Origin of the sequence: Acidovorax sp. Leaf160, from assembly GCF_001424265.1 — a bacterium.
Classification (GTDB): Bacteria; Pseudomonadota; Gammaproteobacteria; order Burkholderiales; family Burkholderiaceae_C; genus Paracidovorax.
The window spans coordinates 55,609-111,583 of record NZ_LMOV01000029.1 but is presented as its reverse complement, the minus strand read 5'-3'; the positions used below and the strand labels follow the sequence as shown (position 1 = coordinate 111,583).

The following is a 55,975-nucleotide window of genomic DNA, read 5'->3' as shown; positions in this document are numbered from 1 at the left end:
CACACGACAGGACCACGAGGCGCTGCTGCGCCGCGCCAAGCTCCAGGCCACCGGGCTGCTGCTGCTCGTCGTGGCCGTGTTCGCCGCCACCTATGCCTTTCCGCGCGGACTGGCGGTGGACTGCGTGCGCGCCGTGGCCGAGGCGGCCATGGTGGGCGCGCTGGCCGACTGGTTTGCCGTCTCCGCGTTGTTCCGCCGCATTCCGCTGCCCTGGGTGAGCGGGCACACCGACATCATCGCGCGCAACAAGGACCGCATCGGCGCCAACCTGGCCGAGTTCGTGCGCGAGGAGTTCCTCGACGGCCCCTCGCTGGTCAGCATGATCCGCCGGCACGACCCGGCCGACATGCTGGCGCAGTGGCTCACCGCGCCGTCCAACGCCGGCCTGCTGGGCCGCCAGGTGGCGCGGCTGGCGGCGGCGGCGCTCGACACCGTGGAAGACAGCAAGATCCAGGAACTGCTGGGCCAGGCCGTGCGGGCGCTCATCGGGCGCATCGACCTCAGCAAGTCGATGGGCGCCGCGCTGGGTGCGCTCACGCAGGGCGGGCGCCACCAGGCGCTGCTGGACGATCTGCTGCAGCGGCTGGGCACCATGCTGCAGTCGACCGAAACCCGCACCTTCATTGCCGACACGCTGATGCAGTGGATCAAGCGCGAACACCCGCTCAAGCAGAAGGTGCTGCCCACCGACTGGCTCAGCACCAAGGGCGCCGGCGCCATTGCCCACGCCATCGAAAGCCTGCTGGAGGAAGTGGCGAAGGACCCGCATCACCAGTTGCGCGACACGCTGGACAGCGCCGTCGAGCGCCTGATCGGCCGCCTGCATAGCGACCCCGACTGGGCCCGGCGCGGCGAAGAGATGCGCGCCTACCTGCAGGGCGACCCCAAGCTCGGCGCCTACGTGGCCGAGCTGTGGGGCCAGGCGCGCCAGGCCCTGCACCGCGACCTGAACGACGAGCAGTCGCAGGTGTCGCGCCAGGTCACCGCCATGGGCCAGTGGCTGGGCATGTCACTGGCCGGCGACGCCGCGCTGCGCGTGCGGCTGAACGTGCGCCTGGAACTCTGGGCCGCCCAGTGGGCACCCGACGTGGCGCAGTCGGTGGCCGAGCACATCCGCAGCACCGTCCAGCGCTGGGACGGCCGCGAGATGGCGCACCTGGCCGAACTGCACATCGGCCGCGACCTGCAGTACATCCGCATCAACGGCACCGTGGTGGGCGGGATGATCGGGCTGGTGCTGTTCGCGCTGTCGCATGCGCGCGAGCTGTGGGCGGCGGCGCAGGTGGGGATGGGCGGCTAGGCGCCGACCAGGTGAATAACGCTTGCCGGCCAAGTGCTGCGCAAGGGCCGACCAGGCGCCGGCCATGGGCCGGCCGAGCCTTTCAGAACCTGGGCAGCTCCGGGTGCGCGATCTGCCCGCCACGCACCAGCATCTTTCCGTACTCCGCGCAGCGGTTCAACGTCGGGATGACCTTGCCCGGGTTCAGCAGGCCCGCCGGGTCGAACGCGGCCTTCAGCGCCAGCATCTGGGCGTTCTCCTCGGTGGTGAACTGCGTGCACATGCTGTTCAACTTCTCCACGCCCACGCCGTGCTCGCCCGACACGGTGCCGCCCATGGCCACGCTGGTCTCCAGGATGTCGGCGCCGAAGAGTTCGCAGCGGTGCAGTTCGTCCGGGTCGTTGGCGTCGAACAGCACCAGCGGATGCAGGTTGCCGTCGCCGGCATGGAAGACGTTGCAGCAGCGCAGGCCGTACTTTTTTTCCATCTCCTGGATGGCCAGCAGGATGTCGGCCAGGCGCTTGCGCGGAATGGTCGAGTCCAGGCACATGTAGTCGGGGCTGATGCGGCCCGAGGCCGGGAAGGCGTTCTTGCGGCCGCTCCAGAAGCGCAGGCGCTCGGCCTCGTTCCCGCTCACGGTGATGGCGGTGGCGCCGGCGGCGCGCAGCACCTCGCTCATGCGGCCGATCTCTTCCTCCACCTCCTCGGGCGTGCCGTCGCTCTCGCAGAGCAGGATGGCTTCCGCCGTCAGGTCGTAGCCGGCCTTCACGAAGTCTTCCACGGCGGCGGTCATGGGCCTGTCCATCATCTCCAGCCCGGCCGGGATGATGCCGGCCGCGATGACGGCGGCCACCGCGTCGCCGGCTTTGCGCACGTCGTCGAAGCTGGCCATGATGCAGCGCGCCAGCTGGGGCTTGGGTATCAGGCGCACCGTGGCCTCGGTGGTCACGGCCAGCATGCCTTCGCTGCCGATGACGGCGGCCAGCAGGTCGTAGCCCGGCGTGTCGAGCGCCTCGCTGCCGAATTCGACCGGCTCGCCCTCCACGGTGAAGCCGCGCACGCGCAGCACGTTGTGCACCGTGAGGCCGTACTTCAGGCAGTGCACGCCGCCCGAGTTCTCGGCGATGTTGCCGCCGATGGTGCAGGCGATCTGGCTGGACGGGTCGGGCGCGTAATACAGCTGCCAGGGCGCCGCCGCTTCGCTGATGGCCAGGTTGCGCACGCCGCACTGCACGCGGGCGGTGCGGCCCACCGGGTCGATCGACAAAATGCGGTTGAAGCGCGCGAGCGACAGCGACACCCCCATGGCATGCGGCATGGCCCCGCCCGACAGGCCCGTGCCCGCGCCGCGCGCCACCACCGGCACGCCCAGCGCGTGGCAGGTGCGCAGAACGGCCTGCACCTGCGCTTCCGTTTCCGGCAGGCAGACGACCAGCGGGCGCTGGCGGTAGGCGGTCAGGCCGTCGCATTCGTACGGCGTGGTGTCTTCGGCATGCCAGAGCAGCGCGTGCGCCGGCACATGGGCGGACAGGGCCTTGACCACCTGGGCCTGGCGGGCGGCGCGCTCGGACGCGGTCGGCACCGGGGCGGTGAGGGGCTCGGGGGCGGCCGGTGCGTTGTCGGATGCGGTCGCGGCGGGGGTGGCGGGGGTGGCGGTGAAGGGGGCTGCGCTCATGCCGACCACTGTAGAGGAAGGCCGCGCGCGGGTGTGTGAGTTTTCTTGCAGCGGCCCGTGAAATGGCCGGCGGCGCCACGCCAAGGCAGGGCGCCCTGGATCTGTCCTCGGCATGACGCTATGAAAATAATAGCTATCTGTGCAGGTGGGACGGGCGCTTGAGGCCGATTTTGCCTTGATCGATGCCGCCTACACCGGCCCCGGGCTCACCGGCCGCCGCGGGCCCTCCAGCAGCCAGAGCCGCCGGCGCGCCCGGGTCAGGGCCACGTAGAGCATGTTGCGTTCCCGGTAGGCCTCATGCCGTGCCGCGCTGCGTGGAAAGCGGCCGCGCTCCACGAAGGGCACCGCCACGTATTCGTACTCGTGGCCCTTGCAGCGCTCCACCGTCAGCAGTTGCAGGCTGGGCTCTTCGCGCTGGCGGTGCTGGTCGATGCCGGCCTGCACCATGGCCGCCAGCCGGCCGAGGAATTCGTCCACCGACAGGCCCGCGCCGATGCGTGCCAGCGCGCGCAGGCTGTCGCGGCACTGGGCCAGCTCCTGCGTGCCGATGGGCGCCTGGGCGAAGAAGCGGTCGACGAGCGGATGCGCGCAGAGCTGGCCGGCATCGGCGCAGGCGTCCGCCGGCAGGGCCAGCAGCGCCTCGCACACGGCGGACGCCACCGGCGCCTGCGGGTCGAAGCTGGCGCGCACCAGGAAGCGGCGCAGCAGCTCCTGCTTGCCGATCAGGCCGCTGGCCACGGCGCGCGTGTCGACTTCGACGGGCGAGTCCTGCGCCAGCGCTTCCAGGTCGAAGGCGCCGTTGGCCAGCACGTCGGGGTCGGGCCGGCTGCTGCGGCGCACATAGCGCAGCAGCCCTTCGATGGCGCTGCTCAGAATGCCCTGGGTGAGCCGCGTGGCCGCGTTGCAGCCCTGCATGGCGCCCATCAGCGCCAGCACCAGCGCGATCTCGCGGCGCTGGTAGAACCGCTTCATTCCCTTGCAGGCGTAGTGCACGCCCTCGTGGGCGAACAGCCATTCCAGCAGCACCGAGTCCTCGGGCGAGCGCAGCACGATGTGCAGCGCAGGCGCCGGGCCCGCGGCTGCGACGGGCAGCCGGCGCACCGCGTCGTGGATGGCCAGCAACTGGCGCGCGCAGTCGTCGTCGCTGGCGTAGCTGCGCGGCTCGAACACGGCGGCCTGCGTGGGGTAGTGCGACGCGAATTCCACGCCGAAGAGCGGGTTCAGCGCATGGCAGATGGCGTTGCCGAAGCGGTAGGTGGTGTTCAGTGTCAGCACCTGCGTGTCCGCCGGCAATTCCTGCCGGATGCGCGCCTGGTGGTTGCCGAAGACCGAGAACGCGCCGGGCAGGATGTGCTGGTTGAAGTCGCCCGCGCCGACGAAAACGCCGTTGCCGCCGGCCACCAGCTGGCGCAGCACCCGCACGGCCGCCTCGTCCAGGTCCTGCAGTTCGTCGAACAGCACCGCGTCGAAGCGGGACTGCAGCGGCGCGAAGGGCTCGCCGAAATCCAGCGCATCCAGCCGGCGGGCGACTTCGTAGGTGCAGTCGCCGGGCGCGTAGAACTGCGGTTCGTCGCCCGGGCCGCGCCGCAGCCGTTCGTAGTGCAGCAGCAGCTGGTAGAGGCCCCAGTCCAGGTCGTTGTCCTGGCAGTAGGCCAGCGCGCCCAGCCCGCTCTCGTCGATGTGGTGCTGCAGCAGCCGCTGCTTGGCCAGGGCCTCGAAATCGGCGAACGCCTGCACGTCGAGTTCGCGCGCCAGAAACTCGGCCAGCTCCGGCGCGGCGCCCTCGCCGTCGCCCGCTGCGTGGCTCGTCTGCAGCGCGCTCCAGGCCTGGCGGATCAGCAGGTGCTTGTGCAGCGGCTCGGTCAGCGGCACCACGGCCTCGCCCTGCGCCTGCAGCACGCTGGCGCAGAGCTGCTCCACCGTCATGATCTGCACCTGGCGCGGAATGCCGGGCACGAACTGCGCCAGCCGCTGGGCGATGGCGGCCAGGCCCGCGTCGGAATAGGCCAGCATCAGGACGCGGCTCGCGCCCTGGCGCTGCAGCAGGTCGGCCGCCTTGATGGCCAGCGTGGTCGTCTTGCCGGTGCCGGCCAGCGCGCTGACGAGGATGGAACGCGCGCTGGCGTTCAGCACCTCGTTCTGCTCCAGCGTGGGGTAGCGTTTCTTGAAAGTGGCGGATTGCTGCGATGCCATGGGGGGCGGCGCTCCAGGCGCCGATCTAACGGTTGCTATGTTTTGCTATCGAATATGTAGCTACGGGCGCTTGTGTATCAAGCGCTGGTGGCTGTTTTGGCTTGGAATCTGCCTGCCCTGCGGCCCTTGCCGCCCCTGCGGCGGCTGCGGTGGCGCGGTCCAGGCGCGGCCGGTCAGGCCATCGCCCGGCGCAGCCAGTCGGCGAATGCCGCGCATTCCCAGCGGTCCATGGTGCCGGTGCGCCAGCACAGGTAGTGCGCATGCGGGCTGGGCGCCTGGATGTCGAAGAGCCGCACCAGCGTGCCTTGCTCCAGCCAGGGCGCGCCCAGCTTCAGCCGCACCAGCGCCACGCCCATGCCGGCGGCGGCAGCGTCGCACATCAGGCCGATGTCGTTGAACTGCGAGCCCTCGCTGGGCGCCGGCCAGTCCAGGCCGCAGGCGGCGAACCACGGGCGCCAGGGCTCCAGCGGGCTGCGCAGCAGGGCAACGCGTTCCAGGTCCTCGGGCCGCTCGAAGGGCCCGTGCTCGCGCACGAAGGCGGGCGAGGCCAGCGGCGTGACCACGTCGCGCGCGATCTCCACGTGCTCCATGTCGGCATAGTGCCCCGGGCCGAAGCGCACCACCAGGTCGGCGTCTTCCGCCACCACGTCCAGCAGCGGAATCGACACCTGCAGCGCCAGGTCGATCTCCGGATACACCTCGGTGAACTGCCGCAGCCGCGGAATCAGGATGACCCGCGCGAAGGTCGGCGTGACGGCCAGCTTGAGCCGCCGCTTGCCCGGCGCCTGGTCGCTGCCCGGAAAGCGCTGCAGCGCGCTCAGGCCCTCGCGCACCTGGGCCAGGTAGGTGCTGCCCTCGGTGGTCAGCGAGAAGTCGGCGCGCCCGAAGAGCCGCACGCCCAGGATCTGCTCGAGCTGCTTGACCCGGTGGCTCACCGCGCTGGGCGTCACGCACAGCTCCTCGGCCGTCTGCGTCACGCTGCGCAGCCGCGCCAACGTCTCGAAGGTGATCAGGCACTGGATGGGCGGAATGCGCTGCGCGGCGTTGCGCGAGAAGGAGCCCGTGGAGGGCAGGTGGTGGGCGGCCAAGTCAGTGCCCCTGCGCGATGTGCGTGGCGTGCGCGGTGTGCCCGGCCGGCGGGTCGAAGCGCACGCGCTGCGTCCCCACCTTCCGGCGGGCGCCGAGCAGGCCATGCCGGCGGCCGCCGTGGACCCGGCTTGGCCGGGCCGCCGGTGGCGTCCCCCGGCAGGGCGAAGGCGCGAAGCGACGCAAGGGGCGGGCCATGGTCTAGCGGAAGACGACCGTCTTGTGGCCGTTCAGCAGCACCCGGCGCTCGGTGTGCCACTTGACGGCGCGGGCCAGCACCTGGCTTTCGGTGTCGCGGCCCCGGGCCGTCAGGTCTTCCACCGTGTCGGTGTGGTCGGCGCGGGCCACGTCCTGCTCGATGATCGGGCCTTCGTCCAGGTCGGCCGTCACGTAGTGCGCCGTGGCGCCGATCAGCTTCACGCCGCGGTCATGCGCCTGGTAGTAGGGCTTGGCGCCCTTGAAGCTGGGCAGGAAGCTGTGGTGGATGTTGATCGCCCGGCCCGACAGCTTGCGGCACAGATCGTCGCTCAGCACCTGCATGTAGCGCGCCAGCACCACCAGCTCGGCGCCCTCCTGCTGGATGATCTCGAACTGCCGTGCCTCGGCCTGGGCCTTGTTGTCCTTGTTCACCGGAATGTGGTGGAAGGGCACGTTGTAGCTGGCCGCCAGCTGGTAGAAGTCGCGGTGGTTGCTGATGATGGCGCTGATCTGCACCGGCAGCAGGCCGGACTTCCAGCGGAACAGCAGGTCGTTCAGGCAGTGACCTTCTCGGCTGACCATGATGACCGTCTTGACCGGCTCGCAGGCCGCATGCAGGTGCCAGTGCATCTGGAAGGGCTCGGCGAAGGCGGTCAGGCGCTCGCGCAGGGCGGCGGCATCGTGCCGGTCGCAGGCGAACTGCAGCCGCATGAAAAAGAGACCGGTGTCGTGGTCGTTGTACTGCGCGGCCTCTTCGATGTTGCCGCCTTGCTCCAGCAGAAAGCCGGAAACGGCATGCACCAGCCCCAGTCGGTCGGGGCAGGACAGGGTGAGAATATAGGCTTGGGTCATAGCCGGGCGATTGTCGCAGCACCGCAGGGCACGCCGCGCGCTCCGGCGCGCCGTGCCGGCTGCCCAACCGCCGGCGACGAATGCGAACGAAACAAGCGAGGACGTGATGGACAGCAAGGCCGCCCGTGCGGGGCGGGCGGTGGGGTGGGGCCTGCTCATCTACCTGGCCGTGGGCACAGCCTGGGTGCTGGCGGGGGGGGCGCTGCTGGACCGGTGGGCGCCAGGCTTCGCCGCGCAGCCCGGCGGCGCCCTGCGGGGCCCTGCCGCCCTGGCGGGTCTGCTCTGGGTGCTGGCCAGCGGCGCGCTGGGCGCGGGCTGGCTGCTGCGCCGGCAGCGGGCCGACGCACGCCAGCGCACCGACGCCGCCCGCGCCGCGCAGACCGCCCTGCAGCGCAGCGAGGCCCGGCTGCGCCTGGCGCTGGAAGGCGGCGTGGGCGTGTGGGACTGGCGCCCCGGCCAGCGCCGGCTCGACTTTTCGGCCGGGCTGCAGCGCCTGCTGCGCTACCCGGGCGAAGACTTCGACCAGGATTTCGCGCTGCTGCCCCGGGTGCACCGTGGCGACCGCCGCTGGCTGGTGGCCGCCGCCCGCGCCGCGCTGGCCTCCGGCGAGCCCTTCGCCGAAAGCGTGCGGCTGCGCTGCTTCGATGGCGAGGTGCGCTGGTTCCTGGTGCGCGGGCGCCGCCCGGTGGACGGTGCGGCTGGCGATGCCGTCCAGGGCAGGGCCTCTCCTTCGGCCGCGCCTGGCATCGCCCGACTGGCGGGCACGCTGGCCGACGAAACCTCCGCCCGCCGCGAGGCCGAGCGCAGTCGCCTGGCCGCCACCGTGGTGGACAACACCACCGAGGGCGTGCTGGTCACCGACGCCGCCAGCCGCATCCTCTCGGTCAACGCCGCCTTCACGCGGCTGGTGGGCTACACCGAGGCCGAGCTGCTGGGCCAGAACCCGCGCCTGCTCAAGTCCGGCCGCCACGGCCCCGGCTTCTACCGGTCGATGTGGGAAGCCCTGCAACGCACCGGCCACTGGCGCGGCGAGATCTGGAACCGCCGCAAGAACGGCGAGGTGTTCCCCGAGCGCATGTCCATGTCCTGCGTGCGCGACGCCTCCGGCGCCATCACGCACTACGTCTGCATGTTCGCCGACATCTCCGAAGAGAAGGCGCAGTTCGGCCGGCTGGAATTCATGGCGCACCACGACGCGCTGACCACGCTCGCCAACCGCAGCCACTTCGCGCAACAGCTGGAGTCCGCCGTGCAGGCGGCCGAGGCCAGCGGCGAACGCATGGCCGTGCTGCTGCTGAACCTGGACCGCTTCAAGGACGTGAACGACAGCTACGGCCACGCCATCGGCGACCAGGTGCTGCAGCACATCGCCCGCCGCGTGCAGGCCGCCATGGGCGACGACGTGCTGATCGGCCGCATGGCCGGCGACGAACTGGGCGTGCTGGCCCGCCGCCTGGGCGAAGGCGGCGGAAACCCACCCGCCGCAGCCGGCGCAGCCGCCTCTGCCGCCTCTGCCGCCTCTGCCGCCTCTGCCGCCTCTGCCGCCTCTGCCGCCGACGACATGGCCGGTGCCGGCGAAGCCGCGGCCGTGGCCCAGGCCATGATCGCGGCGGCCGGCGAGCCCTGGCGCTCGCCCGAGGGCTTCGAGGTGGTGGCCGGCGCCAGTGTCGGCATCTGCCTCTTTCCGGCCCATGCCGCCACCGCGCAGTCGCTGCTGCAGGGCGCCCACGCGGCGGTCTATGGCGCCAAGGCCCGGGGCCGGGGTGCCTGGTGCTTCTTCGACGAAGGCCTCACCGCCGCCGCGCGCGAGCGCATCGCGCTCGAAGCCCGCCTGCGCCGCGCCCTGGCGCTGGGCCATCTGCAGATGCACTACCAGCCGCAGGTGGACATCGCCAGCGGCCGCATCGTGGGTGCCGAAGCGCTGGTGCGCTGGGTGGACCCGGACGAAGGCCCGGTCGCGCCGGCGCGCTTCATCCCGGTGGCGGAAAGCTCCGGCGTGATCGGGCCGATGGGCGAGTGGGTGGTGCGCGAGGTCTGCCGGCAGGGCCGGGCCTGGCTCGACGCCGGGCTGGCGCCGGTGACCCTGGCGCTGAACGTGTCGCCGCGGCAGTTCCACCTGACCGACCTGGTCGGCGGCGTGGAGAACGCGCTGCAGCACAGCGGTTTTCCGGCCAGCGGGCTGGAACTGGAGATCACCGAAGGCGCCCTGGCCGAGCGCCCGGAAGAAGCCCGCCAGGTGCTGTTGCGACTGCGCGCGCTGGGCGTGCGCATGGCGGTGGACGACTTCGGCACGGGCTATTCGTCGCTCGCGCACCTCAAGCGCTTTCCCATCGACGTGCTGAAGATCGACCGCGGCTTCATCCGCGATCTGCCGCAGAGCACGGACGACACGGCGATCTGTACCGCCATCATCGCCCTGGGCCACAGCCTGGGGCTGTCGGTGCTGGCCGAAGGCGTGGAAACCGAAGCGCAGCTGGCCTTCCTGAAGGCGCGCGGCTGCGACAGCTTTCAGGGCTATCTGTGCGCCAGGCCGTTGCCGGCCGGCGCATTCGCCGACCTGCTGCGGAGCCAGGCGGGAGCGCATTGAACCGCAAGCAGTTGCTATTTATTTAATAGCAATTGACCCAATGATATCAAGCGCTAGGGGGTGATTCCATTCAAAAACTGGGCCGCTTCCGGTGGCGGCGCATTCCGAGGCCGTCCGAAGGGCGCCGGCCCTGACCGGGCTGGAGGAGTCCCCTCCGTTCCGGCCTGCACCCGACCGAAGGCCTCAGACCTCGGTGACGAAGCGCTCGCGCGGGCGGCGCACCTTGGGCAGATCGACCAGCCAGTCCTGCTCGGCCACGCGATAGCCCAGCGGCAGCACCGCCACGCTGCGCAGATGGCGCTCGCCCAGGCCCAGGATCTCGTCCAGCGCCTTCGGGTCGAATCCCTCCATCGGCGTGCTGTCCACGCCTTCATACGCAGCGGCCACCAGGGCGGCGGCCAGGCCGATGTAGGCCTGGCGCGCGGCATGCTCGAAGTTCACTTCGGCGCTGCGCTGCGGGTACGAATTCAGCAGCTGCTGGCGATAGTTCTCCCAGCCCTCGTTCTTGAAGCCGCGCACTTCGTTGGTGTAGTCGAACATGGCGTTGATGCGCTCGGCCGTGTAGTTGTCCCACGCCGCGAACACCAGCAGGTGCGAGCAGTCCACGATCTGCCCCTGGTTCCAGGCGATGGGGCGAATGCGCGCGCGCACTTCCGGGTCGGTCACCACGAACAGCTCGAACGGCTGCAGCCCGCTGGAAGTGGGCGCCAGCCGGGCGGCCTCGACGATGCGCTCGACCTTGTCGGCGGGCACCTTGCGGCTCGGGTCCATCTTCTTCGTGGCATAGCGCCAGTTCAGGCGCTCGATCAGGGAGTGGGCGTCGGAGGAGGGCTGGGTGGTGTCGGGCTGGGTGGACATGAGGGAACAGCTTTCTATGGAGCGCAAAGCGCGGGAGATGCTGGAATGTAGGGGCTGCCCAGCCGCGTACCAGGGTGCCGCCGAGCATCACTGTGTTCTGTATTCGATGCCAATGCAGGCACCTGGGTCTGCTAGGAGCGCTGCCCGAATCGAGCAGCGCCCGGACCGCCTGCGTCGGCAGGGCAGCGCCCAAACCCTCGTCGGGCGCGTTGACTTGTGCCAACCCCGCTGACGCTCCGACGGTGTACAAAGCCCCCTCGCCACCCGCCATGCCGGGCGGCTCAGTGGAAGGCCCCGTGACATGCAACGCGACAACCATCCCCTCGCGCCGGAAGGCGCCGACGACGCACTCCGCTCGCCCGGCGCACCCTTGGGCGTGCAGCCCATCAGCCTGGACGTGCTGCGCGAGAAGTACCTGAAAAACGGCGAGCCCGATGCCGAGGCGCTGTTCGCCCGCGTGGCCCGGGCGCTGGCGTCGGTCGAGCCGGCAGCCGAGCGTGCCCGGCACGAGGCGCTGTTCCTGGCCAACCTGCAGGCGGGCGCCATCGGCGCGGGGCGCATCATGAGCGCGGCGGGCACCGACATCCGGGCGACGCTCATCAACTGCTTCGTGCAGCCCGTGGGCGACTGCATCCAGGGTGTGGACGACGGCGGCTACCCCGGCATCTACGAAGCACTGCGCGAGGCGGCGGAGACCATGCGGCGCGGCGGCGGCGTGGGGTACGACTTCTCCCGCATCCGCCCGCGCGGGGCGCTGGTGCGGGGCACGGCCTCGCAGGCGTCGGGCCCGTGCAGCTACATCAACGTGTTCGACCAGTCGTGCTCCACCGTGGAGAGCGCCGGCGCGCGGCGCGGCGCGCAGATGGGCGTGCTGCGCATCGACCACCCCGACGTGCTGGACTTCATCACCGCCAAGCGCACGCCCGGTCGGTGGAACAACTTCAACGTGTCGGTGGGCGTACCGGGCGAATTCATGGCGGCGGTGGAAGCCGGCGGGCCGTGCCAGCTGGTGCACGCGGCCGAGCCGGGTGCCGCGCTGAAGGCCGAAGGCGCGCACCGCCGCGCCGATGGGCAGTGGGTCTACCGCACGCTGGCGGCCCGCGAGCTGTGGGACACGATCATGCAGTCGGCCTACGACTTCGCCGAGCCCGGCATCCTGTTTCTCGACCACATCAACGAAGACAACAACCTGCGCTATTGCGAGGACATCGCTGCTACGAATCCTTGCGGCGAGCAGCCCCTGCCGTCCTACGGCTGCTGCGACCTGGGCCCCATCATCCTCACGCGCTTCGTGCAGCGGCCCTTCGGCCTGCCGGGCGGCGAGCCGGCGTTCGACTTCGCCGCGTTCGAAGCCGCCGTCGCCACCCAGGTGCGGGCGCTGGACAACGTGCTCGACCTCACCTTCTGGCCGCTGCCCCAGCAGCGCGAGGAATCGGCGGCCAAGCGGCGCATCGGCGTGGGCTTCACCGGCATGGGCAACACGCTGGCCATGCTGCGCCTGCGCTACGACCGGGCCGAGGGCCGCGAGATGGCCGTGCGCATCGCCCGCCACCTGCGCGATGCGGCCTACCGCGCATCGGTGGCGCTGGCGCGCGAGAAGGGCGCGTTCCCCCGGTTCGATGCCGACGGCTACCTGGCACCGGGCACCTTCGCCAGCCGCCTGCCGGCCGACATCCAGGCGCTGATCCGCGAGCACGGCATTCGCAACAGCCACCTGCTGTCCATCGCGCCGACGGGCACGGTGAGCCTGGCCTTCGCCGACAACGCCTCCAACGGCATCGAGCCACCGTTCTCGTGGACCTATACCCGCCGCAAGCGCGAGGCGGACGGCAGCACCAGCGAATACGCGGTGGAGGACCACGCCTGGCGGCTCTACCGCGCGCTGGGCGGCGACGTGGGCCGGCTGCCGGACTATTTCGTCTCGGCGCTCGCCATGTCGGCCACCGAGCACATCGCCATGATGCAGGCCGTGCAGCCCTATGTGGACACCGCCATCTCCAAGACGGTGAACGTGCCGGCCGACTACCCGTACGCCGACTTCAAAGGCCTCTATCTGCAGGCCTGGAAGGCCGGGCTGAAGGGGCTGGCCACGTACCGGCCCAACACCATCCTCGGGTCGGTGCTGGAGGTGGCAGCGTCCGCACCCGCACCCGCACCCGCACCCGCAACCGCAACCGCAACCACGCCTGCACCCACGCCTGCGGCGCCCGTGGCCGCGGTCGCACCCGTGGACCCGTTGCGCACCGTGATCGAGAGCCGGCCCAAGGGCGGCCTCTCCGCCGTCGCGGAGAAGCTCGAGTACTGGACGCAGGAAGGACACAAGACGCTCTACCTCGTCGTCTCCTTCCTGCCCGTGCCCGACGGGCGCGGCGGCACGGTGGACCGGGCCATCGAATTCTTCATGCCGGTGGGGCAGAGCGGCGAGTCGCAGCAGTGGATCACCTCCAGCATGCGGCTCCTGTCGCTGGCCGCGCGCGGCGGCTTTCTGGAGCGGGCCCTCTCCGACATGCGCAAGGTGGCCTGGGACCGGGGCGCGGTCCGCCTGGGCACGCACCGCAGGGACGACGGCACGCCCGTGCCGCTGTGGCACGAGTCGGAAGTGGCTGCCATGGCCTATGCCATCCAGAACATCCTGGCGCGCCGCGCGGAACAGCCCATGCAGCAGCAGGTGCTGCCGCTCGACGAGCCGCCGCTGCCTTCGGACACGCCGCCGGCCATGGCGGGCAAGAAATGCAGCGAATGCGGCGCACATGCGGTGATCCGCAAGGACGGGTGCGACTACTGCACGCAGTGCGGGCACCTGGGGAGCTGCGGTTGATGGCGGCATGCCCCTCTCGGCCCGGCCGCCCCCGCAGCCGACGCCAGGCGCCTCCGCAGGGCTGGGCGGCCGCCCGGCTGCGGCCCGCCAGACCATGACCTCACGCGCCGCGCTGCCCGGCCTGCGCTCGCCCGCCGTGGGGTTCGAGCAGCCGTTCGAGATGCTCGGCGCCTGCCACGAACGCATCGGGCGCTCGCTCGACCTGCTGGCGCGGCTCTGCACCCAAGCGCGCGCGCACGGAGCGGACGAGGCGGGGCGCGACGCCGCGCGCGACGTGCTGCGCTACTTCGACATCGCCGCGCCCCTGCACCACGGCGACGAGGAGCGCCACGTCTTCCCGCTCCTGCTGGCCCGCGCCGCCGCCCACCCTGGCGACGTCGCGGCGGCCGAAATGGCCGCCCTGGTGGCGCGGTTGCAGCGCGACCACGTCGCCATGGCGGCGGCCTGGGCCCAGGCCCGGGTGCCCCTGGCGGCTTGGGCGGCCGGCGATCTGGCGGCCTTCGAGCCAGCGCACCTGGCGGCCTTCGACGGCTTCATCGCCCTCCACGCCGACCACCTTCGCCGCGAAGACGAGGTGGTCTACCCGGCCAGTCGGGCACTGCTGTCGGCCGAGGCGGTGCAGGCCATGGGGCGCGAGATGGCGCGGAGCCGGGGTGTCAGCTGAAATTGCTATCAAAGAGATAGCTGTTTGCGCTCGTGAATCAAGCGCCGAAGCCTGATCGGGGTCGTGGAAAGTTGCCGGCCGTGCTGGATTTCCTGCCATGCTTGAACCGGATCGCACCGTGCGCGAGGCGCTCGACTATGTGCAGCGCAACTTCCTGCATGAAATGACCACCAAGCATCCGCAGTCGGCCGAGGCCACCCGGATCTGGAATGTTCCTTTCGCGGCGCTGGAGGAAGCCCTGGTGAATGCGGTGTACCACCGGAGCCACGAGATTCCGGAGCCGGTGGAAGTGCGCATCAGCCCCGACGAGGTGACGATCCTGAGCTTTCCAGGCCCGGACCGATCCGTGCGGCTGCAGGACCTGCAGACCGGCCGTGCAGTCAGCCGGCGATACCGCAATCGCCGCATCGGTGAGTTCCTCAAAGAACTCAAGCTCACGGAAGGCCGGGCCACCGGCATTCCGAAAATTCTCAAGGCGATGCGCATGAATGGATCGCCAGAGCCCGCGTTCGAAACCGACGACGAGCGTTCATCATTTGTGGTGCGATTGCCGGTACACCTTTCGGCGCGTCAAAAGACTCTGGTCACCGCGGAAGTCACCGCGGAAGTCGATCGACTGCTGCGGGTGTTGGAGGGGGACCTGTCGCGTGCAGACCTGCAAGCGGCATTGGGGCTCAAGCATGCGGAGCACTTCCGTCAGGCGTATCTGCTCCCGGCGCTGGCGCAAGGGTGGGTGGAGATGACCATGCCCGACAAGCCGAAAAGCAGGAACCAGCGGTACCGGCTCACGGCTTCGGGGGTGAGCCGGGCATCGCGGCGCGGGAGTGGGCACGGCGCCTGACGGCGGCGTCGCTGGGGTGGCTGGGCCGCAGCCGGTGCGGCCTCGGCGCGGCAAGGCTCAATGCACGACGACAGGGTTCTGCGCCAGACCCACGTAGCCGTCCAGCGTGTCGTCCACCTCTTCCTGCGTGGGCGTGTCGCGCTGCCAGGCGAGGATCTGTTCCTGGAACATCTCGGCCCAGGAGCCGTCGAGGTACACCTCCTTGCCGGAGCGTTTGTCCACGATCTCGAAGCCGTGGCGGGCGAGTTGGGGGGCGAGGATCGACGCGGCGGCCGCGGACGCGCCGGCTGCGGGTGTGTCGGCAGCGTCCGGCTGCATGTGGACCACCACGAACGATTCAGAGTCGTAGAGCATGTGCATGGCGTTCCTCCCTAGTGTGCTGTGCATTGCATTCACGAAAAGCCGCTGGCCGGTCAGGGCCAATTGCAAATTCCGTACCACTCAGATGGCAGCCCTGGGGCGGACTTCAAGTCCGGCCTGCAACGCACTGCCAGCCGATTCGTGCCTCCAGGCAGACAGGCTGGCTGGCTGGCTGGCGTTTCCGACTCGCGAGCGTCACGTTTCCAGGTGCTGCGTGAACACAGTATTTCACGGAAAAGCGGGCGCTCCGGGCTCGCGCGGATTTTGTTTGCGGGCGTTCGGCGCGACGTCCGACGTGGCCCCGGCGCGAGGCGCCCTGGCCGGCAGGGCCTGCACGCTCCTCAGGGCGAATCGCGGTCGCGCAGCGCGAGGTCGGCGAAGTCGCCGTTGGACTGGGTGAGCCGGATGCGCACCGGCAGGTAGCCCATCTGCGTACCCAGCCAGAGCTCGGCCTTCTGGTCGCGCTCGCGGTCGCTGCGGGGCAGGCGCTGCAGCTTGAGCGCCGGGGTCTGGCCGATGGGCAGTTCCAGTGTCTCGGGGCCTTCCACGGTGAAGGTCCAGCGGTCGGCGTTGCGCGCACCCACCGTGGTCAGGGTGATCTGCGTGCCGGGCGGATAGCGGTCGGGTGCGGCGGCCAGCAGCGCGCCGAGCTGGATGAACACGCTGAGCCGGTCCTGTGCGCCGGGGCCGATGGGGGCGCTGGGCGTGTTGGCGCTGAAGGTGGCGACGTGGTTGTCCTGGTCGAAATGCGCGGCCTGCTCGCTTCGGGAGCGGTCACCGAAGCGTATCGGCTGCAGCCCCTCGGAGGTGAGGCGCCCAGTGCTGGTCTGCGACCGGGAGCCGAGCAGGAAGGCCTTGACCTCCTGGCGGGCTTCATACGTGGCGCCCAGATTGCGCCACAGCAGCTCGGCGTTCGCGTTGTAGTGAAAGCGCTTGGCTTCGCCCGTGACCTCGAAGCGCAGGCGCGCCGACGCGGGCAGGCGCACGGGCGGCGCATCCGCGTCGGCGCGGGGGCGGGCGCTGCCCGGCGCCTGGATGGTGACGCCGGCGCGGGTTTCGGGCTCGGCGGGTGGGTCCGCCGCCGCAGTCGCGGACGGCGCCGAGGCGGCAAGCGCAGGGCCGGACGCCGCGGCCCCGGGCGCGGCGGCGCCCGCCATCGTGGCCGATTCCGCGTCGGCAGGCAGCGGGGGCATGGCGTCGGCTGCGGCCGGACGGGTGGAGGCGTCTGCATCCGGCGCGGGGGAGGGCGCGGGGGAGGGCGCGGGGGATGGCACGGGTGGGGCCGTGGTGGCCGAGGGTGCTTCGGCGTCGGTGTCGGCGGTTACGTCGGGCGCAGACGGGCGGGCCGCCTTGGCCGCCGGCGGCTTCGGCGCGGGGGCTGCCGCGCGCTTCACAGCGGGTGGGGTCTTGGCTGGAGAGGGCGAAGGCAAGGGCTTTGGTGCGGAGGGCGGCGAAGGCGTTGGCGTTGGCGGGGGCGCAGGCGGCGGCTCCACCATCCGCGTCTGGAACGCCAGCCGCTGCGGCGCGGCACCCGCCGCTGCGCCACCCAGGGGCAGGTGGCGCAGCGCCAGCAGGTGCAGCGCCAGCACGGCACACACCAAGGCCAGAAGCACGCGGCGGGGCATGGCGGTTGCGCTGTGGATGACTCGGTGGCCCGATGGCTCGCCTGCGCCAGGCTAGCGCGGCGCCGCGCTGGCGCCCGCACCGCCCAGGTCGCTGGACAGGCGCAGCGCGGCTTGCTGCAGGGGCGCGTGCACGGCGCCGTCCCAGGCGGGGTCGAAGGTGGCGATGGAGCCCAGCGTGGTGATGCCCAGCGCCAGGTGGCCATCCGCATCGAACACCGGCGCGCAGAACGCCACGATGCCGGGCAGCAGCGTATCGACCACCCGCGCGCAGTGGCGCTCGCGCACTTCGCGCAGCAGCGCGTCCACGGCGGCGGTATCGGTGGGCAGGTCGGTGCGGCCCAGGCGGGCGGCATGCTGCAGTTCTTCCTGCACCAGCGCGGCGGTGGCCTCGCGCGGCAGGTAGGCGGCAAAGCAGCGGCCGGTGGCGGACGACAGCAGCGGCATCACATCGCCCAGCCGCAGGTTGGCGGTGACGGCCTGGGGCGACTCTTCCCAGTGCACGATGGTCGGCCCCCGGTTGCCCCACACGGCCAGCGCCAGCGTGTGGCCCACGGCCTCCATCAGCGCGGGCATGCGTTCCCGCGCCAGCTTGACGGCGTCCAGCCGGGCCAGCGAGGCCAGGCCGAGCTTGAGCGCGGCCGGTCCCAGGTCGTAGCGGGCGGTGCGCGCGTCCTGCACCACCAGGCCCAGCCGCTGGAAGCTCACCAGGTAGCGGTGCGCCTTGGCCGCGCTCATCCCGGCGGTGGCGGCCAGGTCCTTGAGCATCAGGGGGCCGCGCGCGCGGGTCAGCCCGTCCAGCAGCGCGAACCCCACTTCCACCGACTGAATGCCGGCCCGTTCCTTGTCCATCTGCATTAGAATTTGCGAGTTCTGTTTAGTTAAATCAATTCACCCATTCGTAATTCGTGCCCGGCAGCGGCCGGCCACGGCGATCGGAGACAAGGAGCGCACAGCGATGAAACTCGCCACCTACAAGGATGGTTCCCGTGACGGCCAGCTGGTGGTCGTGTCCCGCGATCTGGGTTCGGCCCATTATGCGACCGGCATCGCAACCCGCCTGCAGCAGGTGCTGGACGACTGGAACTTCCTGTCGCCGCAGCTGCAGGACCTGTACGACCAGCTCAACGCCGGCCGCGCACGGCATGCGTTTCCGTTCGACCCGGCCCAGTGCATGGCACCGCTGCCGCGCGCCTACCAGTGGGCCGACGGCTCCGCTTACATCAACCACGTCGAACTGGTGCGAAAAGCGCGCAACTCCGAAGTGCCCGAGAGTTTCTACACCGACCCGCTGATGTACCAGGGCGGCAGCGACGACTTCATCGGCCCGTGCGACAACGTGGTCGTGCCCAGCGAGGCCATGGGCATCGACTTCGAGGCCGAGATCGCCGTCGTCACCGGCGACGTGAAGATGGGCGCCACGCCCGAGCAGGCGCTGGACGGCATCCGCCTGGTGATGATTGCCAACGACGTGTCGCTGCGCAACCTGATCCCGGCCGAACTGGCCAAGGGCTTCGGCTTCTTCCAGTCCAAGCCCGCCACGGCGTTCAGCCCGGTCGCCGTCACGCTCGATGAGCTGGGCAGCGCCTGGCAGGGCGGCCGGCTGCACCTGACGATCGAATCGACCTGGAACGGCCGCAAGGTCGGCCAGTGCGAGGCGGGGCCAGAGATGACCTTCCACTTCGGCCAGCTCATCGCCCACATCGCCAAGACGCGCAACGTGCGCGCCGGCTCCATCGTCGGCAGCGGCACGGTCAGCAATCAGGGCGTGGAGCAGGGTGGGCGCATGGTCTGGCCCAAGGGCTACAGCTGCATCGCCGAACAGCGCTGCATCGAGACCATCCAGAACGGCAAGCCCAGCACCGAATTCATGAAGTTCGGCGACACCATCCGCATCGAGATGAAGAACGCCGCGGGCCAGAGCCTGTTCGGCGCCATCGACCAGACCATCGCCGAGCCCGGCGCATGACCGCCCGCGCGCGCCGCGCGCTGCACCGGCTGCGTGCCTGGGCCTGCTGCGCCCTGGCCTGGCCGGTGCTGGCCCTGGCGCAGCCGGCGCTCGCCGTGCCGTCCCCGCCGGCCCCGCCGTCCGCGGGCGCCGGCTGCCCGCCCGCCGCAGTTCCGCTCGACCCGGCCACCATCCCCCAGGGGCTGCGCGCGGCGCGCGACCGCGGCGCCCTCTGGCGCGTGGAGCAGGGCGGGCGCACCAGCTGGCTCTACGGCACGGTGCACGCCGCCTACCGCGACTGGATGCTCCCAGGCCCCACCGTGCTGGCGGCGGTGCGCGCCAGCGATGTCGTCGCGCTCGAACTCGACCCGCTCGACCCCGCCATCGCCCAGGCGCTGCAGGCGGCGATGCGCCAGCCCCCCGGTGCGCCGCCCCTGCCGCCTGCCCTGGCGCAGCGCCTGCACGCACAGGCCGTGGCCGCCTGTGCCGCCGATGCGCTGGCGCCGCTGCGCCCGGAAATGCAGGTCGCCGCGCTGTCGGTGATGGCAGGGCGGCGGGACGGCATCGACCCTGCCTATGGCACCGACCTGGTGCTCGCCGGGCTGGCCCGCGGCCTGCGCCTGCCCGTGCTGTCGCTGGAAACACCGCAACTGCAAATAGCGGCGCTGTCGGCCGGCGAACTGCCGGGCGAATCGGCGCAAGCGGTCGATTCAGGACTGCGCGCGCTGGAAGCCGGCCACGCCCGGGACAGCCTGCGCACGCTGGTGCAGGCCTGGGCCGATGGCCGCACCGCGCTGCTGGCCACCTATGCCCAGTGGTGCGACTGCATGGACAGCCCCGCCGACCGCGCAGCCTTCGAGCGCGTGGTGACCGCGCGCAACCCCGCACTGGCGGCGTCGATCGCCGCCCGCCACCGCAGCGGCAGCCGCGTGTTCGCCGCAGTCGGCGCGCTGCACATGGTGGGCGCTGACGGCTTGCCCGCGCTGCTGGCGGCGCAGGGCTTTCGCGTGGAGCGGGTGCGGTTCGAGGCGGCGCCCCCGGCCGCGCAAGGCCGAGCCCCGGCCCGCGCCGGGGCCACGGAATCCGAGCCAAAAGTGCCTCTGGCGCCCTGAAATCAAGGGCATGAAGCTATCAAAAGAATGGCAAACGCCATTCGCTGAATCCAGCGTCCACCCACCCCATCCTTCAGGAGACATCACCCCATGCAACGCAGACAGCTTCTCCAGAGCGCCCTGGCACTGGCCGGCGCCAGCGCCGCACCCTGGGCCTTCGCCCAGTCCGACTACCCCCACCAGCCCATCCGCTGGGTGGTGCCGTACCCGGCCGGCGGCGGCACCGACGTGCTGGCCCGCACGGTGGCCGAAGCGCTGCGCGGCCCGCTGGGCCAGCAGATCGTGGTGGACAACCGGCCCGGCGCCTCCACCAACATCGGCGCGCAGCTGGTGGCCACCGCCAAGCCCGACGGCTACACGCTGATGTCGGCCGACAACGCCCTGCTTGCCTTCAACGAGCACCTGTTCAGCAAACTGCCCTTCCACCCGGAAAAGGACTTCACCTACATCGGGGGCCTGAGCCGCTTTCCGCTGGCGCTGGTGGTGAACCCGGCGTTCGAGGCGAAGACGCTGAAGGACTTCCTGGCCTATGCGCGCGCCAACCCGGGCAAGCTGAACTACGCATCGCCCGGCAACGGGTCGCCGCACCACCTGGCGATGGAGATGTTCAAGCACCGCACCAAGACCTTCCTCACCCACATCCCCTACCGCGGCGCAGCCCCTGCGCTGCAGGACGTGATGGGCGGGCAGGTGCCCTGCATGTTCCTCGACCTGGCGGCCGGGCTGCCGGTGATCCAGGCCGGCAAGGTGCGCGCGCTCGCCATCGGCGCGGCCCAGCGGGTGGCCGCGCTGCCCGACGTGCCCACCCTGGCCGAGGCCGGCGTGCCCGACACCGAGGTCTACGCCTTCCAGGGCGTGGTGGCGCCGGCCGGCCTGCCCGCGCCCATCACGCAACGGCTCAATGCCGAGATCAACCGCGCCCTGGCCGCGCCCGACGTGGTGCGCCGCATGAAGGACTTCGGCATGGAAGCGCTGCCCGGCACGCCCGAGCAGTTCCGCGCCATGGCCCGGGCCGAATCGAAGCGCTGGGGCGAGATCATCCGCGCGGCCGGTGTGAAGCTGGATTGAGAGGGCAGCACCCCCCTGAGCCGCTGCGCGGCTTCCCTCCGCTCTCGCCACGCTGCGCGTGGCGGGCAGGGGGACGACGCCGGTGGCCGGGCGAAGCCCGTTCCACGGCGTCTGCTGGCGTGGCCTGCTCCGCGGCCATCGGATGGGGGAGGCTGCGCCGGTTTCTGGGGCCGTGGGCACGGGCCGGATGTTGAACGGCCTGTACGTCGCTGCGAAGTGGTTTGAGGCTCCGTAGGGGCGAGCGGTGGTGGCGCTCCGGCGGGCATGCCCCACGCGATGCGGCACCGCGCCCGCCCGGTTAAGATCCCGCACGCTCCGGGGTGCACTGACGTGCTGAGATCCACACCCGAGAACTTGAACCGGGTCATGCCGGCGGAAGAAGAGCTTCAACCCCCCACCCCCGCGCCACCGTGCGCGCCCGGATCCGGCGGGGCGGGCGACCTTCGGAGCATCCACCCAGATCACCCCCAGGTCACCCAAGGAAGCCCCATGGACAAGGTCGCCCCGCTGGTCGCGGACATCCTCGCCTTCATCGCCATGCCCGGTGGTTGCACGGACAGCCAGTTCGACGCGCTCGCGCTGCGCCTCTTCGCCCACCAGTACGGCGCCAACGCCGCCTACCGCACCTTCTCCCAGCGCCGGGGCGCCACGCTGCGCAGCGTGCAGCGCTGGAGCGACATTCCGGCCGTGCCCATCGACGCCTTCAAGGCGATGGAGCTGCGGTCCGAGCCCGCCTCGCCCACCGAGCGCGTGTTCATGACCAGCGGCACCACGCGCGGCGGCGACACGCGCGGGCGGCACTTCCACCCCCGGCTCGACGTGTACGACCTATCCATGCAGCGCCACTTCGCCGAGCGCTTCATGCGCGGCGCCGAGCGCCTGCCGATGGGCATCCTCTTCCCGGACGAAGACCTCATGCCGAACTCGTCGCTGGCGCACTACCTGGCGCTCGCCAAAAGCCGCTTCGGCAGCCCGGGCAGCCGCCACTTCGTCGATGCGCGCGGGATCGACCTGGCCGGCCTCTGGCAGGCGCTGGAGGCGGCCGAGCGCACCGGCCAGCCCTATGCGCTGCTGGGCGCCAGCTACAGCTTCGTGCATGTGATGGACGCGCTGCACGCGCAGGGCCGGCGCTTTCGCCTGCCGCCCGGCAGCCGGCTGCTGGACACCGGCGGCTACAAGGGCCAGTCGCGCGAGCTGCCGCTGGATGCGTTCTACGAAGCGCTGTCCGAGGCGCTGGGCGTGCCGCGCAGTGAGTGCATCAACATGTACGGCATGACCGAGCTGAGCACCCAGTTCTATGACGATGGCAATGCCGTGGTGCCGTCGGTCAAGTCGGGCCCGCACTGGATCCGCTCGCGCCTGGTCGACCCCGCCACGGGCCGGGACGTGCCACCCGGCGAGCGCGGCATCCTGGTGCATTGCGACCTGGCCAACTACAACGCCGTCACCACCATCCTGACCGAGGACGTGGGCCTGGCTGCCGAGGGCGGCTTCCTGCTGCTGGGCCGCGCCGAGGGCGCGCAGGCCAAGGGCTGCTCGCTGGCCGTGGAGGAATTCGTGCGGGCCGCGTCGGCATGACCCCGCCCGGCATGCAGCCCGTGCGGGCCGGCTACCTGCCGGGCATCGATCCGGCGGAGGTCGACTGGCAGCTGCTGTGCTTCGACCACGCCGCCACGCCGCTGCAGGTCGCCGTGCCGGTGCTGACCGCCGCGCAGATGGACGCGCTGGCAGCCCGCGTGCGGCAGGCCGCCGCCCTGCATCTGCGGCCCATGCCGGTGGCGCAGGTCATCGACGTGATCGACCGCGCCATCGTCCGGCTGCTCGACCGCGCCGGGCCCTGGCGCCGCCAGGCCGAGGCGCTGCTGCCCGTCGTGAGCGGCTACGACGCCGAGATGGTGCGGCTGGGGCTGACCGGTTTCTTCAAGACCTTCCGCGCCCCGCAGCTGCGCCGCTTCGTGGCGGAAGACTTCGCCAACCCGCTGCTGCTCGATGGCTTCCAGCCTGCCGCGAAGGGCGGCGCGGTACGCGCCTTCGGCCCCGACCTGCTGGTGCACAGCTGGGCCGGCAACGTGCCCGCGCTGGCGCTCTGGAGCTTCGTCTGCGGGCTGCTGGTCAAGGCCGGCAACATCGGCAAGCTGCCCAGCGCCGAGCCGCTCTTTGCCGGCTGGTTCGCCCAGCTGCTGGCCGAGGAGCACCCGCCGCTGGCCGATTGCTTCGCCGTGGTCTGGTGGAAGGGCGCGGGCGGCGAGGACGCCGACGCCCTCTACGCGCAGGCCGACACGGTGCTGGCCTATGGCGGCAACGACGCGCTGGACGCCATCCGCCGCCGCCTGCCCGTCACCACGCGTTTTCTGCCCCACGGGCACAAACTGGGCTTCGGCCTGGTCAGCGCCGGCGCGCTCGATACGCTCAAGGCCCCGCCGCTGGCGCGCCTGGCCGCATGGGACGTGATGCGCTACGACCAGCAGGGCTGCTATTCGCCGCATGTGTTCTACGTGCAGCGCGGCGGTGCGGTGTCGCCGCGCGCCTTCGCCGACTACCTGGCCGCCGAGCTGGCCAACCTGCACCGGCGCTTCCCGCGCCGGCCGCTGCCGGTCGATGAAGCCGCCGCCGTCGCGCACTGGCGCCAGGCCATCGAATGGAAGGCGCTGTCGGCCGCACCCGGCGCGCCGCCCGGGGCGCAGCTGATCGGCGCGCCTGCCGATGCCTGGAGCGTCGCCTACGGCGAGACGCTCGGGCCGCTTTCGCCCACCGCGCTGCAGCGCACCGTGCAGGTGGTGGCCGTGGATGCGCTGGACGACGTGCTGCCGGTGGTCGCCCGGCACAAGCCCTTTTTGCAGAGCGCCGGCGTGGCCGCCGCGCCCGAGGAGCTGTACCGGCTGGCCGCGCTGCTGGGCGCGGCCGGCGTCACCCGCATCAGCGCCATCGGCGCCATGAGCACGCCCGAGGCCGGCTGGCACCACGACGGCCGCTTCAACCTGCTCGACCTGGTGCGCATGGTGGAGATCGAAGCCTCGGCGGAGACCGCCGCCGACCCGTTCGCGCCCTATGCCGACTGACACCTTCCTCCACGCGCTGCCTGCCGGTGCGGCTGAGGCCGGCCCGGCGGGCGCCGCGTTCCTCGACATCGACGACGCCGTGTTCGCCTACCCCGGCCGCCCGCCGGTGGTGGACGGCGTGCGCTGGCGCGTCGGCGCGGGCGAGGTCCACTGCCTGGTGGGCCGCAGCGGCTGCGGCAAGACCACGCTGCTGCAGCTGGCCGCCGGGCTGCTGCGCCCGCAGGCGGGCTGCGTGCGGATGCAGGGCCGGGAGGTGCTGGCGCCCGGCCCGCAGCTGGGCTTCATGTTCCAGGCCCCCACGCTGCTCGACTGGCAGCCGGTGACCGACAACGTGCTGCTGCCCGTGTCGCTGCAACGCCGGCCCACGGCGGCCGACCATGCGCGCGCGCAGGGGCTGCTGGCCCAGCTGGGCCTGGCGGGGCAGGGGCAGCGCCATCCGCGCCAGCTGTCGGGCGGGCAGCAGAGCCGCGTCGCCCTGGCCCGCGCGCTCATCCTCGAGCCCGCGCTGCTGCTGCTCGACGAACCGTTCGCCGCGCTCGACGCCATCACCCGCGCCGAGCTGCAGGACGACCTGCTGCGCACCTGCCGCCAGCGCGGCACCACCGTGCTGTTCGTCACGCACGACATCACCGAAGCCGTGTACCTGGGCGACCGCATCGCCGTGATGGCGGCCGGCCGGGTGGCGGGTGACATCGCCGTCGATCTGCCCATCCCGCGCACGCAGTCGCTGCGCCATGACGTTCCCTTCAACCGGCTCTGCGCACTGGTGCAGGCCAGCATGCTCGCGGCGGGCGGAGGTGCCGCATGACCGGCCGCCGGCCGCCGCACACCGCCGCCGCATCCGCCTGGCCGGCCCGCGCGCTGGGCGCCGTGCTGTGCCTGGCGCTGCTGGCCGCCTGGGAGGCGCTGGCGCGGCGTTCGGGGCTGTCGGCCCTGGTGCTGCCCGCGCCCAGCGCGGTGGCGGCGTCGCTCTGGGCCGGCCTGCGCAGCGGCTACTTCACGCCGCATGTGGCGGCCACGTTGTCCGCGCTGGGCCTGGGGCTGGCGGGCGGCGGCGTCGCCGGCCTGCTGATGGGCGCGCTGCTGGCGGAGTCGCCCTGGGCCGAGCGCGTGCTGCGGCCCTATGTGGTGCTGAGCCAGGTCACGCCCAAGCTGGCGCTCGCGCCGCTCTTCGTGCTGTGGTTCGGCTTCGGCATGGCCTCCACCGCGCTGATCACCGGGCTGATCTGCTTCTTCCCGCTGATGGAGAACACGCTCACCGGCCTGAAGCAGGCCGACCCGCAGCGCCTGCAGCTCTTTCGCATGCTGGGCGCCACGCGCTGGCAGACCCTGCTGCGGCTGAAGCTGCCCGTGGCCTTGCCGACCGTGCTGGCGGGCCTGCGCATGGCCGTGGTGCTGGCGCTGGTGGGCGCGGTGGTGGGCGAATTCATCGGCGCCAGCCGGGGGCTGGGCGCCGTCATCATCGCCTCGCAGGGGTCGATGGACACGGCCCTGATGTTCGCCGCGCTGGTGCTCATCGCGGTGATCGGGCTCTTGCTCTACCAGGCCACGCTGCTCGTCGAGCGGCTGCTGCTGCGGCCCTACACCGCTGTCTCCTGATTCCTTTCTGCTTCTTCTTCCTCTTCCCAACCCAAGACGACCATGGCAAGCCCTTCCCACCTTTCGCGCCGCGCGCTGCTCGCCGCCTCCGCCGCCCTGGCCGGCGGCCCCTTCGCCGCGCCCGCCGCCTGGGCCCAGCCGCAGGTGCGCGGCAAGGTCACCGTGGCCGGCTGGAGCAAGCCCATCAGCGAGATCACCAACCTGCTGGCCGAACCCGACAAGGGCTTCTTCAAGGCACAGGGCGTGGAAGTCGCCTATCTGCCCGGCGCAGGCGGCGGCGACGCCATCCGCAACACGCTGAGCGGCCAGGGCGATGTGGCGTTCACCGACCCGGGCTCGTTCTTCATGGCGCTCGACAAGGGCGAGAAGCTGGTCGCGCTCTACGACATCTATCCGCAGAACGTGTTCAACGTGGTGTCGCTCCCTTCCGCCCGCATCCGCACCCCGGCCGACCTAAAGGGCAAGCGCATCGGCGTCTACAGCCTCTCCAGCGGCACGCGGCAGAACCTGCTGGTGATGCTGCACCAGGCCGGCCTGAAGGAATCGGACGTGACCATCGTCGTCACCGGCCTGCTCAACTTCGCGCCGCTGCTGCAGGGCCAGGTGGACGCCACCGCCGCCACCGACACGGGCCTGGCCGTGGGCCGGCGCAAGGGCCTGGGCGAGGTGAACGTGCTGCAGGTGCGCGACTACCTGAACGTCTCCAGCGACCTGTTCGTGGTGCGCCAGGACGTGTTGCAGGCCAGGAAGGCGCTGCTGCGGGCGTTTCTGAAGGGCTGGCGCGACAGCGCCGCCTGGATGATCGGCCAGCCCGAGGAAGCCGCCGCGCTGGCCGTGAAGCACGCCATCGACGGCACGCAGCCGGACATCAACCTGGAGGTGATCCGCCTGCGCAACGCCGCCGCGCAGCCGGCCACGCCCGGGCAGCCGCTGGGCAGCATCCACCTGGCGTCGCTGCAAAAGGGCGCTGACGCCTACCATGCGCTCGGCCTGGTGCAGCGGCCGATCCGCGTGGCGGACGTGGTGGACGCCAGCCTGCTGCCCTCCGCCTGACCCCGGCCACCTCTCCAGCAAAGGCCCGCGCATGACCGGCAAGTTCCAAGGCCAGATCGTTCTCGTCACCGGCGCCAGCCGGGGCATCGGCGCGGCCATCGCGCGGGCGTTCGCGCAGGAGGGCGCCACGGTGGTCGTCAACCACCTGGCCAACGATGCGGCGGCCGCCGACACGGTGGCGGCCTGCCGCGCCGCCGGCGGCGACGCCTGGGCCGTCAAGGCCGACGTCGGCGACCCGCAGGCCGTGCGCGCCATGGTCGATGCCATCCTGCTGGAGGCCGGGCGCATCGACGTGGTCGTCAACAACGCCTTCCGGCCCTACACGTTCGACCCGCGCCGCCGCACCCTGTTCGGCGACCTGCAGTGGGGCGACTACCAGGCGCAGTTCGGTGGCGCGGTGGGCGCCGCCTTCCATGTCTGCCAGGCCGTGCTGCCGCAGATGCGCCAGCAGGCGCGCGGCTGCATCGTCAACGTCGCCACCAACCTGGTCGACAACCCGGTGGTGCCGTACCACGACTACACCACGGCCAAGGCCGCGCTGGTGGCGTTCAGCCGCAACCTGGCGGTCGAACTCGGGCCGCTCGGCATCCGCGTGAACTGCGTGGCGCCGGGGCTGGTCTATCCCACGCAGGCCAGCCAGTCCACCCCCGAGGCGTTCCGCGAATCGCTCACCGCCGCCACGCCCCTGCGGCGCATCGCCCGGCCGGAGGACATCGCCGGGCCGGTGCTGTTCCTCGCCTCGGACTGGAGCGGCTTCATGACCGGGCAGGTGCTGTTCGTGGACGGGGGGCTGGTGATGCGCTAGGCGTGGGGCCACGCAGCCCTCGTCGCTCCGCCCCCCGGGCCCGGCATCGCCTGACCCCGTCGCCACGGGGTTTCGGCCCGGTCTGCCGACGGGGCCGGTTCTGCCTGCAGCGCCTGGCCGGGCCATCGCTTTCCGGCCTCCGCCTACAGCCCCGCGCGACGCAGGTGTGCCGCGAGGCCGCCCGCTTGCGCCATAGTCGGCGCCATGTCCGAAAAGCTCGTCTTCATGCTGCAGCGCCTGGCGCGCAAGACCTGGGTGCGCTGCTCGCTCTTCGCCGTGCTGGCCTGCGCGGCCGTCATGCTGTCGACCTGGGCGGGGCCGTACATCCCCGACGGCGTGGCGCTCGACCTGGGCTCCGACGCGCTGGAGAGCCTGCTCAACATCCTCGCGTCCAGCATGCTCACGGTGTCGATCTTCTCGGCCAGCACCATGGTCGCCTCGTTCGCGGCGGTGGCCAACAGCGCCACGCCGCGTGCCTCGCAGCTGCTCATCGAAGACTCCACCGTGCAGAACACGCTGGCGGTGTTCATCGGCGCATTCCTCTACAGCGTGATCGCGCTGGTCGGCCTGCACGCGCATGTGTATGGCGACGGCGGGCGGCTGGTGCTGTTCGGCTTCACGCTCGTGATCCTGCTGGTGGTGGTGGTCGTGCTGCTGCGCTGGATCGACTATCTCTCGGTGCTCGGTCGCCTGGGCGAGACCATGAACCGGCTGGAGCGCGTGACCCGCAAGGCCATCGACCAGCGCCTGGAGAAGCCCTTCCTCGGCGGCCGGCGCCAGCAGCCGGACGAGCGCGGCGCGCATGCCGTGCGCAGCGACACCACCGGCTTCGTGCAGCATGTGTCGATGGACCTGCTGCAGGCGCAGGCGAAGGCCCTGGAGACCACGCTGCATGTGCACGTGCTGCCCGGTGCCTTCGTGGCGCCGGACACCGTCATCGCCAGCGCGGACGTCCCGCTGGACGCTGACGCGCAGCAGGCCCTGCGGGACGCCGTGCTGATCGGCGACGGCCGCACCTTCGACCACGACCCGCGCTTCGGCTTCGTGGTGATGGGCGAGGTCGCCGCGCGTGCCATGTCCGCATCCATCAACGACCCCGGCACCGCCCTGGGTGTGATGGCCACCGCCTTGCGCACGCTGGGCTACTGGGCGCAGCAGACCCGGGCGCAGCCCGAAGAGGGCCGGCCCGTCACGTTCGACCGCGTGAGTGCGCCCGCGCTGCGCCATGGCGGCATGGTGGAAGACGTGTTCGAGCCGCTGGCCCGCTATGCCGCGGGCTCGGTCGAAGTGGGGGTGGCGCTGCAGCGGGCGCTGCGCTCGGTGGCTGCGCTGCACCCGAGCTTGGCACCCGCCAGCGACCGGCTGTCGGCCTATGCGCTGGAGCGGGCGGCTGGCGCGGCGCTCTGTGGCTCCGACATGGCGGCCCTGCGCTCGGCTGCCGGCGCGGACGAGCGCCCCGCCCACCCTGGTGCTGGCACGCAGATCTGAAGCGAAAATGGCCTGCAGCGCCCGTATTACAAAGGTTTTAAGCTATAAAAATAATAGCTTTATGGGTTTGAACGGCGCCCCGCGACCCGCGGGCCGGCGAGGGCTGTTGGCGGCTAGAAGCTGATCGACCGCCAGGCCCAGAACGACGCCGCGCCCAGCGCCAGCACCACCGCGCCGCCCACCAGCCAGCCACGGCGCGGCTCGGCAAAGGGGTCGTCCAGCAAACGGCGCGCATTGGGCGGCACATGGGCCGTCTGCGACAGCGAGCCGCCCAGCCGCGTGTTGATGCGCATGCGGCCGTTGATGGCCCAGCCGCTCGCGTCCAGGATCGGCCCCAGGCTGCGCTGGCGCAGCTTCAGCCAGGCGATCAGCATGCTCGGGCCGGAGATGGCCAGCACGATGCCCGCCAGCGCGAGCGGGATCCACGGCCCCAGGTCGACGAACTTGGCGAACACGCCCACCAGCACCGCGCTGATGCTGCCCAGCGCGACGCCGATGGCGGCCACCGTGCCCACGTCGGTGCGCCGCATGCCGGTCTCGGGCGCCGGCGTGGCGGCGGGCGCTGCGGCGGCGTTGGCGGCGAGCGGCATGTTCGCCAGGCTGCTGGCCTTGGTGCCCAGCGACTTCTGCACCAGCGTGTCGCTGGCGGCGGCGCGCTTGGCCACCTGTTCTTCGATCACCCGCAGGAATTTCTTGTAGGGCGAGAAGAACGCCTGCGCGATGCTGGTGGGGTTCTCGATCACCTTGGTGATGGTGGCGTCCCAGTCGTGGCCCTGGCGGTCGTAGAAAACGCCGTTGCGGCCGACGAAGAGAAAGTCCACGTCGCCCGCCGTGAAGGCGGCGACGATGGTCATCTTCTCCACCCCCTTCTGGCCGCCGTGACGGGTGCACGCGCAGTAGGCCAGATAGGTCTTGGCAAGGCCGGCCAGCTTGGCGTGGGCGGCGGCATCGGGCACCTGCACGGTCAGCTCGCAGCTGCGCGCATCCAGGTACAGCGTGCCGGCCTGGAAGATGGCGCCGCGCCGCTGGTAGAACGAGGAGAACGACACGAAGTTGTTCAGCAGCACCAGCAGGTCGCGCTTGAAGCGCAGCAGCTTCTCCAGGCCCAGCGTGGAATCGTTGTGCGCCTTCTCGGCTTCGTCCTGGTCGATGAGCGCCATCACCCGCTGCTCCGCATCGCCTTCCAGCACCTGCGCGAACAGCGCCTCGCCTTCGATGGAGGAGAGCGGCGTGGCGGGCTTGGCGGCCAGCCGTTCCTGGCAGGGCGCCACGGCGTCCTTCAGCTGCTGCCACTGCGCCTCGGTCAGGCTGTCGAAGCTCTCGCCCAGCAGGGGTGCCACCGCCTTGGCGCGCAGCGCCGCCAGCGCCGCCGTCCAGGCCGGGTTCACGCCCCGCGTGAGCGGCAGCACGCCGTTCATGCCCACGGCCGACACCGGCGCGATGGGCAGCGCAGCAATCGCTTCGGACGCGAGCGACAGTTCGTGCCCGGCGCCCAGCGCGGCATATTCCTGCTGGGTGGGGTTGAGCGCCGCGGCCGCGCGCATGTCGTAGGCGGCCAGGCGGCTGCGGGCGAAGAAGTCGTCGACCTTCTGGCGCACCTTGTTCACGGCCTGCGTGGCGGCCATGGTGCGCTCGCCCAGCGGCAGGTCGGCGGTGGCCTCGCGCGCTGCCTGGTGCCAGGCGCGCAGCTTGGCCACATCGGCGAAGAAGGCCTCGGCGAGCTTGCGGTTCACGCCGTCGGGTTCGTCGTCCACGGCCGGCACGCTGCCGTGCGTCTGCATGATCCAGCGCAGCGTCTGGCGCGCCAGCGCGTCGTCGCCGGCGGCCTCGGGGCTGACCACGCCGTCGCCGTTGAAGCGCTGCGCGCTCAGGTGCGCGCTGCGCTCCAGCACGTCGGCCAGCGTCAGCGTGTCGGCGTCGGGCCGGCCGGCCAGCGTGAGGATGCGCCGGGCCTGCGCATGCAGCGCGGCGCCTTCCTCGGTGCCGGTGGCCAGCGCCGTGAGTTGCATCGCGTCGCCCGGGCGGGCCAGTTCCTCGGGGTCGGCCAGCACGCTGCAGGCCCATGCGCAGGCGGCCAGCAGTTCCGGCGGGCGGATGCGCGCGTCCTTGTCGGTGTCGATCAGGTCCAGCGTGCGGGTGTCGAACTCGATGCCGCGCGTCGGGCAGGCCAGCGCTACCCAGAGCTTCTGGTCCAGCTCGGCCAGATGCGCGATGTCCTGGCCGGACCGGATGATGACCTGGTCCACACCGCCCGCACGGAAGAACTGCCAGCGGTAGGCACCGGCGGCTGCCGGGTCGCCTACGGGCTGCGGCGCCGCAGCGGGCCGGGACGCGGCGCCGGTGGGCGCGTCAGACGGGGTGGGGGCGGGCTGGACGTTCTGGGCAGTGGGCATCGGACGGATGGCGGGCAAGCGGTCAGAGCGGTCGAGTGTCAAGGCGAGCTGCCCGCCGGGCTGTAGGGCGATGGCGCGTGTGCCGACGGCTGGCGCGCAGGTGCTTGGAGCCGTCACACGCATTCGCTACAGTGCCGGCATGCAAGCGTTCACACGATCCCTGCCCCTGTCGGGCGCCACCAATTTCCGCGACCTGGGCGGCTATGCCACGGCCGATGGCCGCAGCGTGCGCTGGCGCCGGCTGTTCCGCTCCGACCACCTGGCGTCGCTGACGCCGCAGGACGCCGAGGTGCTGGCCGGCCTGCAGCTGTCGCGGGTGATCGACTTCCGCGGCGCGGCCGAACGTGCGTCGCTGGCCTACGCCATCCCCGATGTGGCCTACCACGCGCTCTCCATCGAGCCCACCGTGGTGCAGCGCGCCAAGGACATGGCCATGGCCGGCGAGGAGCTGACCCCCGCCATCGCCGTGCAACTGATGCAGGACACGTACCGCGACTTCGTCTCGGTCAACGCACCGCAGTTCAGGGCGCTGTTCGAGCACCTGCTGGCCAGCGATGCGCCGCTGGTCTTCCACTGCACCGCAGGGAAGGACCGCACGGGCTTTGCCGCCGCGCTGATTCTGCTGGCGCTGGGCGTTCCGCGCCATGTGGTGATGGACGACTACCTACTCACCAACGGCCTCTACCAGCGGCCCGCGCAGTTCGCCGGCACGGCCCCGGAAGCCGTGCTGGGCGTGCTCTGGCGGGTGCAGGAAGAGTTTTTGCACGCGGCGCTGGAAGCCGTTGAGAGCGACCACGGCGGCCTCGATCGCTACCTGGAGCAGGAGCTGGGCGTGGGCCCCGCGCAGCGCGCGCGGCTGGCCACCCTCTACCTGGAGCCGCGAGCGCCCGAGCCGCGCGGATGAGGGCCGCTGTGCAGACGAAAAAAAGCCGGCGTGAGCCGGCTTTTTGCTGGGTGCTGCCCGCTGCCGCAACGCAGCGCGGCGGCCGGCGGTCCATCGATCGAGCGGGTCGATCGATGGGTCAATGCATCAGATCGTCGCGTCCTTGAGCTTCTTCAGCGCGCGGGTCTTGATCTTGACCGATGCGGGCTTGGCGGGGAACCAGCGTTCCTGGCCCGTGAACGGGTCCTTGCCGAAGCGCTTCTTTTTGGCGGGGATCTGCTGCAGGCCGATCTTCATCAGGCCGGGCAGCGTGAATTCGCCGGAACCCTTCTTGTGCACGGAGCCCAGGATGGCGCTCTCCAGAGCCGTCAGCACGGCCTTGGCGACCTTGGGTTCGACACCGGCCTGTGCGGCCAGGTGGGCCACCAGGGAGGTCTTGCTGAAGGCTTCCTTGACGGGCTTCAGGGCAGCTGGCGCGGCCTTGGCGGCAGGAGCTGCTGCTGCCTTCTTGGCGGGTGCAGCGGCCTTCTTCGCGGGCACGGCGGCCTTCTTCGCAGCAGGCGCTGCAGCCTTCTTCGCAGCAGGTGCGGCGGCCTTCTTGGCCGCAGGAGCCGCAGTCTTCTTCGTTGCAGGTGCAGCGGCCTTCTTGGCTGCGGCGGGCGCGGCCTTGGTGGCGGCTTGGGTGGTTTTCTTTGCAGTTGCCATGGTGTTGATTTATCTCTTGATGGAAGTGAACACGACATTCCAGCGAGGCTGGTCGCCGGATTCTAGGGCGTTTGTCGCGCAGGGCGTGGCGCAGACGGGTCAAATGGGCCGGCAGGCCGCACGGCATCGTGGTTTGCAAGCCCCGCACAGCGCCGTGGCAGGGGCTTGATCGCCACGCGGTTGGCGTTAAGCTGCGGCCACGCGGAGCGCGGCACGGCCGGCCCCACGCCACCCCCCAAGAGACAGACATCCCGCGAAGGAACGACCATGAGCGACAACTCTCCCTTCGGCTTCGGCCGCTTCGTGCCGGGCTTCGATTTCCTGCAGAACCTGGCGAAGAACTCAGCGGCCAGCGTGCCCGGCATGCCGGGCTGGGTGGCGCCCACGGTGAGCGAGGAAGAACTGGAAAAGCGCATCGAGGAACTGAAGGCCGTGCAGTTCTGGCTGGACCAGAACTCGCGCGCGCTGACGGCCACCGTGCAGGCGCTGGAAGTGCAGAAGATGACGCTGGCCACGCTCAAGGGCATGAACGTCGCCATGGGCGATCTGGCCAGCGCCTTCGCGCCCAGAACCTCCGAACCCGCGCCCGCTGCCGCGTCGTCCACGTCTCCGTCGTCGCCTTCGTCACCGTCTTCGTCGACGTCTTCGTTCTTCGGAAGTCATCGCACCGCGGGTGCCGGTGCGCAAGACACGCCGGCGCGCGACCAGCCGGCAGGGCGCGATGCGGCGGACGCAGGCGCCGAGACGCCAGCCGACCAAGGCGCAGGCGAGGCGGCGACGGCCCGTGGCGCCGCTGGCGACGACGCCGCATCCGGCGGCCCCGCCGCCGCGCCGGGCGTGATCGATCCCATGCAATGGTGGACCGCGCTCAGCACGCAGTTCCAGCAGATCGCGGCCCATGCGATGCAGGACGTCGCGCAGCACCAGAGCGCGCTCGACGCAACCCGCACCATGGCGACCGAGGCCGTGAAGACGGCGACCGGCGTGGCCTCGCAGCTGGCGGCGCAGGGCATGCAAGGGATGCAGGACGTGGCCCGCAAGGCATCGACCGGCAGGTCCGCCAGCGCCAAGGCTGCTGCCGGCAAGCCCGCGTCCGGACGCAGCGCCCGGGCCGATGGCGGAGCCGCGAAGCCGAAAGCTGCCGCAGCGAAGTCGGCTCCAGGTGCGGCAGCAGGCGGCGTGAAGAAGCCTGCAGCCAAGGCCGCTGCCAAGGCGTCGGGACCGGCGTCGAAGAAGGCATCGGCCGGTGCGAAGGCGCCCGCACCATCACCGCGTACTGCGCGGTCCCGGCCGGCGCGCTGACAGGGCGGGCGCCGACGCCCGCGGGGCGGCGGGGGCGGTGCCAATATCACCCTCACGGCCGCCGCATCGATGGGCGCCCCCCCGTGCTTGTCGCGGGCCATGGCGGACACAGCAGGCCCGCGGCGCCGCCCCCTCGCATTCCCCGGCACCGCCAGCGGCGGGCCGGCTCTTCCCGGATTCTCGACACCATGCCTCTCTTTCCCCACGGGCACGCCACCCATCCCCAATGGCGCATGGCCGCCGCGCTGGTGCTGGCCCAGTTGCGCGCGCAGATGGCGCAGCCGCAGTACGCCTCGGCTCCCCGGCTCGGCCTGCTCTACATCACCGACCACTATGCGGCGGAGGCGTCCGAGCTGCTGGCTTTCCTGGTCGGCGAACTGCCGGAAGTGACCGACTGGAGCGGCACCGTGGGCGTGGGCGTGGCCGCCAACAACGCCGAATACTTCGATGAGCCCGCGCTCTCCGTCATGCTGCTGGACCTGCCCGGCGACCAGTACCGCGTGTTCTCCGGCGTGGCCCCGCTGGCGCAGGGTGTTGGAAGCGGCAGCAGCAGCAGCGGCAGCGGCGGCAATGCGGGCTTCGCGGCGCACACGGCACTGGTGCATGCCGATGGCGCAACGCCCGAGCTGGCCGAGCTGATCGACGAGGTGGCCGAGCGCACGGCGACCGGCTACCTCTTCGGCGGACTGGCGGCGAGCCGGGCGGCCAGCGTGCAATTCGCCGTGGGCGGCGCGGGCCGCCTGCCGGGCCAGGGAGCGGCGGACGGCGTGTTCGACGGCGGGCTCTCCGGCGTGGCGTTCGGCGCGGGCGTGCCGCTGCTCTCGCGCGTCACCCAGGGCTGCCAGCCCATCGGGCCGCTGATGACGGTGACGGCCGCGCACGACAACGTCGCGCTGCAGCTGGACCACCGGCCCGCGCTCGACGTACTGCTCGATACGCTCCAGGTGTCGCTGGACGGCGACCCGCAGCCCGCGCTGCGCTCGGTGCGCGCCACGCTGGCCGGACTGGTCGATGCCGGCACGCAGCCGCAGGGCCGCACCGGCCATTTCGGCACCGAGGTGCGTGTGCGCCACATCGTCGGCCTGGACGCCACACGGCGCGGCGTGGCCCTGGCCGACCGGGTCGAGACCGGCATGCGCCTGGCCTTCTGCCAGCGCAACGTGCAGGCCGCGCGCGCCGACCTGATGCGCATCTGCGCCGAGATCCGCGAGGAGCTGTCGCCCGAGCCGCAGGAGGGCGAGGCCCTGGCCGGTGGCGTGGCGCCCCAGCGGCAGATCCTGGGCGCCGTCTATGTCAGTTGCTCGGGCCGGGGCGGGCCGCATTTCGGCGCCCCGAGCGCGGAACTGCAGATCGTGCGCCATGCGCTGGGCGACGTGCCGCTGGTGGGTTTCTTCGCGGCCGGCGAGATCGCGCACCACCGCCTGTATGGCTACACCGGCGTGCTGACGGTGTTTCTGGACGAGGCCATCGACAGCCAGCGTTGACGCTGCGGCGGCCCTGCCGTGAAAACGGATGGGGCGCCCCCTGGCCCACCCGGAAGCCCGTTCTTCAGCCCGCTGCGGGCACCACCGCTTCGCCCAGGTTCAGCATCAGCCGATTCGCCCAGGCGAACAGCGCGGCAGCATGCAGGGCGTCCAGGATCTCCAGGTCGGACAGGCCCGCATCGCGCAGCGGCTGGAGGTGCTGCGCGCCGAACGTGCCCGGGCTGCGCGTGAGTGCGGCGCTGGCCTGCACGATGGCCCGCTCGCGCGGCTGGGTGCCGGCGCTGTCGGGGTCGGTGAAGATCTGCGCCATCACGTCGTTGCGCTTGGCCAGTTGCTCGAAGCGCTGGGCATGCACGGACGCGCAGTACACGCAGCCGTTGACCCGCGACACCACGGTGCTGGCGACCTCGCGCTCGGCACGGGCCAGGCCCCCGGGCGCGTACATGATGGCGTTGAAGGCCTGCGAGCGTTCCGACAGCACGCGGGGCTGGTGCGCCAGCAGCAGGTAGAAGTCCGACGTGCGCGCCTTGGGGTGGCTCAGGTCGAGCACGGCGTTCTGCTCTTGCGTGGCAGCCGCCGGGTCCAGCACCGGCAGCCAGGCTTTCCAGTCCAGCGTTTGGCTGGTGTAGCCGTTCACACGCAGCGGCTCGCCCGGTGCGGGCAGGTTCGCAGGGTGGACGAAAGGCGCGGCATCGGCCGGCTGGGGCGCTGCGGCGGGCGCAGGGGCAGGGCCGGCTTCCGCCAGCGCTGCCAGCGCGCGCACCCCGGCCACCACGCGCAATTGGTAGGTCACGAAGCCGATCAGTTGCGCCAGCAGCACGGTGTCGGGCACCGAGAGACCGGCGGCAGGCAGCGCCAGCAGGGCGGCCTGGTCGCTTTCCGCGGGGTGCAGGGCCAGGGTCCGGGCGAAATGCACGACGGCCCGCAGGCGCGCATCGGCAATGGCCGCATCGGGCGCATCCAGCAGCGCCTGCAGGGCGGGCGTGGGGTGCAGCGGTGCCAGCGCCGCGCGGTAGTGCGCGACCAGCGAGGGCAGGCCGCTCACCCGGGCGATGTCGTGCGCCACCGCCAGGCGCTCGGCCTGGGTCAGGCTGCCGGGCAGCTCCGGCCCGAAAAGCGCTGCTTCGCAGGCCTGCGTGGCGGTGGCGACCTTCTCGCGCTGGTGGCGCACGCCGTGCGCGGCGCTGCCGGGTGCGAGCTGGGCGATCTGGTCGATGGTGTCGGCGGGCAGGGGGGCGGTGGTCATGGCAAGGCTTTCTGGGAAGGGGAGGGCGGTCGCCGGCAGTGCCTGGGCGGCCGCGGCAAAGGCGGCAGTCAAAGCCTCAGTCAAGGCATCGGTCGGCGAGCACCCGCAGGGCCGTGTCCGCCGGCGTCCATTCGTCGCCCAGCAACTCCGGCTCGGCATAGTCCTGCAGCACCTGGAAGTGGTGTTCCACGTCTTCGACGTAGAAGAGCCCGGCCAGGCCCGTGGCAAGCCGCCGTGCGCCGTCGCTGATGGCGGGAATGTCGCCCGACACGGTGCCGTGCGACAGCGCGGCCGGGTAGCAGAAGCAGTGGATGCGCTCCAGGCCCGGGCAGCCGCCGGGCGTGCGTTGCTGGAATTCGAACACCGGGCCGAGGTCGGGCGAATCGGCCAGTTCCTGGTCCGCATCGCCCGGAGGCGGCCGGAAGCGGTCGCCCCAGGTGCGCACATGGGCTGCGAACGGCGCGTATTCGGGCTTTTGCGACCAGTCGATGGCGAAGCCGGTGGAGACGATGAGGAAGTCGAGCGCGAAGGTGCCGCGGGGGGTGTGGACGTGCAAGGCGTCGCCCACGGCCTCCACCCGCTCCACCGGGCAGCCGAGGTGGAAGAACGCGTTCGGGTGGCGCGATACCCGCAGCGTGCTGCCATGCGGCGGGGGCACCTGCGTGGTGTTGATGTAGTGGCGAATGCGCCATTTCCACTCGGGCGGCAGCGCATGGTGGCCGTGCGTGAGGCCGGGCACGCCCGAGCCCTTGGACTTGTTGATGCGCGGCAGGTCCGGCCGGCGCACCAGCAGATCCACGCTGGCGGCGCCGCATTCCAGCGCGGTGGCGGCGCTGTCCATGGCGGACGAGCCGGCGCCCACCACGCCCACGCGCTGGCCGCGCAGCGTGGCGTAGTCCAGCGCGTCGGAGGAGTGCGCCCAGCGGCTGCGCTCCACGCCCTGCATGAACGCTGGGATCTGCGGGCCGCCCAGCCCGTCGCGGCCGGTGGCCAGCACCACGCGGCGGGCGAACCAGCACGCGGTGCGGGCCCCTGCCTGCGCCTGCCCATGGGCAGCATCCACCTCGACCTCGACCAGGCCGTCGCTGCGGGGGCGCACGGCGGTGACGACATGCCCGTTGCGGACGTCGGCCTCGGTCACGCGGCGATACCAGCGCAGGTAATCCATCCACTGCAGGCGCGGAATCTTGTCGAGCGCGGCCCAGGCCTCGCCGCCGAACTGCGCCTCGAACCAGGCGCGGAAGGTGAGCGAGGGCACGCCGAGCGCGGGGCCCGTGAGCTCCTTGGGCGAGCGCAGCGTTTCCATGCGCGCGGTGGTGGCCCAGGGGCCTTCGTGATCGGGCGGCGCGCGGTCGAGCAGCACCGAGCGAATGCCCTGCTGCGCCAGCGCCATGCTGGCGGCCAGGCCCGCCTGGCCGGCACCGATGATGAGCACGTCGATCACCGGCTGCCCGGCATGGCTGCGTTGCGGCAGCCAGGCCCTGGCGCGCCAGTTGAGCATCAGCAGGTCATGCCGCAGGCGTTGTTCGAGAGCGGGCAGGCCGGGGGCGGAGTCGGTGCGTGTCATGCAGGGGTCGGAAAGCGTGGGCGGGGCGTGGTGCAGGCGTTCAGTCGATCGATATTTTTGCGTCCTTCACCACCTGCGCCCACTTGGCGCGATCGGCGTGTACCGTCTGGCGGAACTGTTCGGGCGTCTCGATGCGGATGGCGTTGCCCTGCGACTCGAAGCGCTCGCGCACCTCGGGCTGCTCCAGCACCTCCTTGATCGCCAGGTTGAGCTTCCGGACAATGGCCGGCTCCGTGCCCTTGGGCGCGAAGACGCCGAACCAGATCGAGCTGTCGAAGCCCTGCGTGCCGGGCAGGCCGCTGGAGGCGATGGTCGGCACCTCCTTGACCGCCGCCACCGGCTTGGCGGTGGTCACGCCCAGCAGGCGCACCTTGCCCGCCTTGTAGTGCGGCAGCACGGTCTGCACCTGGTTCATGATGCAGCAGGTCTCGCCGCGCACCACCGAGGTGATGGCCTCCGGCCCGCCCTTGTAGGGCACGTGCACCATGTTCAGCCCCAGCCGCGAATTGAATTCGGCGAAGGCCATGTGCGTGCCGGCGCCGTTGCCGGTGGAGGCGTAGTTGTACTTGCCCGGGTTGGCCTTCACCAGATCGACGAACTCCTTCAGCGTCTTGACGTCGATCACGCTGGGGTTGATGGTCAGCACGTTGGAGACGTCGAGCACCGGCGCCACCGGCACGAAGTCGGCCTCCACGTCGAAGGGCAGCTTCTTGTAGAGCGCCGCGTTGCTGCCGTGCGTGGCGGCGGTGCCGAAGGCCAGCGTGTAGCCGTCGGGCTTGGCACGGGCCACGTACTCGCTGGCGATGTTGCCGGCTGCGCCGGACTTGTAGTCGATGATGATGGGCTGGCCCAGCTTGTGGCTGAGCGGCTCCTGCACCGCGCGGGCGACCACGTCCACGCCCGAGCCGGCGGGAAAGCCCATGATCAGCGTGATCGGCTGACGCGGCCAGTCGCCGGCGGCCGTGGCGTCGGCGGCCTGGGCCCCACCGCTGGCGCCCAGCAGGGCGCTGCAGGCCAGCAGGGCGGCGGTGACGCGGCTGCGAAGACGGGGGGTCGGAGAGCGTAGGGATGCGTGGTGTGGCATGGGGTGGTCCGCGGGACGCGGCGCGTGGGAGGGTGAATTCGGCAGGGGGAAAGCGCGCGATTGTGGTGAAGTGCACATGCGCCCATCGCTATATGCATATGGCATGCCGTGGGCGCCCGGTCGCTTCCCCAGAGCGTCGAAGGCTCCCATAATTCGCGGGGGCAGGCCCTCCGCCCGCCCCATTCCAACACTTGGCCCGTGGATACCCTGATGCCTACCACCCCTGACTTCGATCCCCAGCCCGCCGCCGACCTGCTGACGGCCGCCCGCACCGGCGCCGTCCCCCGGCCTGCGGACCTGCCGGCTGCGCTGCGTCCCGCGAATGCGGCGCAGGCCTATGCCGTGCAGGACCGGGTGGTGAGGGCACGGGGGGAGATCGCCGGCTGGAAGGTGGGTGCGTCGGGCCCCGATGCCGAGCCCGCCCGGGCTGCGTTGACCCAGGACAGCGTGCAGGTCGGCGATGCGGTGCATCTGGCCGCTGCCAGCTTCTTCGTCATCGGCGTCGAGGCCGAACTGGTATTCCAGTGCATTGCCGACCTGCCGCCGCGCGATGTGCCCTACACCCCCGGCGAGGTGCTGGGCGCCTTGGGCACGGTGCGGGCAGGTCTCGAGGTCTGCGACACGCGATTCGCCGCCTGGGGCGGGCAGGACGCCTGGAGCCGCCTGGCCGACCAGGCATGCCACGGCGCACTCGTGGTGGGCTCGGGCCTGGACGAGTGCGCAGGCATCGACGTGTCGCGCCAGCCGGTACGCCTGGAGGTCAACGGCGGCACGGTGGTGTCGCACGACGCTGGCGGCAATCCGGCCGGCGAGCCGCTGCGCCTGCTGGTCTGGCTGGCCAACGAAGGCGCCCGCAGCCTGGGCGGCCTGCGCGCCGGGCAATGGGTCACCACCGGTTCATGGACGGGGACACCCATGGTCATGCAGGGCGATGTGGTGGTGGCCGAGTTCCCGGGCATCGGCCGGGCCGAGTTGCGGCTGGACTGAGTCGGCGGCTCCCGGAGGCACCGCGCGCCGAGCGGCCGGTGGAACCCACCGTCCTGCAGCGCGCTTGCGCTCCCGGCAAAGCCACTGCGGGCCGGCGGAGCGGCCGTCGGTGTTTTCCCCGGGTGCCCGCCGTGCCATGGCGGGCCGTGCCATGGCGGGCCGTGCCATGGCGGGCCGGGCCGGCGGGCAGTCAATAGCGGTAAGGATTGTTCGGCCGGCGGTCGTGCCGGTTGGGTACGCCGTCGCCATCACGGTCCCAGCCGCCACGCTGCATGTTCCAGCGGTTGCCACGCTGGTCCCAGTGCGGCTGCCGGTACACGTACCCGGGCCGGGCCTGGATCCATCGACCGGGCACCCATGCGTCGCGGTGGCCCCGGCGTTCCCAGTGACCCTGTGCCCACACCATGCCGCGGCGCGGCGGTGGAACGATTTCGTGCCGGGGCGGCGGTGGGCCGCGGTGGTAGTACTGCACCGGCACCACGCCCGCTGCGGGCTGGTGATAGCCAGAGGCGCCGGTCTGCACGATGACCGTGGCGCTGGTGGCGGCCTGTGCGACGCCGGTGGCGCCCGCGCCCAGCAGGGTGGTGAGCAACAGGGCGGCGGCTTGGGTGGAACGAAACATGGTTGTCTCCGGTGGCGCCCAATCGCTCGGGCTGATGACTGCATCGTGCAGTGCCCGTGTCAAGCAGGCGTGCCGCCCTGTCGCGCCGGTGAAAAGGAGTGTGTCGGAATGTGCGGCACCGAGGCGGCCCTCCAGGGGCCGCGCGAGCCAGGACCGCAGGGTCAGGGCCGCCAGTGGTGCAGGTGCGCCGGCCTGCCGTTGCGCGGCAGCACCGCCTTCACATCGGCGACCACCGCCTTGCGGCCAGGGTGTGCCAGCCGTTGCATGAGCGGCCAGCCCTGTGCGCGGAACGTGGCATGCGGCACGGCCAGCACCACCGCATCGGCAGGCTCTGCGTCCTCCAGCGGAGCGAGCCGCAAACCGTGTTCCGCATGCAGCAGCTCGGCGTCGGCCAACGGGTCGATCAGCTGCACCCGAATGCCCATCTCGCCCAGGCGGCGGCAGATGGTCACGACACCGGAGTTGCGGATGTCCCGCACGTTTTCCTTGAACGTCACGCCCAGCAGCGTCACCAGCGCATCCCGGTGCAGCAGCCCGTGCTGCAGCATGCAGGCGATCAGCTGGTCGGTGATGAAGCTGGCCATGCCTTCGTTCACCCGCCGTGCGGCGAGTATGAAATCGGCCACGAAGCCCTGCGAGGCGGCCTTGTGCGTGAGGTAGTAGGGGTCGACGGAAATGCAGTGCCCGCCCACCAGCCCGGGGCGGAAGTCGAGGAAGTTCCATTTGCTGCGGGCCGCGTCGATGACGTCGTGCGTGTCGATGTGCAGCTTGGTGAAGATCTGGCTGAGCTCGTTCATGAGCGCGATGTTGATGTCGCGCTGGGTGTTCTCCAGCACCTTGGCGGCCTCTGCGACCTTGATCGACGCAGCGGGGTAGACGTCGGTGATCTTGCCGTAGATGTTGGAGAGCTGTGTCAGCACCTCGGGCCGGTCGCCCGCGACGATCTTGGTGGTGGTCGTGAGCGTGTGCTGGCGGTCGCCCGGGTTGATCCGCTCGGGCGAGTAGCCGACCTGGAAGTCGGCCGGGTAGGCCAGCCCGGAGGTCTCGGCCAGCAAGGGGACGCACACATCTTCGGTGGCGCCGGGGTAGACGGTGCTTTCGAACACGACGGTGGTGCCTGCATGCATGTACCGGCCGATGGTGGCGGTGGCCTGCCGCACGGCCCCCAGGTCGGGCACGCGGAATTCGTCGATGGGCGTGGGGACGGTGACGATCACCACGTTCGCCCCTGCGATGCACGAGGCTTCGGTGGTCCACCGCACCGGCGTGCGCCGCAGGGCCTCGGGGTCGATCTCGCCGGTGCGGTCTTCGCCTGCCTGCAGTTCGCGCACGCGGATCGGGTCCACGTCATAGCCGGTGACCTGGAAGTGCCGGGCCAGCGCCACGCCGAGCGGCGCGCCCACGTAGCCCAGGCCTACGACGACGATGTGCGTCATGGGCGGCCTCCATTCTGGGCAAGCCAGCCGGACAGGTACGCCTGCTTCGCACTGGATTCCGCCAGTTGCGCGTCGAGGGACAGGATCTCCACGCGCAGGCCGCGGGCCAGGCGCGCGGCCATGCCGGTTTCACTGCCCTCCACCGTGTGCAGCGTTTCGCGCAGCGCGGCACGCCGCTGCTGCAGTCCCTGATGAAGGTTCTGGCCGGCAGCGAAGGCCCCGGCCACGGCATCGCGGGTGCGCTGCAGTTTCTGCAGCGGGCCCTCCTGCTGTTCCGACAGCCAGCGCGCGGCCAGCGGGCCGGTCTGCTGGGCGGCCGCACGGGACGCGCCTTCCCCGAAGCTGCGCGAGAGCGCCACGCTGGCAAAGGCGGACTGGCCGCCGCTCGACAGGCCCTGCCGCATGCCCACTGCGACGCTCACATCCCATCCGCCGTCGGCCTGCAGCAGGGCGCTCAATTCGGTGACCCGGGCCTGATCGGCAATGGCCCGCTCCGCGTCCGGAAGCAGCGGAGCTTCCTCGACGGGCGAATGGGCGGAGAGGTAGCTCTGCCGCTGTTCGGCCCGTGCCAGCCGCTCCTGGAGGCGATCCCGTGCGTCGAACGCGTTCTGCACGTCCTGCAACGTGGCCTGCTGGCGCGCCAACAGCTGGCGCTCTTGCCGAAGCTGCGATTCGGCGGCTGCCAAAGCGCCCTTCAGCGGGGTCATCAGGTCGGCCAGTCCGCGCTGTTCGGCCACGGTCTCGACGCTGGCCAACCGCAGGCCCAGCCGTTGCTGGGAACGGTAGGCACTGCATTGCGCATCGGCCAGTTCCGTCGCCAGCCGGCCCTGCCGGGCCTTGCTGAGACTCTTACGCAGGCCCAGGACCATGCTGCGCTTGTCGCTGGCAGGGTCGCCCACGCTGGCGAAGGCTTCGGGCGCCGTCAGTTGGGCGGATTGAACCTGCCCCTGGGCGGACACCAGGGCGCAATAGCTGTCGACTTCACCAGCCCACGAGAGGCAAGGGACCGAAGCCGCCGACACGATGCAGAGAGAAAGGAGAGAGCGCATGGTCACCTTCAGAGGAAAAGCGGAGCGCGGCCGATGAACAGCACGCGGGACTTGGCGGATTGCGGCTCGTCCAGTTGCAGCTCGACCAGGAAGCCGCGGGTTTCGAGCCGGAACAGCGGGTGTTGCGCGCGCTCTTCGTCGGAATGCACCCGGGTGATGCTGCCGACGCGGTGGCACAGCAGCACGTGGAGCAGGCAGTCGAAGATGGGCTGGCCGACCTGGGCGACCGCTTCGTTGTCGTACGGCACGAAGGCAAAGGACAGCGGCTCATCGGACTGCGTCACGCGGTAGTACGGACTGTCGGACAGCGTCGCGATGATTTCGCGCAGTTGCTTCGCCTCGCCTTGCTTGTTGGCCGCCTCCTGCTGGTTCTGCAGCAGCTTGAGCTGGATGTTCTCCAGCTGCATGCGGTAGCCGGCGATGCGTGCCAGCACCTCCAGCGCCTGGGGCATCTGGGCCGGGCCGCCCGACAGCGTGGCAGCGGAGCGCCGCAGGTCCGAGAGCTGCCTTTCCAGCGCCACTCCGGCCGCAGCGGAGTCGGTGGCGGAGGTCTTGTAGCTGTTGAGCGTGGCGCGCATGCGCACGGCGTCGTCCCGCGTCATCAAGCCGGCCTTCAGGTCGCGCTCGATGGTGGCTTCCAGGGCGCTGACATCGGACAGCACTTTGCGTGTCTTGGCGATATCCACCTGCTTGGCCGAATCCAGTCGCTCGACCTTCTGCGACAGCCGGACGTCGGCCTGGCGCTGTTGTGCTGCGGCGTGGTCGGCGCTGGCGATGAGCTTTTGCAGCACCTGCGATTGCTCCTGCAGCGCCTTCGATTCGCGCTCCAGCCCCTGCCAGGCGCTCTCGAGTCCATCCGCCGCCTGGCGGGTTCTGAACACCTCGGCGGTGAGTCGAAGGATCTGTTCGTTGGTGCGCGAGATGACGACGGGTGCCGCCCAGGTGCCGTTGAACACGTAGAAAACGGTGACCGCCGCGTAGGCCATGGCCGTGCAGAGCACGGTGCCGAGCACGGCGATGGCGAGATAGCGGTAGGCCGTAACGATGATTTTTTGAATGGGTGTCATGCCTTTTGCTCCGGTGCGCCAGGCAGAACGGAATCGGTGGATGTGGAAGGTTTGTCGCGGGTGCCCCAGGCGCCCACGTCGAAGGTGAAGAGCGCGACCAGCGTGATCACCAGTGCATCGACGAAGAACCAGATGCCGGACGCCGCGGCCAGCACCGGAAACCGGATGCGTGTGGAGCCCGGCGCCAATCGCGTGCAGGTGACGTTGTAGAGAACGGCGGCGGCGACAAACAGGCCGGAGAAGGACAGGATGGCGACGATCAAGGTGGAAGCCGCGTCTATCACGCCGTTGGACAGCACGGTGGCAATCACCAGGAAGGTCCAGAGCATGGTGAAGGTCTCCGGCACCAGCGCGGCCATCAGCGGCAGCATCCCGATCAGGCGCACGTGCTCCGGCATGCGCCTCCAGGTCCAGAAGAGATCCCTGAGACCGGAGCGCCGCCAACGTATCTGCTGCGAGAAGAACTGCGACAGGTGCCGCGGCACTGCGGTCCAGCAGGTCGCGTGCGGGTTCACGATCGTCTTCCAGCCGCGCATCATGATGGCGTGCGTCATGTAGCGGTCCTCACCGTCACGCACGCCCAGGCCGAACCAGTTGCGCCCCTTCACTTCTCCTTCCACGGCCTCGAACAGCTCGCGCCGCACGGCGAAAAGGCAGCCGCTGATGCAGAAGACATGGCCCGACAGGTTCTGCAGCATCTTGCCGAACTGGAAGCTCATGTAATAGACCATGGTCTGTCCGATCGTCAGCACGTTGTCGTTGACGTTGGTCACACCGATGTTTCCGCCGACAGCGCCTACCTTCGGGTCGGCAAAGCACGCCACCAGTTCGCGAACCACGTTGCGATCGAAGATGCAGTCGCTGTCGATGCAGATCAGCACGTCGCCGCGCGATTTCGCCAATGCGTGGGAGAGCGAGACGTGCTTGCCGCTGTTGACGGCATTTCTGAAGATGCGAAGCTGCTCCGGCCAGCGCGCGGCGGCGACCTGCAGCCAGTGCCACGAGTCGTCTGCGCTGCAGTCGTCGTAGGCCACGATCTCCAGCCGTTCCGCAGGCCAGTCGCAGGCCAGGATGCTGCCGATCGTCTCCATCACGTGCTCGCCTTCGTTGTAGACGGGCAGCAGCACGCTGACCATGGGTTGGGCCGTGTAGTCGCGCAGGGGCTCTGCGGCACGCGTGACGAGGCGAGCCAGCAGACCGCCGCCGAACTGCATGACCACCAGGACCACCGGGAAGTAGAACCAGAAGTGGTAGATGCCCTCAAGCATGGCGGGCTCCCCACCGCGGTTGCGGTTCAGGCCGGACCACGCCAGCGGCCGGGGACAGAGATGGGGCGAACAGCGACTGCCAGCGCCAAGACAGGTTCCGGGTGGTCGTGATCATCGGGGGGCAACCGCAGGTGATGGGTTGCTGGAAGGCGCGCGCTCTCCGGGGCCGGGCGAGCTTCCATCCACAGCCAGTTCAGGCCATATGGAGGCCCAGTCGTGGGGACGTAGATCCTGGCGGGTGACTTGCCCGCCGGTCGCCTGTTCGATGGCAACGCAATTCAGCGGGGAAGGGTGGCGTTCGGCGTATTGGTGCTGCCATTGGCGGATCTGTGCGTCGCTTTTGATGGGCGAGCCCAATTCCGCCATGCGTATACGGAGCGCGCGCACGCTCAATGCGCCCTCTGTACGCAGGTACTCATTCAATTTCATCCCTCTCGACTCTTCTTTTAGGTAGCAATGGCTACTGATGTTAATGCCAGTGGGTAGCATTTGCAACCGTAGCATGTGCTACTGTTCGCCTGTGAGCCCGCATGACATCCAATCCCATCGACAACACCGGCTGCACGCAGCCATCCAGCGCCTGACCGGCGGCAACGTGGCGGCATTCGGCCGTCTCGTGGGCTACAGAGACGGCGCGTTCGTGCGCCAGATGCTGGCCGGAACGCGGGTCATTTCGGAAAAGACGGTGCATGCCGTGGAGGCGCTTCCAGGCCTGTGCAACTGGTTCGCTGCAGATGCGCCGGCGGCTGCCAGCCCGCCACCCCCGATGCAGGTGCTTGAGGACGTCGCGACATACGAGGTGGCCAGGCCCAGCGCAGGTCCCCAGATCGCCTTCATCCCGGTGACGACCGGAAGACTGGCTTCCGGCCAGTCCCGGCTGGTCCGGGCGCAGGGCGCAGAAGCCGGGGGCGACGGCGCTGAGTCGGAAGTCGCCTGTTTTCCCTACCGCTGGTTGCAGCAGCGGGGCCTGCGCCCGTCGGACCTGCTGGCGCTGCGCATGGTGGACGGCTCCATGGAACCGTCCTTGCATGCAGGCGACATCGTCACGGTGAACACCACCGATACCCACCCGGTCGAGGGCGCCGTTTACGCAGCCAACGAAGAGGGCCGCTGGCTGGTGCGCAGGCTGCTGCGTGACAGGGGCCGCTGGTGGCTGACGGCGGACAACCCCCTCAGGTACCCCCGCAAGGAACTGGTGTCACCCATCGTGGTGCTGATCGGTCGGGTGATGCACGTGGGCAGCGAAGTGCTGTGACCCGGAGAGGGCCCGCAGGGACCGGTCCGGCCTACCCAGCGCCCGCCGTCACCGGCGCATGCTGGCGAACACCTCGAACTCCCAGCTGCGCATCGCCAGCAGCACCGTATAGCCCTCGCGTTCGCGGTCGGCCATGCGTTGGTCCGCCAGGTGCTGCTGGGCGAAGTCGTGGGCCACGCGCTGCATCCGCTCCCAGAAGGCAGGGGCCAGGCTGCGGCTGATGGCGCCATGCACCAGCAGCACGCCCTCGCCCGGCTGGTCGAAGCTGCCGGCGAAGTAGTCGAGCAGGGCGTTCTCGCGGAAGTAGTGCATGACGGGGCCGTGCGGGCGCCAGCGGAAGGTCTTGGCCAGCTTGAGGCGGTAGCGGTTGAGCGGGCGCAACTCGATGATGCCGATGCGGTCCAGCTGGGCGAGGTACATCACGCCCTCGGCCTCGGTCAGGCGGTAGGTGGTGGTGATCTGTTCCAGCGTCCACTGGCTCAGCACGCAGATGGCCATCAGCAGCAGCTTCTTGTCGGCCACCACGGCCTGTTCCTGCGACTGCGTCAGCTCCTTGAGCAAGGGCTGGCTGTCGGCCACGCGCCGCGCCAGGTCGGCGAAGTCCAGCCGCAGAGCGCGGCAGATGGCGTCGATGCGCGAGAGCGGCATGTCCCCCTTGGCCAGCATGCGCTTGACGCTGGACTCGGCCATGCCGAGGGCCTGCGCCAGGTCGGCATAGGTCATCTGGGCAGCTTTGAGTTCCTTCTTCAGCGCAAGGACGAGGTCGGCAGTCGTGCTCATGGGTATCGATTATGGATACCCTCGGGCCTCGGAAGGTGATCTGGTGGCAGGATTCGCGTCCGGGCACGGGGCGCATGAAGACACTGCACGGCATGGCTGCGCGGGCAGCCCCTTCACAAAGGCCATTGCCATGTCCACTCATTCCTCTTTTCGCGCCTCGTTCGGGGCAGAAGCGGCGCTCTACACGGCATTCGCCGGGCTGGGCGCCTTCGCCGCCTGGGGGCCGTACGTCGCCCAGGGGGCGCATGCCCACGCGTTCGCCGACCAGCGCACGCTGTGGGGCGTGCCGTATGCGATGGACGTACTCACCAACCTGCCATTCGCCCTGTTCGGGGCGGCGGGCCTGTGGGCGCTGTGCCGGTGGCTGCGGCGCTGCCGTGCCGGACGGCGGGGCCGACCCTCCGTGGCTGGCACCGCGCCGGCGACCACCGTGACGGCGGCGATGGGCGCGACCTTCTTCCTCGGCCTGCTGTTGACGGCTGCGGGCTCGGCCCTCTATCACTGGCAGCCGCACGAGATCACGCTGCTGGCCGATCGTGCCGGCATGCTGGTGGCGTTCGCCGGCGTGCTCGGCCTGGCGGTGGCCACGCGCATCGGCACACGGCCGGCCTGGCTGACCGCCGCCGTGGTGCTGGTGGGTGGCGGGCTGGCGCTGCGGGAATGGGGCGTGGCGGGTCAGCTGCTGCCGTGGGCCGTGGTGCAGGGCGGCGGCATGTGCCTGGTGGCCGGGCTCGCCCTGCGGCCGGTGCTGTGGGGCCGTCTGCCGGTGTCGCTGCTCGCGCTCGTCGGCTGGTATGGGCTGGCCAAGCTGCTGGAGGCCGGTGACCACGCCGTCTGGCAGGCCAGCGGTGGCATCGTCGCGGGCCACAGCCTCAAGCACCTCGCGGCGGCGTGGGCCGCCTGGCCGGTGCTCTCGGCCTTCCTGCACAAGCCCACCGCTTGCGGCGGCCCGGGCGAGGACCCGCATGGGCCCGGCTGCCGCAGTCCCGCCCGCGCCGTGCTGCCGGAGCCGGGCCGGGGCACAATCGCCGCCGACCAGCCACCACCTTCCCTTTCCCAGACAGGAGCCAAGGCATGAGCCAGCACCCGGCCGTGACGGCCCCGCACGTTGCCTCCGGCACCGAGCCCGCGCCCCATCCCAACCAGTTCGCGCTGCTGCGCCAGCGCCGGTTCGCTCCGTTCTTCTGGACGCTCTTCGCCGGCGCCGCAAACGACAACCTCTTCAAGTTCGCCTTCACGGTGATGGTCACCTACCAGCTCAGCGTGTCCTGGATGCCGCCCTCCATGGCGGGGCTGGTGATCGGCGCGCTGTTCATCCTGCCGTTCCTGCTGTTCTCGGCCACCTCGGGGCAACTGACGGACAAGTACGAGAAGACCCGGATGATCCGGTTCGTGAAGAACCTGGAGATCGCCATCATGGTGGTGGCAGCGATCGGGTTCGTGCTGGCGCAGCCGGTGGTGCTGCTCGGCTGCGTCTTCCTGATGGGGCTGCATTCCACGCTGTTCGGGCCGGTCAAGTTCGCCTATCTGCCGCAGGTGCTGCATGAGCGTGAGCTGACCGGCGGCAACGGCATGGTGGAGATGGGCACGTTCGTTTCCATCTTGCTCGGCAACGTGGCGGGCGGCCTGCTGGTGGCGATGCCGGAGGTGGGCCACGCCGCCGTGGCCGTGGCCTGCCTGGCGCTGGCGCTGGTGGGCCGGCTGGCGGCGCAGTGGATACCCGCCGTGCCCGCCACCGACCCGGGCTTGGTCGTGAACTGGAATCCCGTCACCGAGACCTGGCGCAACCTGAAGCTGGCCCACGGCAACACGGTGGTCTTCCGATCGCTGCTGGGCATCAGCTGGATGTGGTTCTTCGGCGCGGTGTTCCTCAGCCAGTTCCCCAGCTTCGCCAAGGAGGTGCTGCACGGCAACGAGCAGGTCGCGTCGCTGCTGCTGGTGGTGTTCTCGGTCGGCATCGGCGTGGGCTCGCTGCTGTGCGAGGTGCTGTCGCGCCGGCAGGTGGAGATCGGCCTGGTGCCGCTCGGCGCCATCGGCATGAGCGTCTTCGCCATCGACCTGTACTTCGCCTCGCGCAGCCTGCCGCGGGCCGAGGTGATGGGCCTGGCCGCCTTCGTGGCGCAGCCCGCCCACTGGCGGGTGATGGCCGACCTGGCGCTGCTCAGCCTGTTCGCCGGGCTCTACAGCGTGCCCATGTACGCCCTGATCCAGATGCGCAGCCAGCCCACGCACCGCGCCCGCATCATCGCGGCCAACAACATCCTGAACGCGCTGTTCATGATCGGCAGCTCGCTCATCGCCGGGGCGCTGCTGGGCGCGGGCTTCACGGTGCCGCAGATCTTTCTGTTTACCGGCATCGCCAACGCGGTGGTGGCGTTCTACATCTTCCTCATCGTGCCCGAGTACCTGCTGCGCTTCGTGGCCTGGGTGCTGTCGCGCTGCATCTACCGCTTCACGGTGCGCGGCGAGGCCCACATTCCCGCCGAGGGCGCCGCCCTCCTGGCCTGCAACCACGTGAGCTTCATCGACGCCGTGTTGCTCATGGCCGCCAGCCCCCGGCCCATCGTGTTCGTGATGGACCACCGCATCTTCCGTGTGCCGGTCCTGGGTTGGCTGTTCCGGCTGGCGCGTGCCATACCGATCGCGCCCCAGAAAGAGGACCCGGCGGTGTACGAAGCCGCGTTCGAGCGCGCCGCCCAGGTGCTGCGCGAGGGCGACCTGCTGGCCATCTTCCCCGAAGGCGGCATCACGCGCGACGGCAGCCTGCAGCCTTTCAAGGGCGGCGTCATGAAGATCATCGAGCGGGCGCGTGCCGACGGCGTGGAGCCCGTGGTGGTGCCCATGGCGCTCACCGGCCTCTGGGGTTCCTTCTTCAGCCGCGTGGAGCAGGGGGGCGCCATGGTGCGGCCGTTCCGGCGGGGCGCTTTCAACCGGGTGGGGCTGAACGTGGGTGCGCCGGTGGCCCCTGCCGCCGTCTCGCCGGAAAGCCTGCACGGCCAGGTGAGCCAGCTGCTGCAGGAGGATGGGGCCGGCCGCGCGCGGCAGCCGGCGCCAGAGCTGTCTTAGAAGCTTTCCCAGTCGTCCGTGTCGCGGGGCGTGGGGCTGGCCGGCGGGGCTTTCAGTGCCGGCGCCTTTGGCGAGGACGCCGCAGCCGGGGCGGGCCTGGCGGCCGGGGCGCGAGGGGCGCGAGGGGCGCGAGGGGCCGCCGCAGCGCCACGCCCCAGGGCGGGCTTGGCCGGCGCCGCAGGCGCCTTCGGTTGGGGCTGGGCCTGGGCCTGGGCCACGGCCGGTACCGCGCGGGGCGCCACGGCGGTGCGGCTGCGGGCCTGCGCGGCCGCCGCTTCGGTCACCGCTGCGTCCACCTGGAACACGCCGACCAGCTGCACCATGCGGGCCGCCTGTGCGTTGAGGCTGTCGGCGGCAGCGGCCGATTCCTCCACCAGCGCGGCGTTCTGCTGCGTGACCTGGTCGAGCTGGTTGACGGCATCGCTCACCTGCGAGATGCCCTGCTCCTGCTCGCTCGTCGCGGCGCCGATCTCGGCGATCAGGTCGGCCACCCGGCGCGCCTGGTGCACGATGTCGTCCATGGTGCTGCCCGCCTCGGACACCAGCTGCGAGCCCGTCTCCACCTTTGAGACGCTCTCGCCGATCAGGCCCTTGATCTCCTTGGCAGCCTGTGCCGAGCGTTGCGCCAGGCTGCGCACTTCGGACGCCACCACGGCAAAACCCCGGCCCTGCTCGCCCGCGCGCGCCGCTTCCACGGCGGCGTTGAGCGCCAGGATGTTGGTCTGGAAGGCGATGCTGTCGATCACGCCGATGATGTCCCCGATCTTGCGGGAGCTGTTCGTGATCTCGTCCATCGTCCGCACCACGTTGCCCACCACCTCTCCGCCGCGGGTGGCGGTCTGGCTGGCGGACGTGGCCAGCTGCGAGGCGGTACGCACGGTGTCGGCGTTCTGCTTCAGGGTGGAGGCCATCTCCTCCATCGACGCGGCGGTCTGCTGCAGGTTGGAGGCCTGCTCTTCGGTGCGCTGGCTCAGGTCGGCATTGCCCGAGGCGATCTCCGACGCGCCCGTAGCGATGGATTCGCTGGAAAGCCGCACCTCGGACACCACCTGCGCCAGGTTGGCCCGCATGGCGCCCATGGCCGCCAGCACGCTCGTCGTGTCCCCGGTGCGCACATCCACGTGCACGGCCAGGTTGCCGCGGGCCACTTCCTGGGCGATGGTGGCGGCGTAAGCCGGTTCGCCGCCCAGCTGGCGCTTGACATGGCGGGTGATGGCCCAGGCGATGAATGCACCCAGCAGGGTGCCGGCTATCGCCATGCCCAGCAGCACGGTGGCTGCAAGGTCGGCGCGGGCCTGTGATTCGGCGACGGTGTCCGTCGTCTGCTTCTGCTGGTAGGTGCTCAATGCCTCCAGCGAGCTGAAGTACGCATTCTGCAGCTGACGCGCCTCATTCAACAGCAGCGTACGCGCCGCCTCGGGCTGGTTCGACAGCCCGAGCTCCGCCGCCTTGTCGATGCTCGCGAGATAGGGGCCACGCGTCTCCGTGGCCTTGTTGAAGAGGTTCCGGGCCTCGCCGGGCTCGATCAAGGCGTCGAGCCGCTTCAGGGCCTCGGAATTCTTGCGCGCGACGTCGTCGATGCGCGCCTTCTCCACCTGCATCAGCTTCGCGTCGTTGAGCATGGCCACGTTGCGCACGGCGCGGGCGGCCACATTGACGTTGTCCTTGATTTGCTGGATCACCAGTATCTTGACGAGCCGCTCCTCGGAGATCTCGCGCACATCTGCGCTGGTGTCCACCACGTAGGAGCGCCCGAGCAATGCCAGTGCCAGCCCCATCGCGATCACGATGGCGAAGCCGGCACCGAGCATGGTGCCGAGCTTCATGCGCGCAAGAAAATCCTTCATCAATCTCTCCTTCAGCCACGTGTCAACACCACGGGCGAAGGGAATTGTAAATATAAGTTACTTTCCGGGGTGGGTTTCAGGGGATTTACAGGCCTCACTCTTTGGTAGTAAGGGCGTGCGTCCCCCGGCCCCTCAGATCAATGCCGTGGACAGCAATGCCGCCATTCCGATGGCGGGCGGCTCGCGGCGGGAATCAACCGTTTCGAAAAAGAAAGCTGTAGGCATTCAGGGCCGGCACGCCGCCCAGGTGGGCATAGAGCACCTGGGAGCCTGCCGGAAACTCTCCCAGGCGCACCTTCTCGATCATTCCGTGCATCGACTTGCCCTCGTACACCGGGTCGGTCAGCATGCCCTCGGTGCGCGCGCAGAGGCGGATCGCCTCCAGCGTGCCGTCGTTGGGCAGGCCGTACTCGGGGCCGCCAAAGCGTTCGTCCAGCACGATGTCGGCTTCCGTCATGTCGCGGCCCAGCTCGACCAGCCCGGCCGTGTTCTGGGCAATGCGCAGGATCTGCGCACGGGTCTGCTCCGGCTTGGCGGATGCGTCGATGCCGATCACCCGGTCGGCCCGGCCGTCTGCAGCAAAGCCTACGGCCATGCCGGCCTGGGTGCTTCCGGTGACCGAACACACCACGACGTAGTCGAACTGGAACCCCAGGTCCTTTTCCTGCTGGCGCACTTCCTCCGCGAAGCCGACGAAGCCGAGTCCGCCGTACGGGTGCTCCGAGCAGCCGGCGGGAATGGGAAAGGGCTTGCCGCCGGACTGCTTCACGTCTTCCATCGCCTGCTCCCAGCTCGGCCGGATGCCGATGTCGAAGCCCGCGGCATCGAGGCGCACATCCGCGCCCATGATGCGGCTCATCTCGATGTTGCCCACGCGGTCGTACACCGCGTCGGAGTAGTTGACCCAGTTCTCCTGCACCAGCACGCACTTCATGCCCAGGTGCGCGGCCACGGCGGCGACCTGGCGCGTCTGGTTGGACTGGATGCCGCCGATGGACACCAGCGTGTCGTAGCCGCCCGCGATCGCTTCCGGGATGAGGTACTCCAGCTTGCGCGTCTTGTTGCCGCCGAAGGCCAGGCCGGAGTTGCAGTCCTCGCGCTTGGCATACAGATCGACCTTGCCGCCCAGGTGGGCCGACAAGCGCTTGAGCGGCTGGATGGGCGTGGGGCCGAAGGTGAGGGGGTAGCGGTCGAATTTCTGGAGGTTCATGGCGGTTCCGGGGCAGTGCAGGCGGTGGGTGGGACAAGGCATTCCGGCTGCGGAGTGCTGCTGCCTGGATTGCCCCGCCGCCGGCAGCCTTCATCGTAGGAAAATGCGGGCGCAACAGGGTTGCGAATCTCCGCTATCCAGCGAACCGTCAGTCCGGAAGGAGTCCGTTTTGCCAACCTCGATTTCGTCAGGACCGCCATGTGCGCAACAAAATTAACCACGCCGTCTCGGGCGGCGCAGGCGGTCGAGCGTCTGGGTGAACTCGACCGCACCGACCGCACCATCCTGCGGGCCTTGCAGCGCGACGCTTCCATCTCGAACGTGGCATTGGCCGCCAAGGTGCATCTGAGCGCGCCGGCCTGCCTTCGGCGGGTGGAGCGGCTCAAGCGCCTGGGGCTCATCGACGGAGTGGTGGCACTGCTCAACCCCAAGGCCGCCGGGGCCGGCATGCTGGTGATGATCGGCGTGGTGCTGGACCGCTCCACGCCCGAGTCGTTCGCCGAGTTCGAGAAGGCGGCGGTGAAGATTTCCGGCTGCATGGAATGCCATGTCGTCACCGGCGAGTTCGACTACTTCCTGCTGGTGCGCACCAGGGACAGCGAGAGCTTCAACCGCCTGCATGCCGAGCAGTTGCTGTACCTGCCCGGCGTGCGGCAGGTGCGGTCGTTCATGGTGATACGCAACGTGCTGTCCACCACCGAATTACCGCTGCCGGGGTGACCGCTGGCATCCCCCGGGGCGGGCAGGCGGCCCGGCTCGCCTGCCGCTGGGCCGCCACGGCGCAGGCCCGGTGCCGACTCAGTCCGCTTCCACGGCAAAGGTGAGGCCGGCGTTCGCCTGCAGCCGGGCCAGCAGCGGCTCGCCCATGGCGGGCGCGGGCGTCCAGATGCCACCGGGCGTGTCCTGCGCGTCCTGCAGCAGGCACACGGCTGCCTCGGCGATCATCTTGGAGGTGGAGCCGTAACCGGGATCGCGGTCGCCCGTCACGCCGACGCGCAGCGTGTGGCCGGCCGCGTCGCTGCCGAGAAACAACACGTCGTAGAAGCCGCTCTCGCGCTCTTCGCGCGACGGGCCCTCGCCCGGCTGCGGGCCCTGGCCCGAACCCATGGACTTGTCTGCGGCGACGGCCTGGGCCAGCGCCTCGCCATTGGCGCCCGGCCCGGTGATCAGCATCTCGTCGTAGACGAAGTCGGCACCGTAGGCGTGCTGCAGCAGGAAGTTGGACCGGTGCACGTTGCGCGTGTTGATGGCGGCCATGACGAAGGGCGCCACCCAGACGCCGCCGCTGTCGGCCTGGCCCAGGGCTTCGTCCACCATGGGCTTGTGGCCGGACGGCTGGCGCGGCCCTTCGAACCCGGGCGTGAGGGAAAACGGATTCTTCAGCAACTCCAGCACGGCCGGGTCGGCGGCGGACGCGGCCAGGGTGGCCTTCAGGCTGGCCGCGGTGCCGCCCGAGAAGGTGCCCTTCATCTTGCGCACCCGGCCCCGCACGCGCGATGCCGGGTGGCCAAAGCGGGCTTTCATCTCCTGCTGCAGCAGGTAGACGCCCAGATCGAACG

Annotated in this window: 46 protein-coding genes and 1 riboswitch (2 of these 47 running past the window's edge); of the genes, 23 read left to right on the top strand and 23 right to left on the bottom strand. The window is 70.6% G+C overall.

The window, feature by feature from the left end:
- Positions 1-1,300: the 3' portion of a DUF445 domain-containing protein gene (locus ASF94_RS20130; RefSeq protein WP_056670882.1), read on the top strand. The gene continues 20 nt to the left of window position 1, outside the view; only the last 1,300 of its 1,320 coding nucleotides appear in the window; its start codon lies off the left edge, out of view; it ends in the stop codon at positions 1,298-1,300.
- Positions 1,301-1,382: 82 nt separating this feature from the next.
- On the opposite strand, the gene ASF94_RS20125 is transcribed toward ASF94_RS20130, so the two are convergent.
- From ASF94_RS20125 to purU, 4 genes are all read right to left on the bottom strand, one after another.
- Positions 1,383-2,954, bottom strand: coding sequence for an FAD-linked oxidase C-terminal domain-containing protein (locus ASF94_RS20125; protein ID WP_235505446.1), 1,572 nt, complete (start codon positions 2,952-2,954; stop codon positions 1,383-1,385).
- A 189-nt stretch (positions 2,955-3,143) separates the two neighbouring features.
- Positions 3,144-5,147 (bottom strand): UvrD-helicase domain-containing protein, encoded by a 2,004-nt coding sequence (locus ASF94_RS20120; RefSeq protein ID WP_056670880.1) that lies wholly within the window; start codon positions 5,145-5,147, stop codon positions 3,144-3,146.
- A gap of 173 nt (positions 5,148-5,320) precedes the next feature.
- Complete coding sequence (locus ASF94_RS20115; RefSeq protein WP_235505445.1) at positions 5,321-6,235, bottom strand: LysR substrate-binding domain-containing protein; 915 nt, start codon at positions 6,233-6,235, stop codon at positions 5,321-5,323.
- A gap of 199 nt (positions 6,236-6,434) precedes the next feature.
- Positions 6,435-7,283 carry a formyltetrahydrofolate deformylase gene (gene purU, locus ASF94_RS20110; protein ID WP_056670877.1) on the bottom strand — a complete coding sequence of 283 codons (849 nt, stop codon included), beginning with the start codon at positions 7,281-7,283 and terminating at the stop codon, positions 6,435-6,437.
- A 103-nt stretch (positions 7,284-7,386) separates the two neighbouring features.
- Here purU and ASF94_RS20105 point away from each other — a divergent pair, with 103 nt between their 5' ends.
- Positions 7,387-9,870 carry a putative bifunctional diguanylate cyclase/phosphodiesterase gene (locus ASF94_RS20105; RefSeq protein WP_369818684.1) on the top strand — a complete coding sequence of 828 codons (2,484 nt, stop codon included), beginning with the start codon at positions 7,387-7,389 and terminating at the stop codon, positions 9,868-9,870.
- 183 nt (positions 9,871-10,053) lie between these two features.
- Here the strand turns inward: ASF94_RS20105 and ASF94_RS20100 are convergent, their stop codons facing one another.
- A complete protein-coding gene (locus ASF94_RS20100) occupies positions 10,054-10,728 on the bottom strand; it encodes an NAD(P)H-dependent oxidoreductase (protein ID WP_056670871.1) in 675 nt (224 codons plus the stop codon).
- 301 nt (positions 10,729-11,029) lie between these two features.
- On the opposite strand from ASF94_RS20100, the gene ASF94_RS20095 reads away from it, so the two are divergent.
- The 3 genes from ASF94_RS20095 to ASF94_RS20085 all read left to right on the top strand — a co-directional run bounded on the left by ASF94_RS20095 (position 11,030) and on the right by ASF94_RS20085 (position 15,051).
- Positions 11,030-13,546 carry an adenosylcobalamin-dependent ribonucleoside-diphosphate reductase gene (locus tag ASF94_RS20095; RefSeq protein WP_082493452.1) on the top strand — a complete coding sequence of 839 codons (2,517 nt, stop codon included), beginning with the start codon at positions 11,030-11,032 and terminating at the stop codon, positions 13,544-13,546.
- A 94-nt stretch (positions 13,547-13,640) separates the two neighbouring features.
- Positions 13,641-14,210, top strand: coding sequence for a hemerythrin domain-containing protein (locus tag ASF94_RS20090; protein WP_056670868.1), 570 nt, complete (start codon positions 13,641-13,643; stop codon positions 14,208-14,210).
- Positions 14,211-14,307: 97 nt separating this feature from the next.
- Positions 14,308-15,051, top strand: coding sequence for a Fic family protein (locus tag ASF94_RS20085; RefSeq protein WP_056670865.1), 744 nt, complete (start codon positions 14,308-14,310; stop codon positions 15,049-15,051).
- Positions 15,052-15,108: 57 nt separating this feature from the next.
- Here the strand turns inward: ASF94_RS20085 and ASF94_RS20080 are convergent, their stop codons facing one another.
- The 3 genes from ASF94_RS20080 to ASF94_RS20070 form a co-directional block, all read right to left on the bottom strand.
- Entirely contained in the window at positions 15,109-15,411 is a 303-nt protein-coding gene (locus ASF94_RS20080) for a DUF3567 domain-containing protein (protein ID WP_056670862.1), read from the bottom strand.
- A 341-nt stretch (positions 15,412-15,752) separates the two neighbouring features.
- Complete coding sequence (locus ASF94_RS20075) at positions 15,753-17,036, bottom strand: DUF3108 domain-containing protein (protein ID WP_056670859.1); 1,284 nt, start codon at positions 17,034-17,036, stop codon at positions 15,753-15,755.
- A 51-nt stretch (positions 17,037-17,087) separates the two neighbouring features.
- On the bottom strand, positions 17,088-17,885 hold the full coding sequence (locus tag ASF94_RS20070) for an IclR family transcriptional regulator (protein ID WP_056671129.1): 798 nt from the start codon (positions 17,883-17,885) through the stop codon (positions 17,088-17,090).
- 106 nt (positions 17,886-17,991) lie between these two features.
- On the opposite strand from ASF94_RS20070, the gene ASF94_RS20065 reads away from it, so the two are divergent.
- The 10 genes from ASF94_RS20065 (at position 17,992) to ASF94_RS20020 (ending at position 29,165) form a co-directional block, all read left to right on the top strand.
- Positions 17,992-19,002 (top strand): fumarylacetoacetate hydrolase family protein, encoded by a 1,011-nt coding sequence (locus tag ASF94_RS20065; RefSeq protein ID WP_056670855.1) that lies wholly within the window; start codon positions 17,992-17,994, stop codon positions 19,000-19,002.
- Entirely contained in the window at positions 18,999-20,093 is a 1,095-nt protein-coding gene (locus ASF94_RS20060) for a TraB/GumN family protein (RefSeq protein WP_056670852.1), read from the top strand. Before ASF94_RS20065 ends, ASF94_RS20060 begins: the two co-directional genes overlap by 4 nt.
- Before the next feature lie 90 nt (positions 20,094-20,183).
- A complete protein-coding gene (locus tag ASF94_RS20055) occupies positions 20,184-21,161 on the top strand; it encodes a tripartite tricarboxylate transporter substrate binding protein (RefSeq protein WP_056670848.1) in 978 nt (325 codons plus the stop codon).
- 306 nt (positions 21,162-21,467) lie between these two features.
- Positions 21,468-21,559, top strand: a riboswitch (TPP riboswitch).
- Positions 21,560-21,650: 91 nt separating this feature from the next.
- Positions 21,651-22,739, top strand: coding sequence for a long-chain-fatty-acid--CoA ligase (locus ASF94_RS20050; RefSeq protein WP_056670846.1), 1,089 nt, complete (start codon positions 21,651-21,653; stop codon positions 22,737-22,739).
- Positions 22,736-24,220: an acyl-CoA reductase gene (locus ASF94_RS20045; protein WP_056670843.1), complete on the top strand. Its 1,485-nt coding sequence runs from the start codon at positions 22,736-22,738 to the stop codon at positions 24,218-24,220. Before ASF94_RS20050 ends, ASF94_RS20045 begins: the two co-directional genes overlap by 4 nt.
- Entirely contained in the window at positions 24,210-25,028 is an 819-nt protein-coding gene (locus ASF94_RS20040; protein ID WP_056670840.1) for an ABC transporter ATP-binding protein, read from the top strand. The genes ASF94_RS20045 and ASF94_RS20040 overlap by 11 nt, the downstream gene beginning before the upstream one ends.
- Positions 25,025-25,819: an ABC transporter permease gene (locus ASF94_RS20035; RefSeq protein WP_056670837.1), complete on the top strand. Its 795-nt coding sequence runs from the start codon at positions 25,025-25,027 to the stop codon at positions 25,817-25,819. The genes ASF94_RS20040 and ASF94_RS20035 overlap by 4 nt, the downstream gene beginning before the upstream one ends.
- Positions 25,820-25,861: 42 nt before the next feature.
- The gene (locus tag ASF94_RS20030) at positions 25,862-26,872 is read left to right on the top strand and encodes an ABC transporter substrate-binding protein (protein WP_056670834.1); all 1,011 of its coding nucleotides are present in this window, start codon (positions 25,862-25,864) and stop codon (positions 26,870-26,872) included.
- A 31-nt stretch (positions 26,873-26,903) separates the two neighbouring features.
- Entirely contained in the window at positions 26,904-27,677 is a 774-nt protein-coding gene (locus ASF94_RS20025) for an SDR family oxidoreductase (RefSeq protein ID WP_056670831.1), read from the top strand.
- A gap of 204 nt (positions 27,678-27,881) precedes the next feature.
- The gene (locus tag ASF94_RS20020; protein ID WP_056670828.1) at positions 27,882-29,165 is read left to right on the top strand and encodes a DUF2254 domain-containing protein; all 1,284 of its coding nucleotides are present in this window, start codon (positions 27,882-27,884) and stop codon (positions 29,163-29,165) included.
- Between the two features lie 113 nt (positions 29,166-29,278).
- On the opposite strand, the gene ASF94_RS20015 is transcribed toward ASF94_RS20020, so the two are convergent.
- Positions 29,279-31,558 (bottom strand): hypothetical protein, encoded by a 2,280-nt coding sequence (locus tag ASF94_RS20015; protein WP_200933165.1) that lies wholly within the window; start codon positions 31,556-31,558, stop codon positions 29,279-29,281.
- Positions 31,559-31,697: 139 nt separating this feature from the next.
- On the opposite strand from ASF94_RS20015, the gene ASF94_RS20010 reads away from it, so the two are divergent.
- Complete coding sequence (locus tag ASF94_RS20010; protein WP_056670825.1) at positions 31,698-32,462, top strand: tyrosine-protein phosphatase; 765 nt, start codon at positions 31,698-31,700, stop codon at positions 32,460-32,462.
- 126 nt (positions 32,463-32,588) lie between these two features.
- Here ASF94_RS20010 and ASF94_RS20005 read toward each other — a convergent pair whose 3' ends face one another.
- Complete coding sequence (locus ASF94_RS20005; RefSeq protein ID WP_056671126.1) at positions 32,589-32,981, bottom strand: HU family DNA-binding protein; 393 nt, start codon at positions 32,979-32,981, stop codon at positions 32,589-32,591.
- Between the two features lie 432 nt (positions 32,982-33,413).
- On the opposite strand from ASF94_RS20005, the gene ASF94_RS20000 reads away from it, so the two are divergent.
- A complete protein-coding gene (locus tag ASF94_RS20000) occupies positions 33,414-34,448 on the top strand; it encodes a PhaM family polyhydroxyalkanoate granule multifunctional regulatory protein (RefSeq protein WP_056670822.1) in 1,035 nt (344 codons plus the stop codon).
- 188 nt (positions 34,449-34,636) lie between these two features.
- On the top strand, positions 34,637-35,932 hold the full coding sequence (locus ASF94_RS19995) for an FIST N-terminal domain-containing protein (protein WP_056670819.1): 1,296 nt from the start codon (positions 34,637-34,639) through the stop codon (positions 35,930-35,932).
- A gap of 64 nt (positions 35,933-35,996) precedes the next feature.
- Here ASF94_RS19995 and ASF94_RS21000 read toward each other — a convergent pair whose 3' ends face one another.
- From ASF94_RS21000 to ASF94_RS19980, 3 genes are all read right to left on the bottom strand, one after another.
- The gene (locus tag ASF94_RS21000; RefSeq protein ID WP_082493451.1) at positions 35,997-37,178 is read right to left on the bottom strand and encodes a peroxidase-related enzyme; all 1,182 of its coding nucleotides are present in this window, start codon (positions 37,176-37,178) and stop codon (positions 35,997-35,999) included.
- A gap of 76 nt (positions 37,179-37,254) precedes the next feature.
- Entirely contained in the window at positions 37,255-38,745 is a 1,491-nt protein-coding gene (locus ASF94_RS19985) for a SidA/IucD/PvdA family monooxygenase (protein ID WP_056670815.1), read from the bottom strand.
- A 40-nt stretch (positions 38,746-38,785) separates the two neighbouring features.
- Positions 38,786-39,829, bottom strand: a complete 1,044-nt coding sequence (locus tag ASF94_RS19980) for a tripartite tricarboxylate transporter substrate binding protein (RefSeq protein ID WP_056670812.1) — start codon at positions 39,827-39,829, stop codon at positions 38,786-38,788.
- A 210-nt stretch (positions 39,830-40,039) separates the two neighbouring features.
- Between ASF94_RS19980 and ASF94_RS19975 the strand changes: the two genes are divergently transcribed.
- Positions 40,040-40,816, top strand: a complete 777-nt coding sequence (locus ASF94_RS19975) for a 2-keto-4-pentenoate hydratase (protein ID WP_056670809.1) — start codon at positions 40,040-40,042, stop codon at positions 40,814-40,816.
- A gap of 190 nt (positions 40,817-41,006) precedes the next feature.
- Here the strand turns inward: ASF94_RS19975 and ASF94_RS19970 are convergent, their stop codons facing one another.
- The 6 genes from ASF94_RS19970 to ASF94_RS20995 all read right to left on the bottom strand — a co-directional run bounded on the left by ASF94_RS19970 (position 41,007) and on the right by ASF94_RS20995 (position 46,624).
- A complete protein-coding gene (locus ASF94_RS19970; RefSeq protein ID WP_056670806.1) occupies positions 41,007-41,438 on the bottom strand; it encodes a YXWGXW repeat-containing protein in 432 nt (143 codons plus the stop codon).
- A 161-nt stretch (positions 41,439-41,599) separates the two neighbouring features.
- Positions 41,600-42,874 carry a nucleotide sugar dehydrogenase gene (locus tag ASF94_RS19965; protein ID WP_056670803.1) on the bottom strand — a complete coding sequence of 425 codons (1,275 nt, stop codon included), beginning with the start codon at positions 42,872-42,874 and terminating at the stop codon, positions 41,600-41,602.
- The gene (locus tag ASF94_RS19960; RefSeq protein ID WP_156382608.1) at positions 42,871-43,923 is read right to left on the bottom strand and encodes a hypothetical protein; all 1,053 of its coding nucleotides are present in this window, start codon (positions 43,921-43,923) and stop codon (positions 42,871-42,873) included. The genes ASF94_RS19965 and ASF94_RS19960 overlap by 4 nt, the downstream gene beginning before the upstream one ends.
- Before the next feature lie 8 nt (positions 43,924-43,931).
- Positions 43,932-44,990: a hypothetical protein gene (locus tag ASF94_RS19955; protein WP_056670798.1), complete on the bottom strand. Its 1,059-nt coding sequence runs from the start codon at positions 44,988-44,990 to the stop codon at positions 43,932-43,934.
- Entirely contained in the window at positions 44,987-46,258 is a 1,272-nt protein-coding gene (locus ASF94_RS19950) for a glycosyltransferase family 2 protein (protein ID WP_056670795.1), read from the bottom strand. Before ASF94_RS19950 ends, ASF94_RS19955 begins: the two co-directional genes overlap by 4 nt.
- Before the next feature lie 111 nt (positions 46,259-46,369).
- The gene (locus ASF94_RS20995; protein WP_369818686.1) at positions 46,370-46,624 is read right to left on the bottom strand and encodes a transcriptional regulator; all 255 of its coding nucleotides are present in this window, start codon (positions 46,622-46,624) and stop codon (positions 46,370-46,372) included.
- Between the two features lie 154 nt (positions 46,625-46,778).
- Here ASF94_RS20995 and ASF94_RS19945 point away from each other — a divergent pair, with 154 nt between their 5' ends.
- The gene (locus tag ASF94_RS19945) at positions 46,779-47,513 is read left to right on the top strand and encodes a S24/S26 family peptidase (RefSeq protein ID WP_056670791.1); all 735 of its coding nucleotides are present in this window, start codon (positions 46,779-46,781) and stop codon (positions 47,511-47,513) included.
- Between the two features lie 48 nt (positions 47,514-47,561).
- Here ASF94_RS19945 and ASF94_RS19940 read toward each other — a convergent pair whose 3' ends face one another.
- Positions 47,562-48,293, bottom strand: a complete 732-nt coding sequence (locus tag ASF94_RS19940) for a helix-turn-helix transcriptional regulator (protein ID WP_056670788.1) — start codon at positions 48,291-48,293, stop codon at positions 47,562-47,564.
- A gap of 130 nt (positions 48,294-48,423) precedes the next feature.
- Between ASF94_RS19940 and ASF94_RS19935 the strand changes: the two genes are divergently transcribed.
- The gene (locus ASF94_RS19935; RefSeq protein ID WP_056670785.1) at positions 48,424-49,371 is read left to right on the top strand and encodes a hypothetical protein; all 948 of its coding nucleotides are present in this window, start codon (positions 48,424-48,426) and stop codon (positions 49,369-49,371) included.
- Positions 49,368-51,359: an MFS transporter gene (locus ASF94_RS19930; protein ID WP_056670782.1), complete on the top strand. Its 1,992-nt coding sequence runs from the start codon at positions 49,368-49,370 to the stop codon at positions 51,357-51,359. The genes ASF94_RS19935 and ASF94_RS19930 overlap by 4 nt, the downstream gene beginning before the upstream one ends.
- Here ASF94_RS19930 and ASF94_RS19925 read toward each other — a convergent pair.
- Together ASF94_RS19925 and ASF94_RS19920 are read right to left on the bottom strand one after the other, a co-directional pair.
- Positions 51,356-53,206 (bottom strand): methyl-accepting chemotaxis protein, encoded by a 1,851-nt coding sequence (locus ASF94_RS19925; RefSeq protein WP_082493458.1) that lies wholly within the window; start codon positions 53,204-53,206, stop codon positions 51,356-51,358. The genes ASF94_RS19930 and ASF94_RS19925 overlap by 4 nt on opposite strands.
- 193 nt (positions 53,207-53,399) lie before the next feature.
- Complete coding sequence (locus tag ASF94_RS19920; protein WP_056670779.1) at positions 53,400-54,416, bottom strand: 1-aminocyclopropane-1-carboxylate deaminase; 1,017 nt, start codon at positions 54,414-54,416, stop codon at positions 53,400-53,402.
- Positions 54,417-54,614: 198 nt separating this feature from the next.
- On the opposite strand from ASF94_RS19920, the gene ASF94_RS19915 reads away from it, so the two are divergent.
- Positions 54,615-55,136 (top strand): Lrp/AsnC family transcriptional regulator, encoded by a 522-nt coding sequence (locus ASF94_RS19915; RefSeq protein WP_056670777.1) that lies wholly within the window; start codon positions 54,615-54,617, stop codon positions 55,134-55,136.
- A 78-nt stretch (positions 55,137-55,214) separates the two neighbouring features.
- On the opposite strand, the gene ASF94_RS19910 is transcribed toward ASF94_RS19915, so the two are convergent.
- A protein-coding gene (locus tag ASF94_RS19910) for a trans-acting enoyl reductase family protein (RefSeq protein ID WP_056670775.1) crosses the window boundary here: on the bottom strand, positions 55,215-55,975 show its 3' portion. 436 nt of this gene lie beyond the right edge of the window; 761 of the gene's 1,197 nt are visible here — the last part of the coding sequence; its start codon lies beyond the right edge, outside the window — the gene reads right to left on this strand; its stop codon occupies positions 55,215-55,217.

Excerpts from the sequence above, each read along its gene's own strand:
- ASF94_RS20125 (WP_235505446.1), bottom strand. The coding sequence starts at position 2,954 with ATGAGCGCAGCCCCCTTCACCGCCACCCCCGCCACCCCCGCCGCGACC.
- ASF94_RS20120 (WP_056670880.1), bottom strand. The coding sequence starts at position 5,147 with ATGGCATCGCAGCAATCCGCCACTTTCAAGAAACGCTACCCCACGCTG.
- purU (WP_056670877.1), bottom strand. The coding sequence starts at position 7,283 with ATGACCCAAGCCTATATTCTCACCCTGTCCTGCCCCGACCGACTGGGG.
- ASF94_RS20100 (WP_056670871.1), bottom strand. The coding sequence starts at position 10,728 with ATGTCCACCCAGCCCGACACCACCCAGCCCTCCTCCGACGCCCACTCC.
- ASF94_RS20095 (WP_082493452.1), top strand. The coding sequence starts at position 11,030 with ATGCAACGCGACAACCATCCCCTCGCGCCGGAAGGCGCCGACGACGCA.
- ASF94_RS20090 (WP_056670868.1), top strand. The coding sequence starts at position 13,641 with ATGACCTCACGCGCCGCGCTGCCCGGCCTGCGCTCGCCCGCCGTGGGG.
- ASF94_RS20085 (WP_056670865.1), top strand. The coding sequence starts at position 14,308 with ATGCTTGAACCGGATCGCACCGTGCGCGAGGCGCTCGACTATGTGCAG.
- ASF94_RS20080 (WP_056670862.1), bottom strand. The coding sequence starts at position 15,411 with ATGCACATGCTCTACGACTCTGAATCGTTCGTGGTGGTCCACATGCAG.
- ASF94_RS20075 (WP_056670859.1), bottom strand. The coding sequence starts at position 17,036 with ATGCCCCGCCGCGTGCTTCTGGCCTTGGTGTGTGCCGTGCTGGCGCTG.
- ASF94_RS20070 (WP_056671129.1), bottom strand. The coding sequence starts at position 17,885 with ATGGACAAGGAACGGGCCGGCATTCAGTCGGTGGAAGTGGGGTTCGCG.
- ASF94_RS20065 (WP_056670855.1), top strand. The coding sequence starts at position 17,992 with ATGAAACTCGCCACCTACAAGGATGGTTCCCGTGACGGCCAGCTGGTG.
- ASF94_RS20060 (WP_056670852.1), top strand. The coding sequence starts at position 18,999 with ATGACCGCCCGCGCGCGCCGCGCGCTGCACCGGCTGCGTGCCTGGGCC.
- ASF94_RS20055 (WP_056670848.1), top strand. The coding sequence starts at position 20,184 with ATGCAACGCAGACAGCTTCTCCAGAGCGCCCTGGCACTGGCCGGCGCC.
- ASF94_RS20050 (WP_056670846.1), top strand. The coding sequence starts at position 21,651 with ATGGACAAGGTCGCCCCGCTGGTCGCGGACATCCTCGCCTTCATCGCC.
- ASF94_RS20045 (WP_056670843.1), top strand. The coding sequence starts at position 22,736 with ATGACCCCGCCCGGCATGCAGCCCGTGCGGGCCGGCTACCTGCCGGGC.
- ASF94_RS20040 (WP_056670840.1), top strand. The coding sequence starts at position 24,210 with ATGCCGACTGACACCTTCCTCCACGCGCTGCCTGCCGGTGCGGCTGAG.
- ASF94_RS20035 (WP_056670837.1), top strand. The coding sequence starts at position 25,025 with ATGACCGGCCGCCGGCCGCCGCACACCGCCGCCGCATCCGCCTGGCCG.
- ASF94_RS20030 (WP_056670834.1), top strand. The coding sequence starts at position 25,862 with ATGGCAAGCCCTTCCCACCTTTCGCGCCGCGCGCTGCTCGCCGCCTCC.
- ASF94_RS20025 (WP_056670831.1), top strand. The coding sequence starts at position 26,904 with ATGACCGGCAAGTTCCAAGGCCAGATCGTTCTCGTCACCGGCGCCAGC.
- ASF94_RS20020 (WP_056670828.1), top strand. The coding sequence starts at position 27,882 with ATGTCCGAAAAGCTCGTCTTCATGCTGCAGCGCCTGGCGCGCAAGACC.
- ASF94_RS20015 (WP_200933165.1), bottom strand. The coding sequence starts at position 31,558 with ATGCCCACTGCCCAGAACGTCCAGCCCGCCCCCACCCCGTCTGACGCG.
- ASF94_RS20010 (WP_056670825.1), top strand. The coding sequence starts at position 31,698 with ATGCAAGCGTTCACACGATCCCTGCCCCTGTCGGGCGCCACCAATTTC.
- ASF94_RS20000 (WP_056670822.1), top strand. The coding sequence starts at position 33,414 with ATGAGCGACAACTCTCCCTTCGGCTTCGGCCGCTTCGTGCCGGGCTTC.
- ASF94_RS19995 (WP_056670819.1), top strand. The coding sequence starts at position 34,637 with ATGCCTCTCTTTCCCCACGGGCACGCCACCCATCCCCAATGGCGCATG.
- ASF94_RS21000 (WP_082493451.1), bottom strand. The coding sequence starts at position 37,178 with ATGACCACCGCCCCCCTGCCCGCCGACACCATCGACCAGATCGCCCAG.
- ASF94_RS19985 (WP_056670815.1), bottom strand. The coding sequence starts at position 38,745 with ATGACACGCACCGACTCCGCCCCCGGCCTGCCCGCTCTCGAACAACGC.
- ASF94_RS19980 (WP_056670812.1), bottom strand. The coding sequence starts at position 39,829 with ATGCCACACCACGCATCCCTACGCTCTCCGACCCCCCGTCTTCGCAGC.
- ASF94_RS19975 (WP_056670809.1), top strand. The coding sequence starts at position 40,040 with ATGCCTACCACCCCTGACTTCGATCCCCAGCCCGCCGCCGACCTGCTG.
- ASF94_RS19970 (WP_056670806.1), bottom strand. The coding sequence starts at position 41,438 with ATGTTTCGTTCCACCCAAGCCGCCGCCCTGTTGCTCACCACCCTGCTG.
- ASF94_RS19965 (WP_056670803.1), bottom strand. The coding sequence starts at position 42,874 with ATGACGCACATCGTCGTCGTAGGCCTGGGCTACGTGGGCGCGCCGCTC.
- ASF94_RS19960 (WP_156382608.1), bottom strand. The coding sequence starts at position 43,923 with ATGCGCTCTCTCCTTTCTCTCTGCATCGTGTCGGCGGCTTCGGTCCCT.
- ASF94_RS19955 (WP_056670798.1), bottom strand. The coding sequence starts at position 44,990 with ATGACACCCATTCAAAAAATCATCGTTACGGCCTACCGCTATCTCGCC.
- ASF94_RS19950 (WP_056670795.1), bottom strand. The coding sequence starts at position 46,258 with ATGCTTGAGGGCATCTACCACTTCTGGTTCTACTTCCCGGTGGTCCTG.
- ASF94_RS20995 (WP_369818686.1), bottom strand. The coding sequence starts at position 46,624 with ATGGCGGAATTGGGCTCGCCCATCAAAAGCGACGCACAGATCCGCCAA.
- ASF94_RS19940 (WP_056670788.1), bottom strand. The coding sequence starts at position 48,293 with ATGAGCACGACTGCCGACCTCGTCCTTGCGCTGAAGAAGGAACTCAAA.
- ASF94_RS19935 (WP_056670785.1), top strand. The coding sequence starts at position 48,424 with ATGTCCACTCATTCCTCTTTTCGCGCCTCGTTCGGGGCAGAAGCGGCG.
- ASF94_RS19930 (WP_056670782.1), top strand. The coding sequence starts at position 49,368 with ATGAGCCAGCACCCGGCCGTGACGGCCCCGCACGTTGCCTCCGGCACC.
- ASF94_RS19925 (WP_082493458.1), bottom strand. The coding sequence starts at position 53,206 with ATGAAGGATTTTCTTGCGCGCATGAAGCTCGGCACCATGCTCGGTGCC.
- ASF94_RS19920 (WP_056670779.1), bottom strand. The coding sequence starts at position 54,416 with ATGAACCTCCAGAAATTCGACCGCTACCCCCTCACCTTCGGCCCCACG.
- ASF94_RS19915 (WP_056670777.1), top strand. The coding sequence starts at position 54,615 with ATGTGCGCAACAAAATTAACCACGCCGTCTCGGGCGGCGCAGGCGGTC.